At 37.2% G+C, this 53,839-nt stretch carries 53 protein-coding genes and 1 tRNA gene; 40 read left to right on the forward strand and 14 right to left on the reverse strand.

Annotated elements, in window-relative coordinates; translation table 11 throughout:
* The 9 genes from KBF89_05140 to KBF89_05180 all read left to right on the forward strand — a co-directional run.
* Positions 1 to 651, forward strand: a 651-nt coding sequence (locus tag KBF89_05140) for a hypothetical protein (GenBank protein ID MBP9115712.1), incomplete at its 5' end; no start/stop codon positions are given.
* Positions 652 to 2,247 (forward strand): hypothetical protein, encoded by a 1,596-nt coding sequence (locus KBF89_05145; GenBank protein ID MBP9115713.1) that lies wholly within the window; start codon positions 652 to 654, stop codon positions 2,245 to 2,247.
* 8 nt (positions 2,248 to 2,255) lie between these two features.
* Positions 2,256 to 3,224, forward strand: a complete 969-nt coding sequence (locus KBF89_05150) for a protein kinase (protein MBP9115714.1) — start codon at positions 2,256 to 2,258, stop codon at positions 3,222 to 3,224.
* 41 nt (positions 3,225 to 3,265) lie between these two features.
* Positions 3,266 to 3,856, forward strand: a complete 591-nt coding sequence (locus KBF89_05155) for an RNA polymerase sigma factor (protein MBP9115715.1) — start codon at positions 3,266 to 3,268, stop codon at positions 3,854 to 3,856.
* The gene (locus tag KBF89_05160; protein MBP9115716.1) at positions 3,849 to 4,643 is read left to right on the forward strand and encodes a hypothetical protein; all 795 of its coding nucleotides are present in this window, start codon (positions 3,849 to 3,851) and stop codon (positions 4,641 to 4,643) included. Before KBF89_05155 ends, KBF89_05160 begins: the two co-directional genes overlap by 8 nt.
* Before the next feature lie 92 nt (positions 4,644 to 4,735).
* Positions 4,736 to 5,032 (forward strand): hypothetical protein, encoded by a 297-nt coding sequence (locus KBF89_05165; GenBank protein ID MBP9115717.1) that lies wholly within the window; start codon positions 4,736 to 4,738, stop codon positions 5,030 to 5,032.
* A gap of 15 nt (positions 5,033 to 5,047) precedes the next feature.
* Positions 5,048 to 5,971: a thioredoxin-disulfide reductase gene (gene trxB, locus KBF89_05170; GenBank protein ID MBP9115718.1), complete on the forward strand. Its 924-nt coding sequence runs from the start codon at positions 5,048 to 5,050 to the stop codon at positions 5,969 to 5,971.
* Positions 5,972 to 6,073: 102 nt separating this feature from the next.
* Complete coding sequence (gene trxA, locus KBF89_05175; GenBank protein MBP9115719.1) at positions 6,074 to 6,400, forward strand: thioredoxin; 327 nt, start codon at positions 6,074 to 6,076, stop codon at positions 6,398 to 6,400.
* Positions 6,401 to 6,434: 34 nt separating this feature from the next.
* Positions 6,435 to 7,400 (forward strand): peptidoglycan-binding protein, encoded by a 966-nt coding sequence (locus KBF89_05180; GenBank protein MBP9115720.1) that lies wholly within the window; start codon positions 6,435 to 6,437, stop codon positions 7,398 to 7,400.
* 67 nt (positions 7,401 to 7,467) lie between these two features.
* Here KBF89_05180 and KBF89_05185 read toward each other — a convergent pair whose 3' ends face one another.
* The 8 genes from KBF89_05185 to rpmH form a co-directional block, all read right to left on the reverse strand.
* Positions 7,468 to 8,346: a ParB/RepB/Spo0J family partition protein gene (locus KBF89_05185; protein ID MBP9115721.1), complete on the reverse strand. Its 879-nt coding sequence runs from the start codon at positions 8,344 to 8,346 to the stop codon at positions 7,468 to 7,470.
* Positions 8,333 to 9,124: a ParA family protein gene (locus tag KBF89_05190; GenBank protein MBP9115722.1), complete on the reverse strand. Its 792-nt coding sequence runs from the start codon at positions 9,122 to 9,124 to the stop codon at positions 8,333 to 8,335. The genes KBF89_05185 and KBF89_05190 overlap by 14 nt, the downstream gene beginning before the upstream one ends.
* Positions 9,125 to 9,517: 393 nt before the next feature.
* Positions 9,518 to 10,129 (reverse strand): class I SAM-dependent methyltransferase, encoded by a 612-nt coding sequence (locus KBF89_05195; protein MBP9115723.1) that lies wholly within the window; start codon positions 10,127 to 10,129, stop codon positions 9,518 to 9,520.
* A gap of 96 nt (positions 10,130 to 10,225) precedes the next feature.
* Positions 10,226 to 11,161, reverse strand: coding sequence for a Jag N-terminal domain-containing protein (locus tag KBF89_05200; protein ID MBP9115724.1), 936 nt, complete (start codon positions 11,159 to 11,161; stop codon positions 10,226 to 10,228).
* A gap of 31 nt (positions 11,162 to 11,192) precedes the next feature.
* The gene (locus KBF89_05205) at positions 11,193 to 12,179 is read right to left on the reverse strand and encodes a YidC/Oxa1 family membrane protein insertase (protein ID MBP9115725.1); all 987 of its coding nucleotides are present in this window, start codon (positions 12,177 to 12,179) and stop codon (positions 11,193 to 11,195) included.
* A gap of 146 nt (positions 12,180 to 12,325) precedes the next feature.
* Complete coding sequence (gene yidD, locus KBF89_05210) at positions 12,326 to 12,586, reverse strand: membrane protein insertion efficiency factor YidD (GenBank protein ID MBP9115726.1); 261 nt, start codon at positions 12,584 to 12,586, stop codon at positions 12,326 to 12,328.
* 4 nt (positions 12,587 to 12,590) lie between these two features.
* Entirely contained in the window at positions 12,591 to 12,965 is a 375-nt protein-coding gene (locus KBF89_05215; GenBank protein MBP9115727.1) for a ribonuclease P protein component, read from the reverse strand.
* Between the two features lie 5 nt (positions 12,966 to 12,970).
* Entirely contained in the window at positions 12,971 to 13,105 is a 135-nt protein-coding gene (gene rpmH, locus KBF89_05220; GenBank protein MBP9115728.1) for a 50S ribosomal protein L34, read from the reverse strand.
* 322 nt (positions 13,106 to 13,427) lie between these two features.
* Here rpmH and dnaA point away from each other — a divergent pair, with 322 nt between their 5' ends.
* The 5 genes from dnaA (at position 13,428) to gyrB (ending at position 19,865) form a co-directional block, all read left to right on the forward strand.
* Positions 13,428 to 14,987, forward strand: a complete 1,560-nt coding sequence (dnaA, locus tag KBF89_05225) for a chromosomal replication initiator protein DnaA (GenBank protein ID MBP9115729.1) — start codon at positions 13,428 to 13,430, stop codon at positions 14,985 to 14,987.
* Between the two features lie 215 nt (positions 14,988 to 15,202).
* Positions 15,203 to 16,309: a DNA polymerase III subunit beta gene (gene dnaN / locus KBF89_05230; protein ID MBP9115730.1), complete on the forward strand. Its 1,107-nt coding sequence runs from the start codon at positions 15,203 to 15,205 to the stop codon at positions 16,307 to 16,309.
* A 12-nt stretch (positions 16,310 to 16,321) separates the two neighbouring features.
* Positions 16,322 to 17,431, forward strand: a complete 1,110-nt coding sequence (locus KBF89_05235; protein MBP9115731.1) for a DNA replication/repair protein RecF — start codon at positions 16,322 to 16,324, stop codon at positions 17,429 to 17,431.
* Positions 17,421 to 17,792 (forward strand): DUF721 domain-containing protein, encoded by a 372-nt coding sequence (locus tag KBF89_05240; GenBank protein ID MBP9115732.1) that lies wholly within the window; start codon positions 17,421 to 17,423, stop codon positions 17,790 to 17,792. Before KBF89_05235 ends, KBF89_05240 begins: the two co-directional genes overlap by 11 nt.
* Before the next feature lie 171 nt (positions 17,793 to 17,963).
* A complete protein-coding gene (gene gyrB, locus KBF89_05245) occupies positions 17,964 to 19,865 on the forward strand; it encodes a DNA topoisomerase (ATP-hydrolyzing) subunit B (protein ID MBP9115733.1) in 1,902 nt (633 codons plus the stop codon).
* A gap of 11 nt (positions 19,866 to 19,876) precedes the next feature.
* Here gyrB and KBF89_05250 read toward each other — a convergent pair whose 3' ends face one another.
* A complete protein-coding gene (locus KBF89_05250) occupies positions 19,877 to 20,482 on the reverse strand; it encodes a hypothetical protein (GenBank protein MBP9115734.1) in 606 nt (201 codons plus the stop codon).
* A gap of 240 nt (positions 20,483 to 20,722) precedes the next feature.
* Here KBF89_05250 and gyrA point away from each other — a divergent pair, with 240 nt between their 5' ends.
* From gyrA to KBF89_05275, 5 genes are all read left to right on the forward strand, one after another.
* Complete coding sequence (gene gyrA, locus KBF89_05255; protein ID MBP9115735.1) at positions 20,723 to 23,182, forward strand: DNA gyrase subunit A; 2,460 nt, start codon at positions 20,723 to 20,725, stop codon at positions 23,180 to 23,182.
* 61 nt (positions 23,183 to 23,243) lie between these two features.
* Complete coding sequence (locus KBF89_05260; GenBank protein ID MBP9115736.1) at positions 23,244 to 23,690, forward strand: DUF3566 domain-containing protein; 447 nt, start codon at positions 23,244 to 23,246, stop codon at positions 23,688 to 23,690.
* Between the two features lie 159 nt (positions 23,691 to 23,849).
* Positions 23,850 to 23,926 (forward strand) — tRNA-Ile (locus tag KBF89_05265).
* 169 nt (positions 23,927 to 24,095) lie between these two features.
* Positions 24,096 to 25,178 (forward strand): hypothetical protein, encoded by a 1,083-nt coding sequence (locus KBF89_05270; protein ID MBP9115737.1) that lies wholly within the window; start codon positions 24,096 to 24,098, stop codon positions 25,176 to 25,178.
* A 31-nt stretch (positions 25,179 to 25,209) separates the two neighbouring features.
* Positions 25,210 to 25,782, forward strand: coding sequence for a hypothetical protein (locus KBF89_05275; protein ID MBP9115738.1), 573 nt, complete (start codon positions 25,210 to 25,212; stop codon positions 25,780 to 25,782).
* Here KBF89_05275 and KBF89_05280 read toward each other — a convergent pair.
* Together KBF89_05280 and KBF89_05285 are read right to left on the reverse strand one after the other, a co-directional pair.
* On the reverse strand, positions 25,766 to 26,410 hold the full coding sequence (locus KBF89_05280; GenBank protein MBP9115739.1) for a hypothetical protein: 645 nt from the start codon (positions 26,408 to 26,410) through the stop codon (positions 25,766 to 25,768). The genes KBF89_05275 and KBF89_05280 overlap by 17 nt on opposite strands.
* A 130-nt stretch (positions 26,411 to 26,540) precedes the next feature.
* Positions 26,541 to 26,786, reverse strand: a complete 246-nt coding sequence (locus tag KBF89_05285) for a helix-turn-helix domain-containing protein (protein MBP9115740.1) — start codon at positions 26,784 to 26,786, stop codon at positions 26,541 to 26,543.
* Positions 26,787 to 27,148: 362 nt separating this feature from the next.
* On the opposite strand from KBF89_05285, the gene KBF89_05290 reads away from it, so the two are divergent.
* The 12 genes from KBF89_05290 (at position 27,149) to KBF89_05345 (ending at position 38,179) form a co-directional block, all read left to right on the forward strand.
* Complete coding sequence (locus KBF89_05290) at positions 27,149 to 27,886, forward strand: hypothetical protein (protein ID MBP9115741.1); 738 nt, start codon at positions 27,149 to 27,151, stop codon at positions 27,884 to 27,886.
* A 12-nt stretch (positions 27,887 to 27,898) separates the two neighbouring features.
* Positions 27,899 to 29,659, forward strand: coding sequence for a hypothetical protein (locus tag KBF89_05295; GenBank protein MBP9115742.1), 1,761 nt, complete (start codon positions 27,899 to 27,901; stop codon positions 29,657 to 29,659).
* The gene (locus KBF89_05300) at positions 29,659 to 30,984 is read left to right on the forward strand and encodes a CpaF family protein (protein ID MBP9115743.1); all 1,326 of its coding nucleotides are present in this window, start codon (positions 29,659 to 29,661) and stop codon (positions 30,982 to 30,984) included. The genes KBF89_05295 and KBF89_05300 overlap by 1 nt, the downstream gene beginning before the upstream one ends.
* The gene (locus KBF89_05305; GenBank protein MBP9115744.1) at positions 30,981 to 31,964 is read left to right on the forward strand and encodes a hypothetical protein; all 984 of its coding nucleotides are present in this window, start codon (positions 30,981 to 30,983) and stop codon (positions 31,962 to 31,964) included. The genes KBF89_05300 and KBF89_05305 overlap by 4 nt, the downstream gene beginning before the upstream one ends.
* A complete protein-coding gene (locus tag KBF89_05310; protein MBP9115745.1) occupies positions 31,964 to 32,899 on the forward strand; it encodes a type II secretion system F family protein in 936 nt (311 codons plus the stop codon). The genes KBF89_05305 and KBF89_05310 overlap by 1 nt, the downstream gene beginning before the upstream one ends.
* A gap of 199 nt (positions 32,900 to 33,098) precedes the next feature.
* The gene (locus KBF89_05315) at positions 33,099 to 33,371 is read left to right on the forward strand and encodes a hypothetical protein (protein MBP9115746.1); all 273 of its coding nucleotides are present in this window, start codon (positions 33,099 to 33,101) and stop codon (positions 33,369 to 33,371) included.
* A gap of 39 nt (positions 33,372 to 33,410) precedes the next feature.
* Positions 33,411 to 33,875 (forward strand): hypothetical protein, encoded by a 465-nt coding sequence (locus KBF89_05320; protein MBP9115747.1) that lies wholly within the window; start codon positions 33,411 to 33,413, stop codon positions 33,873 to 33,875.
* Entirely contained in the window at positions 33,868 to 34,344 is a 477-nt protein-coding gene (locus tag KBF89_05325) for a hypothetical protein (GenBank protein MBP9115748.1), read from the forward strand. The genes KBF89_05320 and KBF89_05325 overlap by 8 nt, the downstream gene beginning before the upstream one ends.
* The gene (locus KBF89_05330; protein ID MBP9115749.1) at positions 34,338 to 34,844 is read left to right on the forward strand and encodes a hypothetical protein; all 507 of its coding nucleotides are present in this window, start codon (positions 34,338 to 34,340) and stop codon (positions 34,842 to 34,844) included. The genes KBF89_05325 and KBF89_05330 overlap by 7 nt, the downstream gene beginning before the upstream one ends.
* Before the next feature lie 193 nt (positions 34,845 to 35,037).
* Entirely contained in the window at positions 35,038 to 36,078 is a 1,041-nt protein-coding gene (locus KBF89_05335; GenBank protein ID MBP9115750.1) for a hypothetical protein, read from the forward strand.
* A 10-nt stretch (positions 36,079 to 36,088) separates the two neighbouring features.
* Complete coding sequence (locus tag KBF89_05340; protein MBP9115751.1) at positions 36,089 to 36,805, forward strand: hypothetical protein; 717 nt, start codon at positions 36,089 to 36,091, stop codon at positions 36,803 to 36,805.
* A gap of 12 nt (positions 36,806 to 36,817) precedes the next feature.
* A complete protein-coding gene (locus KBF89_05345) occupies positions 36,818 to 38,179 on the forward strand; it encodes a hypothetical protein (GenBank protein MBP9115752.1) in 1,362 nt (453 codons plus the stop codon).
* A 128-nt stretch (positions 38,180 to 38,307) separates the two neighbouring features.
* Here the strand turns inward: KBF89_05345 and KBF89_05350 are convergent, their stop codons facing one another.
* Both KBF89_05350 and KBF89_05355 read right to left on the reverse strand, forming a co-directional pair.
* Positions 38,308 to 38,841: a hypothetical protein gene (locus KBF89_05350; protein MBP9115753.1), complete on the reverse strand. Its 534-nt coding sequence runs from the start codon at positions 38,839 to 38,841 to the stop codon at positions 38,308 to 38,310.
* Between the two features lie 98 nt (positions 38,842 to 38,939).
* On the reverse strand, positions 38,940 to 40,535 hold the full coding sequence (locus KBF89_05355) for a M15 family metallopeptidase (protein MBP9115754.1): 1,596 nt from the start codon (positions 40,533 to 40,535) through the stop codon (positions 38,940 to 38,942).
* A 102-nt stretch (positions 40,536 to 40,637) separates the two neighbouring features.
* Between KBF89_05355 and KBF89_05360 the strand changes: the two genes are divergently transcribed.
* The 8 genes from KBF89_05360 (at position 40,638) to KBF89_05395 (ending at position 52,053) form a co-directional block, all read left to right on the forward strand.
* Positions 40,638 to 40,943, forward strand: a complete 306-nt coding sequence (locus KBF89_05360; protein ID MBP9115755.1) for a hypothetical protein — start codon at positions 40,638 to 40,640, stop codon at positions 40,941 to 40,943.
* Positions 40,944 to 41,017: 74 nt separating this feature from the next.
* The gene (locus tag KBF89_05365; protein ID MBP9115756.1) at positions 41,018 to 41,767 is read left to right on the forward strand and encodes a hypothetical protein; all 750 of its coding nucleotides are present in this window, start codon (positions 41,018 to 41,020) and stop codon (positions 41,765 to 41,767) included.
* Positions 41,764 to 44,304, forward strand: a complete 2,541-nt coding sequence (locus tag KBF89_05370) for a hypothetical protein (protein MBP9115757.1) — start codon at positions 41,764 to 41,766, stop codon at positions 44,302 to 44,304. Before KBF89_05365 ends, KBF89_05370 begins: the two co-directional genes overlap by 4 nt.
* 138 nt (positions 44,305 to 44,442) lie before the next feature.
* The gene (locus tag KBF89_05375) at positions 44,443 to 45,894 is read left to right on the forward strand and encodes a hypothetical protein (protein MBP9115758.1); all 1,452 of its coding nucleotides are present in this window, start codon (positions 44,443 to 44,445) and stop codon (positions 45,892 to 45,894) included.
* An 86-nt stretch (positions 45,895 to 45,980) separates the two neighbouring features.
* On the forward strand, positions 45,981 to 47,552 hold the full coding sequence (locus KBF89_05380) for an ATP-binding protein (protein MBP9115759.1): 1,572 nt from the start codon (positions 45,981 to 45,983) through the stop codon (positions 47,550 to 47,552).
* Complete coding sequence (locus KBF89_05385) at positions 47,545 to 50,196, forward strand: type IV secretory system conjugative DNA transfer family protein (GenBank protein MBP9115760.1); 2,652 nt, start codon at positions 47,545 to 47,547, stop codon at positions 50,194 to 50,196. Before KBF89_05380 ends, KBF89_05385 begins: the two co-directional genes overlap by 8 nt.
* A gap of 48 nt (positions 50,197 to 50,244) precedes the next feature.
* Complete coding sequence (locus KBF89_05390) at positions 50,245 to 50,709, forward strand: hypothetical protein (GenBank protein ID MBP9115761.1); 465 nt, start codon at positions 50,245 to 50,247, stop codon at positions 50,707 to 50,709.
* Between the two features lie 210 nt (positions 50,710 to 50,919).
* Positions 50,920 to 52,053, forward strand: coding sequence for a LysM peptidoglycan-binding domain-containing protein (locus tag KBF89_05395; GenBank protein ID MBP9115762.1), 1,134 nt, complete (start codon positions 50,920 to 50,922; stop codon positions 52,051 to 52,053).
* A 76-nt stretch (positions 52,054 to 52,129) separates the two neighbouring features.
* On the opposite strand, the gene nucS is transcribed toward KBF89_05395, so the two are convergent.
* On the reverse strand, positions 52,130 to 52,801 hold the full coding sequence (nucS, locus tag KBF89_05400) for an endonuclease NucS (GenBank protein MBP9115763.1): 672 nt from the start codon (positions 52,799 to 52,801) through the stop codon (positions 52,130 to 52,132).
* A gap of 214 nt (positions 52,802 to 53,015) precedes the next feature.
* Between nucS and KBF89_05405 the strand changes: the two genes are divergently transcribed.
* On the forward strand, positions 53,016 to 53,663 hold the full coding sequence (locus KBF89_05405; protein ID MBP9115764.1) for a hypothetical protein: 648 nt from the start codon (positions 53,016 to 53,018) through the stop codon (positions 53,661 to 53,663).
* Positions 53,664 to 53,839 lie beyond the last annotated feature (176 nt).

Here is a 53,839-nt window from a genome sequence, read left to right on the forward strand (position 1 = left end):
ACAGAGTACGGCTATATTCCCAAAGACTCGCTTACGCTTGCGGACTATAACGATACAAGGAATCGTGCAGACACTATTGAATCACTATACGGATCAAATTCGCTTGAAGCAAGAATAGCTGAGAATATCTTCTACAGAGTTACTTCATCACTTGAAACAAAAACATCAATAGTTAAGGACATAGAAAAATTAAAAGTAATAATAGATAATGCGCGTGACTTCATTTCTTTACCAGAAAAAAGAACGATTACTTTGACATCGAATGAAAGTACAATTCCTGTAACTGTAAAAAATACGACCAATAAACAAATTACAGTAATGATTAAACTAAAAAGTGATAAGTTGGTTTTCACAGAATCTGATAGCTATAAAGTCGCACTAAATAGTTTAAACACCACAATCAGAGTGCCAGTAAAAACTAGAACCTCAGGGTCATTTCCAATTGAAATCAAAATGTCCAGCGTAGAAAATGGTGTTGTCTTGGCAAGCCAAAGAGCCACAATTAGGTCTACTTCGTTTTCTGGAGTTGGTTTGGGAATTATGGTGGGTTCATTTATCTTTCTTGTAATTTGGTGGCTACTACACTATAAAAAGAATAAAAAAAATATTTCTGCAAAAATACTAAACTTACATAAAGAAACTTTGGTATAAATGGCTTTTACTAAAACTGCACGTACCTCATTATATGTTTTTGCTGGAACATTGACATCAAGAATTTTAGGTTTCGTAAGAATATTAATTTTGGCGACAACATTAGGCTTCTTTAGGCTCAACGACTCGTATTCTCTATCTAACGAAATACCGAATATGATGTATGAGCTTGTATTAGGAAGTTTAATATCATCAACACTCTTACCATTTTTCGTTAAACAATATAAACAGAAAAACAAAAAAGACGACCAATCTATTTTTACTTTTATGGTTTTTGCATCCTTAGCTTTAACATTGTTATCATTAATTTTTGCACCTGCAATAGCAAGTATCGTGACTTCCTTAAATAGTACAAGTAGTGCGAATACTCAACGCGAATTAGTTTTATTTTTCTTATATTGTTTTTTACCTCAAATATTTTTCTATGCTTTAACTTCAGTAATGCAAACATACTTAGCAGCAAGACACAAATTTATAGCTAGTTCATTTGCTCCAGTTATAAATAATATAATTGTAATATCAATGTTATTTTATGTAAAACATTTACTTTCATCTTTTGGAGATAATCCCTCAGACGCACTATTGAAAAAAGTTGAATACACTTTAGGTTTCGGGACAACTTTTGGGGTAATTGCAATTAGCCTAATCGTAGGGATAGCTTACGTTAAAGGTGGTGGTAAGTTCAAGCGTGGTCTGGTAAGGACCAGAGCAATAAAGGAAATGCTACAACAATCAAAATGGATGGTTTCTTATGCCATTGTTAACCAGATTGCATTGTTTGCGATCATTTCCATTGCTAACAAAACCGAGGGTGGTGTCTCAAGGTATCTTTCAGCATGGGCATTCTTTCAACTACCCCATGGTCTTTTAGCTATGACGATTATGACAATCGCAATACCAAAAATTTCTCATTCAATGAATCACGATATAAAAAACGAAGAAGGAATTCAGCCGAATCAAATCACAATAGAAACGAGATCTCTGGTGAAACAATCGGGAACTGCAATAGTAATGTTAATTAGCGTAGTAAGCGCTCTAGGTATTTCAATAGCCCGACCATTCATGACAATCATCCTTGGACATGGCGAAATATCTACTTCACAAGCAAAACTCGCTGGTAATGTATTAATTGGTTTTTTGATTTTCTCTAGCGCATTTTCATTTTATGTATTTGTGGTTAGGCTTGCAAACTTGGTAGGTAAGACTAAAGGGATTTTCAAAATTAATGTTATTCAAAATTCACTAAATATTATTCTTGCAATATTGTTGATAAAAATCTGGCCGGCAATAGGTTTGAGTATCGCTTTTTCTATGTCATACTTTTTAATCATGCCACTTGCTCTAAAAATGGTCTCAAAGAATTTTTTGACTCCAGCTTTGAATGGAAAAGCTACTTCAATCGTCGGAATTACGAGTATATGCGGTGGTTTATTAGGGTTTATTGCTGGCCACGGTATTGATAATATTTATTTGAGTACAGTAATTGGTTTACTAACTTGTTTAATTATTCTTGGCATTGGTTCGCATTTTGCAAGAGAAGAAATCATTTCTTTATTCAGAATTTTTTACAAAAAGAGCATACCTACAGAAAGATAAAGTTAAAAATGTTAACTGGTGAATTTTTAAACGAAAGATATCAGGTCATTAGTAAAATCAGCATTAAAGGTTACCGTCAAAAATGGCTTGCTATGGACACCACACAAGACAAGCAGGTCTTAATAGAAACACTAAATGATGATCTATTAAACGATGAAAGAGCAATAGATAACATAAGATACGAACTCCATGTTAGTAAGTTATTAAATCATGATCTATTCCCAAAATGTATCGACACTTTTATTAATAATTCTCAACTGTATTTAGTTTGGAAAGAGTTTGATTACGAATCACTCAATTCTTTTTACGAAAATAAAAACTTTGAAACAATACCAGTTAAAGAAATCATTCAAATAATTTTTAAGATCAGTTCGGGTATGAGTTATGCTCATAAAATCGGTGTTTTTCATGAAAATATAAATGGAGATAATATAGTTATTAAAACAAATAATGAGCCAATGATAATTAACCTTTCAGTAAACAATTCTTTAGAATCAACTGATCCTGGAGCTAATTTTATCTTTTCAAATACTAATTTATGCGCACCAGAAAGAAAGTCTGGTGCTAGTGTGAATCAACTTAGTGACTTCTACTCCATTGGTATGATAGCGAAAATTCTTTTGGTCCATAAGCGTGATTTAAAAAATAACAATCTATATATTCGAAGATTACGCTCATTTAGACCTGATTTAGATCTTAAGCTATGCGAGATGATCGATGGACTAATCTCTCCAGATTTGTCGATTAGACGTGAGAATATATCGAAGTTGTTAGATCAAACTTTCCTAGACGCAGATAAAACTCCAATAAGTGGAATTCCTATAGTTAAGCTTACAAAAGCTGAGTCTAAAAAAATTAACAAACAGTTCAATAAACCTAAATATTCAAATATAGTTACATTTGTAAAATTAACTATATTTACTTTATCTTTTAGTTTAATAACATATCTAGTGATTCACTTTTTGTACAATAGCTAGTCATTTATTGTATTAATATTATTTTTGTGAATAGTTACGATATGCCAAATGAAATCGTGATTGAGCGAGCGAAAAAAGATAATAAAAATGCGCTCAATGATGTAATTATAAAAAGTTCTCCATATGTATATGATCTCTGCCAGAAATGGTGTCGCCCTCCAATAGAGAGCGAAGATATAACACAAGTTGCACTCATAAAGATTGCTAATAATATTAAAGATTTTCGATATGAAAGCAAATTTTCTACATGGATCTACACATTAACTTATCGAGTTTTTCTAGATGAATATAGAAAGGTAAAAAGACGACAGAGTATTGCCCCAATAGTAAGTTTAGAAAATACGACGTATATATCTCAAGAAGCAGAAGTACAAGATGATTCTAGCGAGCAGTTAATAGACTTATTGGAACAACTAAGCAAAGAACATAGGACTATTTTGATTCTTATTGATGTCGAAAAATTGAGCTATGGAGAAGCTAGTGATACTTTAAATATTGAAGTGGGTACTGTAAGATCACGTTTAGCGAGAGCACGAATTAGTTTTAGGAAACTATTGGAAGAACAAGGAACTATTTTAAGGCCAGAAAGCGTCAAAGTCACTAAGAGCACGAAAGTGAGTAATAATGAATAGTTCAATACGTGCAAAAGATTTGAAAGATAACCAATCATTGTCCAATGAAGAAGCTCTATATATAGCTGTAGAAGCCATATTAAATGGCGATTTTGAAAAACTCAGATTTTCAAAAAATGTTGTTCCTTCTGAAATAAAAGAAAATATTATTAATAGTCAAAGATTTGAAGAAATAAAAGCGTCGATAACCTATGAAAAAAATATATTAAATTCTTTTTTAAGTGATAATGAGCCTGTAAATGATCTTTCTAAATTGACTGAGATACAGACCAAAACAATCGAAGCTTTGTACAATAACACCGAGAAGAATACGCCTAGTCCATACGCAAAATTTGCAGTTGCAGCTAGTATTTTAGTAGTCGTGCTTATTTCTGTTTTAGGTTCTAGTTTCTTTATAAATAGTAAAAATAACGACAACTTTGCAACAAAGTCAAAGCTACAAGACAGACCGGCTTTTCAAAAATCAGAGACTTTGGATGAACAAGTTCCACAAGATAAGGACGTTCAAAGTGGATCGAATTCTGTTAGTAGAGACTCAAATGAAACAGAAACTGCTAAACCTACATCCGAAGAAGAAATCACTATTAAACCTCCCGATACTACAGAATCAACAATGGATAACAATGCTGATAAATACAATCAGGCGCAATCCAACACTCCTGTTATTTCAAGTACTTCATTTATAGAGAGAAATATCATAATAATCGCTACGGGTGCATTATTCTTGTTTGTTTTGCTTTTGATAATATTGTTTAAGGTTCTAGTAAAATACCGCAAGGATCAATGACCAAGGAACTTTCTTCGCTACGAACTAATATCTATTAGAATTTAAGTCTAAAATTATTATAATTAAAAGAAAATGATATATGGGTACTAAAAATGACACAATCTAATTTAGATAAAGAGTTCAAATCTCAAGAATGGAATGAAACTGTACTAAAAACTGTTGATAGTATCGTTGAAATTGCAAATAAAAAAGTTGTCATGCCAGCGCATAGGATTGCTAGATTTTTTGTTTATACTTTTGTCGCCATTGTTTTGCTTGTAATTGTTTTTATTCTTCTCTCAATATCGTCATTTCGATTGCTCAATCTAGCCATGCCTGTCTGGGCATCATATTTAACAATAGGCGCTATATTTGTCCTTATAGGTTCAATATTTTGGGCTAAAAAATAGACTACAAAGGAAAAAATGGAAATTCGTGATTTAATAATTATTGGTTCAGGACCAAGTGGTTTAACAGCAGCAATTTATGCAGCAAGAGCAAATTTAAACCCTCTGATGATTGAAGGAGCAGCTCCTGGTGGACAGCTAATGACCACTACTGAAGTAGAGAATTATCCAGGGTTTGCAGATGGTATTTTAGGCCCAGAATTAATGGATCAGTTCAGGAAACAAGCACAGCGTTTTAATACTGAATTTATAACTGATGACGTAACAGAGGTTGATTTAACAGGGAAAATTAAAAAAGTTTTTGTTGGCGAAACACTATATCAAGCTCGTTCTATAATAATTTCCACAGGTGCTAAATCTAAAATGATAGGGCTTGAATCAGAGCGAAAACTTTTAGGTTACGGTGTTTCTACTTGTGCAACATGTGATGGTTTTTTCTTCTCAGGACATGAGATAGCTGTAGTTGGAGGAGGAGATTCTGCGATGGAAGAAGCACTTTTTCTTTCTCGTTTTGCTAACAAAGTAACCCTAATTCATAGACGTGATGAATTTAGAGCATCAAAAATTATGCAGGATAGAGTTCTTGCAAATGAAAAAGTTGAATTACGTTTAAATTCACAAGTGATTGAAGTGAATGGTGATGTTAAAGTTTCAAGTTTAACTTTGAAAGATACAATTACAGGTGAAGAATCACAGTTAGACGTAACTGGTTTATTCGTTGCTATTGGCCATACTCCAAATACCTCACTTTTTAAAGATCAAATAGAATTAGATGATATGGATTATATACTGACAAATGGCCATTCAACAAAGACGAATCTTGATGGTGTTTACGCTGCAGGAGACGTTGCTGACCATGTTTATCGTCAAGCAATAACAGCAGCCGGTACCGGGGCTATGGCGGCAATTGAAGTAGAAAGATTTCTTGAAACACTAAAATAAATATATTAGGGAAGATTTCTATTTAAGCTAACGTTAGACCTATAATACATATAGGCTTTGCAGAGTTTTTAAGTGAAGTATAAAATAAGGAAGGTGCTCAATATGAGTTCAAACGTAATGTCAGTTAATGTAGATTCTTTTGATGAGGCTATATCATCGTCAACTACTCCTGTACTAGTGGATTTTTGGGCAGAATGGTGTGGTCCTTGCAAGATGATTGCTCCTGTTTTAGATGAGATTTCTTCTGAAAATTCAGATAAAATCAAAATCGTAAAAGTAAACGTTGACGAAAATCCTGATTTAGCTAGGCGTTTTGAAGTTATGAGCATACCTACACTTATTGTTTTTAAAGATGGCGATGTGGCAAAGCGTCTTGTTGGCGCCAAGAACAAGACTGGTCTTCTTGACGATCTATCTGATTTCATCTAATATTAATTCTTAGCTATTTTTGCCAGGAGGGTATATGAACGATTCGAATAGTACTTCTGTTATCGATGTACAGAATCGCTTAATTCGTCTCGGCTATGATATACCTGCACAAGAATTAGGGAAAATCGGGCCGGAAACTGTCCGCTTTATTACCATTTATCAGGAAATACACGGTTTAGAAGCAAATGGCAACCCCGATATATCTACATGGAATGAACTTATAGTTAGTGGTTATAAATTGGGTGATAGATTACTATATGAACGTCAGCCAGCATTTCGAGGCGACGACGTAGCAGAACTACAAAATCGTTTAAATTCATTAGGTTTTGATGCAGGAAGAGAAGATGGCTTTTTTCGTTTGGAAACTGCGACTGCTCTACGAGAATTTCAACGCAATATGGGAATTAGTTCAGATGGTATTTGTGGGAAGAACACGATAAATGCAATAACACGGGTTTCAAACTTTGCAACCACTTCAGCTACAAATCTTCGTGAACAAATTAAATGGCAATATAGAAAAGGTTCACATACTTACAGAATCGGTATTTCAGTGGATCCTTCCTTTTCTATTATTGGCGATAGGTTGACTAAACACTTATTTGAATTAGGAATTAAAGTACCTTACTATGTAGAAGGTAGCGAACCTAGTGTTGTGGCTAGTGAAGCAAATGAGGCAGGACTAGATTTACTTTTTGCTATTAACCCATCAATGACAGCTCTTGGACGTTGTGTATTCTTTTCTAATTCGCGCTATCGTTCATTGGTTGGAGCATCGCTTGCAAGTTCTATACAACACGAATTATCAAAAAGATTAAAGTCGGATCCAGATGAAACCGCTGGACGTGTTTACCCATTATTACGTGAGAGCAAAATGCCATGTGTGATCATTGAACTTTGTGATATTGGCGACATTTCGATGTTAAAGCAGATTCGGTCAAGCTGTGATGAAATCTCTCAATCGATTGCTTTTGGAATTAAAAATATAATCGAACACGACTAATATTTTCTTTAAGTTTTTATGAACTGTTTGAAGCAGTAATCTTTGCTAAAAGATAGTCAATTAATTATTAAACTTCAACAGACATGGGTTCGGTCATCAATCTATAAATACGCTCTAGGTCCTCTAATGTTGAGAAATCAATTGAAATCTTACCTTTATCGGCACCACTCATTTTAATTCCTATTCGAGTGTTTAGATAGTCACCTAGTAATGATTCAAGCTCAATTAGACCAGGTGCGCGAAGTTGGGATTTAGATTTATTCTTCGTTAAATCAATTTCGTTCTCACTGATTTCACGAATTGCTTCCTCCATTGATCTCACAGACCAACCCTCAGATACAGCTTTTCGAGCTAATGATTCTTGTAATTCTCTATCTGGTGTTCCCAATAAAGCCCTAGCATGGCCCATTGAGAGCTTTGATTCTCGTATCATTTTTTGTATAGAAGGTGGCAGTTGAAGCAGTCGCAATGTATTGGTGACCGATGTTCTACTTTTACCAACCCTTTTAGCAACTTGTTCATGCGTTAACTCAAATTCTTCAATTAGTTGCTGGTATGCTGCTGATTCTTCCAAAGGATTTAAGTCGCTACGTTGAATATTTTCTACAATTGCCTGTTCTAGGGAAACTGCATCGTTAACATCTTTTATTAAGGCAGGTATTGAGGTTAACCCAACTCGTTTTGAAGCTCTCCATCTACGTTCACCAGCAATGATCTCATAACCGGAATCAGTCCTTCTTACCAAGATTGGTTGTAAGACTCCCAGTTCGCGAATTGAGTCAGCTAATGTTGCTAGAGACTCTTCGTCAAAATGCTTTCTGGGTTGAAAGGGATTTGGAGTAACATCGCTTATAGATATCATGTCGATACCTGATACAGATGCTGGTGTTACTTCGCTTGGGATTAAAGATCCCAAGCCTTTACCTAAACCACTAACTCGCGCCATGGGCCACTTCCTTTGCTAATTCACGATACGCTATTGCGCCTCTAGATGTTGGATCAAATGTAATAATAGGTTGACCAAATGATGGTGCTTCAGAAAGCCTCACCGTTCTTGGTATTACTGTTGAGTACACTTTAGTACCGAAATGTTCTCTAACCTCGGATGCTACTTGCTCGGATAATTTGGTTCTCGCATCGAACATAGTTAAGACAATTCCACGCATTTCCAATTTCTCATTTAAATTACCTTTAACAAGACCCACATTTCGTAATAGCTGACCGAGACCTTCTAATGCGTAATACTCACATTGAATTGGGACTATCACGTCGTCTGATGCCGCTAAAGCATTTACAGTCAACAATCCTAAAGAAGGTGGGCAGTCAATAAGTACGTAATCGTAGTCTTCCAGTATTTCTTTTATTGCTTTTTTCAACTTCATTTCTCTAGAGAACGCTGGCACCAATTCAATCTCTGCACCTGCAAGATCAATAGTAGCTGGAACAACAAATAGATTCCGCACAGCCGTAGGTTCAGTACAATCCTCTAAGGATTTATCGTTAATAATAACATCATAAACAGAACCCTCGAGGTCTCTGTGTTGAATACCTAATCCAGTTGTTGCATTACCTTGAGGATCAAGATCAATTACAAGAACTCTATTTCCCGCTTCAGCCAATGCTGCACCTAGGTTTACTGAAGTGGTAGTTTTACCAACACCGCCTTTTTGGTTTGCAATTGATATAACTCTTGGAAGAGGAAACTCAGGATTTTTATCCGACATCTGGTTGGTGAGCTCTGAAGATGCCGCCGTTATTGAATTTGATATTTCAGACTTTACCTCATTGGTATCTGTGATTTTTATACTTGGTTCATCTGAATTCTCAGCTTCGCTACTTTTAGCTTCTTTATTTACGTTTTCTGCTTCGGTATTACTCTCATCATGTTCGTGTTTAGTGTGGGAGAAAATCCTTAGACTTCTTCTTTTAAAATCATCATTCACTTTTATCCTCCTAAGATAAGACTATATGTTAGTGCTTGATCAGTAGATCTGCCAAATGCTGTGGTGGATTATTTTTAGATGGATAATTCGAGGTCTGCATGCCGTTAGCTATGTCGCTAACTGAGCTAAGTTATTAGATCGTAACATTGTCCCAGTTTATGTTCCACGTGAAACCTACCATAGAGGTTTACGTCTTGGCACGCCATCTCTTCTGGGATACTTTGGGTCTTGTGGTTTCACCTTTTTTATTATTACACCAGTCGCGTATTGTCCGACTTCAATTCTTTCTAATTGTAATCCAAGGATTGATAGCCCATCTGTATCCCATCTCTCAGATTCATTTTCAGGAGAACCGCTCACAAATAAATATCCATCAATTTTTAAAAAATTACAAGCACATTCAGCTGTAGTCGCTGGCGGTCCGAATCCTCTGGCAACAACTATATCGAAGCTTTCAGAGCAACGGGCTTCTTTTGCAATTTCCTCTGCCCTCCCATTAATAACTTTATATGAATCTTTCCCTAGTTCTGATGAGATGCCCTCTAGGAAATCTGTTCTTTTCTTCATAGCATCTAAAAGGGTGTATTTGATGTCGTTTTCCTGTGACATAAATACAAAACTAGGTAAACCGCCACCCGCTCCCATGTCCAAAAGTTTACCTTCGTGAGTTGGCAGCATATTATAAAGTTCTATTGAATGTAATATTTGTTCATCTAATTCTTTAGGTGATAAAAATCCAAAATTCTGAGATTCTTGGAGATATTTCAATAACTGTTCGTCATTCATATATACAGTATAGATTATAGCTATCGATACCATCTGAAAATTGGCATAAAAAAACCTCTTGGAGTGACCCAAGAGGTAAAAAACGATTTATGTATTTTATGCTTCGTCAATCATAACAACTACTCTTCTCTTAGGATCGTAGCCTTCTGAAGTTGTAGAAAATCCATCGATTTCCGAAATGGTATCATGTATTACTTTTCGATCTGATGCGACCATCGGTTCCAAAACTTGACTACGACCGGTCTCCTTGACTTTTTTAACTAGGTCATTAGCAAAATCGGTTAAAGCCTTTTTTCGCGTTTCACGATATCCACCCATATCTAGATACATGCGTGCAGTATATCCGCCAACTTTTGCTTGAACTACTGCTCTCATTAATTCTTCGACAGCAAATAAAGTAGTTCCCCTAGTTCCTATAAGTAGCCCTACATTGTTACCTTCAACTGCAACTGTAACTGAATCTTCTTCTAAAGTTGATGTTATTTTTACGTCATCATCAAAGAACTTAACAACTCCAGCTAAAAATTCTTCGGCATATTTAGCTTGATCTTCAATTGGTGCACCATACTCTCTAACTTGTTTTTCAGGTACTGAAGATGTTTCCTCATCTTTTAAATTGTTTTCATCTTCCATTTTTACTTCTTTCTTAATTGTTCTTTTCTTCACAGCAGTTTTTGTTTTTACTGGTAATTTTTCTTTATCGGATTCTTTAGCTGTTGGCTTTGTTTTTACTGGTAATTTTTCTTTATCGGATTCTTTAGCTGTTTGCTTTGTTTTTACTGTGCGTAAAGGATCTTTTTTCGTGGCAGTTTTTCGAGCGCCTCCTCTAGTTTTTCGATCTTTTGGTTTTTCTCTAGATATTGGTTTGACTCTTGATTTAATTCTAGTCTCAGTACCTCCAATTCCAAAAACTCCTTTTTTGCCTTCGTCTAAGACTTCGTACTCTAATTCATCTTTATGAATGCCCAGACGATCTAATGCTAGATCTAAAGCGTCGTTTAGGGTCTTGCCTGTTGTTTCTATCCATTCCATATGTATATTATTTTCCTTTCTTAAAACCTTTTTATTTCTTTTTACGTTTTTTGCGTTCTATGCGAGCTTGATTTGCTTTTTCTTGTATTTCTTCTTCCGATTCTTTATCTTCGGTTTTTGGTGCATCTATTTTACTCTCTAATTGTAATTTGGTTTCTTTCTCTTTCAAATCCATTTTATCTCTATGTGGAGTTATAACTTTATGGAAGATAATTTCCTGTTGACCAGCTCTCCACAATGCAGAAACCAAAATATATAGGTTGGTTCCACCCGGTAATATTATTGAAAATAAACCTGCTCCAGCTGGTATCAGATATTTAATAAATCCCATTTTATTATTTTGAACTGGGTTTCTACTTTGTTGCCTGGCAATATTTAGGTATGTTGTTACTACTATCAAAATCAACATTACGGTATATGCGAATATTGCTAAATAATCTTTTCCTTGTGCGCTAAGTGCTGCACTTAAATTTCTCGATAAATTCATACCAAGAAATTCTTTTCCTCTGGGTAAAGAATTAGCTAGCGATTCTGACTGAGAGGCACTAAACCCTTTTGATTGAAATGACCCAACATTTCCATTACACGCTTTTAATGTATTAACTGGATCACAAATACTTTTAAACAATTTCGAATTCGTAGGTATAAAATCTTGAATAGATCTAACTACCCTATAAATTGAAAAGAAGAATGGTGATTGAATAAGCATTGGAAAGCAACTACCGAATGGGTTTGCACCGTTTTCCTTATATAATTTCATCGTCTCTTCGCTTTGCTTTTGACGATCATCTTTGTATTTTGCTTGTAGTTCCTTAATTTTTGGTGCTAACGCTTGCATTGCTAACATCGACTTTTGCTGCTTATGTGTTAAAGGGTATAATAGTAACATAAGCAACATTGTTACTATTATTATACATACACCTAAATTGGGAAATATATTGTATAAAAAGGCGATGATATCTCCTAGTATTTTCTCAATAGGGTTTAATATTGTATCTAAAATTGATGCGACTACCATTTGGTCTCTTTCTATCTAAGTTAAAGAATAATTCATCCTCAGAAATTAATGCTATTTTTAACTTTTCTCTTAGCTCGGTCTCTTAAAATGAGACAGCCTAAATTTTACTTTGTATATAACCTAAAACTACAACTTTGCTAATTAATTTAATCTTTCTTTTTCTTGGGTTCCAGATAATCAATTCCTCCGCTTGAATAAGGGTTGCATTTTAAAACTCGTTTAATAATTAAATACAAACTCTCTATAAATCCACGTTCGCGAAGTGCAGTCCGTGCATAAGTTGAACACGTTGGATGATACCTACATTTTGAAGGAAAAGGTTTTGATATCCACCAATATATTTCCAATATTATAAAAAGAGCCCAATAGAGAGGATTGATGTACTTTAATTTGAACCCTGATTTCATTGACTTAAACCACATTATCTGTTTCAAAACTACCAATATGCATAAAAAAATTATTGATTGATTTTGTTACATCTTCGAAATTTATTTGTTCCGTACAATCTCTATTTATTCCAATTAATAACAGTATATTACCTGGCACTTTTTCATCAATTCCATAAGTATAAATAGCATTTTTTATTCGTCGTTTTAAAAGATTTCGCGCAACTGCATTTCCATATTTTTTTGAAACAGCTACACTTAAAGCCAATGGAACAAATTCTTGTTTTGAAATTATGACATATTTAAACCATAAAGAATCTGATTTAAAAAATTTACCGCGTTTTAGCTGGTCAAACTCAGTTAAGGATGTAATCCTAAATATCTTGATGTTTTTAGACATTACGCCTATGCGCTGAGTTTTTTACGTCCTTTAAGACGACGTGCCTTAAGTACGTTTCTTCCAGCTTTAGTGCTCATTCTTAATTTAAAACCGTGTTTTCGTGAACGTTTACGATTACTTGGCTGGAAAGTACGTTTCATTTCAAATCCTGTCGCTATTTCTTAGGTATTACTAAGATGAAGGTTGATTATACTAACACCTATAGAAATACAAATCCAATTGTTGAATCAAATTCGGTAATTTTATCAATTGATTAGTTCATTGGACATTTAAGACAACACTTATAAAAGAGTTGTGTATAACAATTTTACACAATCGGTGGATAACCAATTTTGAAATAATACTAATAACGTGATAAGTTTTAAAATAAACTAATAAGAGCTAATGTATAAGTGCAGTAGGTAAAAACTTTAGATTAGTAAAAACATATCCACAGGTGTGGATAAGACTGTGGAACATCCTATGAATAATCCAGTGATATTAACTTCAGCACAAGAAGTATGGGAGTTGATTTCTAAACATGTCCGTGAACAATTGAGTGATGCATCTTGGAACACATGGTTTATAGGATCAAAAATTGATCCTTCATCAACAGTAGATAATCTTACAATTTTAGTTCCATCTTCGGTTGCATGGGAAAAAATAACATCTACATTTGCATCAGTTATAAATGATGCAATAGAAAGTATTTCAGATACTCCTATAGCATTACGTTTTATTATTGAAACTCAAAATCGTCAAGATGATAACACAATTGATATACGCGAAAACTATAAATCAACAAACCGGCATTACGTTTCAGAAATATCACATAATGAAAATACGGCGCCAAGCCAACAACAAAATTTCCAAAATGTAAATAATTTTTCAGATATAGTTTCATCATCATCAAATGAAGTTGCAGGATTAAACCCTAAGTATACATTTGATCACTTCGTAATTGGATCTTCAAATAGATTCGCACATGCAGCGGCATTAAGTGTTGCTGAAGCACCTGCAAAGAGTTACAATCCACTTTATATTTATGGGGCAGCAGGTTTAGGAAAAACACATCTACTTCATGCAATTGGACACTATGTTCACAAAATGTTTCCCAACAAGATTATTAGATACGTTTCAACAGAAACATTTATGAATGAATTTGTTGAATCAATTAGAACAAACTCGACAGCTACCTTTAAAAAAAGATATCGTCAAGTTGATGTACTATTAGTAGACGATATTCAGTTTCTAGAACGTTCACAACAACTTCAAGAAGAATTTTTTCATACATTTAATTCATTAACCGATTCATCAAGCCAAATAGTTTTATGTTCTGATCGACCTCCTAAATCTATTGCTACTTTAGAAGATCGTTTGCGTACAAGATTCGAATGGGGTTTAATAACAGACGTTCAACCTCCAGAATTTGAAACACGTTTAGCTATTTTACAAAAAAAAGCATATAGTGAAAATTTACATAATGTTCCTGATGAAGTTATGAAATTTATTGCAAGCAATATATCTGATAATGTTCGAGAACTTGAAGGAGCATTAATTAGAGTTGCTGCGTATTCTTCTCTTCATCGTGCTGTGTTAAATGAAGAAGTAGCTAAACAAGTTTTGAGTGATTTATTACCAACAAATAAAACTCGTGTTATTACGCCACAGTTAATACTTGATGAAACAGCATCTTTATTTGGTTGGTCTGTAGTTGATTTATGTGGAGCTTCAAGAAGAAGACCATTGGTAACAGCAAGACAAGTTGGAATGTATGTTTTCCGTGAATTAACAGATTATTCTTTCCCAAGAATTGCTGAAGTTTTTGGTGGTAGAGACCATACAACCGTGATGCATGCAGTAGAAAAAATTAAGCGTCAAATGACAGAAAAAGCTACTATTTTTGAACAAGTTAACGAACTTATAGGTAGAATTAAACTTGGCCCTGATTCAAATCGAAACAGCAGTGACAATGTTGGGTTGAATCAAAACAGTAATACTGTTTTTAATAATGATAATTTCATCCCCGGAGGTAAACAATAGTGGATAACTATGTGGATAACTGTGGACAAACTAATCATAATAAGTGGATAAACGTTCAACCAATACTTAAGCTTGAACATATCCTGTGGATAACTGTGGATAAGTTGCTCACTAAAATATTATGCTTTACCAGGGATTTTTATAGGTTATCCATAATCCACAGGCCCTATAACTGTTATTAACTTTATATTTCTTAAACTAATGGAGGAACACAAATGTCAAATATGAAAATACAAATAGAAAGAGATACTTTCTTAGAAGCACTAAATAGTGCATCACGTGCTGTATCAACAAGAGCAGGCACACTACCAGTGCTTTCAGGTGTACAAATCGTTGTTGGCTTAAATGAAATGACTATTACAGGTTCTGACTTAGATATTACAGTGCGAGTAAATGTTATGGCACACACACAAGGCGAGGGTTCAGTTGTTCTAAGTGCAAAACTAATTTCTGAAATAGTTAGATCTTTAGAAGCAGGTACTATTTCTATGGAAATTAAAGAAAATCTTGCTATATTAACTTCTAATCGTTCTAGTTTCAATTTGCGAACATTAAATGCAGAGGAATATCCAAAACTTAACGAACTTAAAGGTGAATCTGTGACTGTTAAGGCATCAGAATTTGCAGATGGTTTGGGACAAGTAATTGTTGCAGCTTCTAAAGACGAAGCTCGTCCAATATTATGTGGTGTTTTATTAAGTGCAACAGAAACCGGTCTACGTTTTGTAGCAACTGATTCATATCGTTTAGCAATGCGTGATGTCGAAGGATTATCAATGCTTAAAGCAGGCACAAACGTTCTAGTGCCAGCAAAAGGTTTAACTGAAGTACAAAGACTTTTATCTAGTAGTGACGTTGAAGTAATTCTTGGTGAGCGTGAAGTTAGTTTTAGCGTTGACAATACAACTATAACAATGAGACTTATCGAAGGAGAATATCCTAATTACGAGCAATTAATTCCAAAAGGATATCCAAATAGAGTTACTATTTCTAGTGATATTTTTGCTGATGCAATAAAGCGTGTGCGTTTAGTTGCACAAGATAGAAATTCACAACCTGTTCGATTAAGTATTAAAACTGATGGAGTTGAACTTAAACAAGTTGCACAAGAAATTGGTGAAGCTAGTGAATTTATAGATGCAAAATGTGAAGGCGATGAATTAGAAGTTGCATTTAATAGTGAATATTTACTTGACGGACTTAATGCTTGTGGCACTGATGAAGTTCTTATTGAAACTTTAGACCCATTAAAACCAGCAACACTTCATGGTGTTGACCAAGAAGGTTATACCTACCTTTTGATGCCTGTTCGCGTTAATTAATGTTATTGATAGATGTACCTAACTTCACTAACTTTAAATGATTTCAGAATTATTAAAAAATGTGATTTAGAATTTTCTAAAGGTGTAACTGCTTTTATCGGAGACAATGGTCAAGGTAAGACATCAATTCTAGAATCAATATTTTGGGCTGGTCATTGTAAAAGTTTTCGCCATGTTTCTAACGATTTGATAATTAAAAATGATGCTGTGTCTTCTCATATTAGAATAAACCTAAGTGATGATATTCGCCCTCAAGATATAGTTGCAACAATAAATAGGGTTGGTAGAGATGTTATTTTAGTTAATGGACAACGTTTAAAAAAGATAAAAGATCTACTTGGAACTCTGCGTGTTACTATTTTTACTCCTGATGATTTAGAAATAATAAAAGGATCTGCAACGCTTAGACGTGAAGCTATTGACGATACTTTATTGCAAGTATCTAAAAAATTTGTTGCTGCTAATAATGATTACTTAAGAATTTTAAAGCAAAAAAATGCACTTTTGAAAAGTGGGAATCCTGATATTAATGTCCTTAGTGTATTAAATGATTCTTTAGTTATGAGTGGTTCTCAGATAATTAAAGGTAGACTCGCTGGATTGTCCAGGATGAGAAAATTTCTATCTAATTCATATAGCCATGTGGGTGGAGATAAAAATAATGTGGATGTACAATATCAAAGTAAGATTTTCCTAAACGAAGTTTTTGAAAATTTAGATGTTGAAGAAATAATGCTACTGTTTTCTAAATCCATAGAAGAAAACTCTGATAATGAATTTCGTCGTTACCACAGTGTTGTTGGGCCACATCGAGATGATTACCTTTTTACTATTTCAGAAAGAGATTCAAGGACACAAGCAAGCCAGGGAGAACAAAGAACAATGGCTTTAGCATTAAAAATGGCGCTACATTCTTTGATTGTTGATATGACTGGGGATAATCCAATTCTTCTTTTAGATGATGTTTTTTCTGAATTAGATACAGGCAGAACTCACCGATTAGTTGAATGTCTTCCTGCCACTCAAACATTTGTTACTAGTGCTAATGAGATTCCTTCATCTTTAAAAGTTGATCAAACTTTTTATGTAAAAGATGGTATGGTAAATAAAAATGAAAAATAAAACCATTCCACAAAGTGAACTTATTGAACTTGAAAATGTAGAAAACTCTTCACCGAAAACAATGATGAGTGCAAAAGATGCTATTAGTGAATTTGTTGAAAATAACTTACAAAATGATATTTTAGTTGTTGGAAATATTCATAGCGTTTTTGAAAAAGTTGTAGGACAAGATGTTGTAAAACATATTAAGGTTAAACATGTTCGAGATCATGTATTATTCTTAGAAGCAGACCATGGTGCTTGGGCAAAACAAATAAAATTTATTTCATCAAAAATAATTTCTGGTTTAAATGAAGAACTTGGTCAAGGTTCTATAAAAACTATAGAAATTACTATTGCTATGCATAAAAATAATAAATAATACTTTTCATTTTTTTAAATCTGGGAACAAAAATAAATCTATTTTTTTGTCGAAAATTGACACATTTTATTCCTAAATATAAGGCTGTAAGTACTGCAATAATACAATATTTTTAGTAGAATATAATCTCAGGTTTCTATTTAAAATAAAGACTATTTAAGGGTATAAAATATGGCATATGCAGCGAAAGATATTACAGTTCTCAAAGGATTAGAACCAGTTCGCGAGCGACCCGGAATGTACATTGGATCTACTGGTCCAACAGGTTTACATCACCTTGTTTATGAAGTTGTAGATAACTCTGTAGACGAGGCAATGGCTGGTTATTGTACCGAAATTAATGTAATAATCCATAGCGATGGCAGTTGTTCTGTTAAAGATAATGGACGCGGTATTCCTGTAGATGATCACCCAGAATACGAAGGCATGTCAGCTGCAGAAGTTGTGTTAACTGTTCTTCACGCTGGAGGTAAGTTTGGTGGTGAAGGATACAAGATATCTGGTGGACTCCATGGTGTTGGTGTTTCTGTCGTAAACGCGTTGAGTAGCCAGCTAGACCTTGATATTGACCTCAATGGGGGTAAACACCATTTAACATTTAAAGATGGTGGAAAAGCTCAAGGATCTATTGAAAGAGTAGGTTCAAGTGATACACATGGAACAACAGTTCGTTTTTGGCCTGATGCAACGATTTTTGAAACTGTAGAATTTAACTCTCGTACACTTATAGAACGCCTTCGCGAAATGGCTTTTCTAAATAAAGGTTTACGAATAACTTTTAAAGACGAACGTGCTATCAGTGCAATAGAAAAGGATTTTCTATTCAAAGATGGTTTAACAGATTTCGTTAAACATTTAAACTCTACAAAATCTCCAATCATTGATAAAGTTATAGCTTTTACTGATCCAGGCGATGGTAGTGAAGTTGATGTTGCTATGCAATGGAACAGTGGCTACAACGAAGGTATTCATTCCTTTGCGAATAATATTGCAACAACCGAGGGTGGTATGCATGAGGAAGGTTTTCGTACTGCTTTAACTAGTGTCGTTAACAAATATGCTCGCGCCAAAAATCTATTAAAAGAAAAAGACGATAATTTTGCTGGTGAAGATATCCGTGAAGGTTTGACAGCGATCATTTCAGTGAAATTAACAAACCCACAATTTGAAGGTCAGACAAAAACAAAACTTGGTAATACAGAAATGCGAAGTCATGTTCAAACGGCTACCAATCAACATTTTGCAGAGTGGTTAGAAGAACATCCAGCGGAAGCAAAAGTCATTGTTGCAAAAGCTACTACAGCAAGTGAAGCAAGAAGTGCTGCAAAAAAAGCTCGTGATATGACAAGACGTAAATCTGCATTAGAAGGTGCTGGGTTGCCAGGAAAACTCGCTGACTGTTCATCAAAAGATGCTGGAGAATCAGAAATATTTATTGTAGAGGGTAACTCTGCTGGTAGTTCTGCAAAAGATGCACGCGACCCAAGGGTTCAAGCAATACTTCCTATACGTGGAAAAATATTAAATGTCGAGCGTGCACGAATAGATAAAATCTTGAAAAACCAAGAAGTACATTCCCTTATCCAGGCAATAGGTGCTGGCTATGGTGCTGATTTTGACATTGAAAAAGCTCGTTATCATAAAATTATCATTCTTGCAGATGCTGATGTTGATGGTTCTCACATTCGCACATTGTTATTAACTTTTTTCTTTCGCCAAATGCGACCACTTGTCGAAGCTGGTTTTGTTTATGCTGCACAACCACCATTATTTAGTGCTGTTGTTGGTAAATCAAAAACATATATTAAAGATGAAGCAGCACTACAAGCATTCTTCGACGCCAATGAAGGCAAAAAGCCAGAAATACAAAGACTAAAAGGTCTTGGTGAAATGGACTTTCATGAGCTTTGGGAAACAACAATGGATCCTGAAAAAAGAACGCTTTTACAAATTAACGTTGACCAAGCAGCACTTGCTGATGAAGCATGTTCAAAACTTATGGGTGACGATGTGTCTCAGCGCAAAGAGTTTATACAAACCAATGCGCAAGACGTTCGCTTCTTAGATATTTAAGATATAACTGACTAAACGTTGCACGGACCAAATTTAGATCTATTAATGTAGTCACTTGCATCTTTGACAGTGTTATGGACTTCAGCGGCTTGTTCAGCAGTCTGAGAGTCAGTGATTGCAGCATCTACCGTAGCCTCTAACTCATCTGCATAATTGCGTAAACCATCTATGAATGGGATAACTTCTTTTGAGTAAAAATTTGGTGCAAATCTGTCGTCGTCTGGCCATGTAAGATCAAAAAGGTCAAGTGCCGCATCATCATAAAAATTCAATGCGCCAGAGATATCCATAATGTCAGTGAAGCCATCGTCATCTTGATCAGGTGTTTTATAAGCATTATAGGTATCTTGAAATTTAGTGCATCCAGATTTCACCGCAATAGTTATTTGATCAATATTATCGTTATATTCAGATTCAGTAATAGGTGAATAGTCGCCACCTGATCTGTCTGATGAAGAACTATCGTCATCACTTGAATAATTATCATCGTTCGATCTTCTACTCTGCGATGATGAAGATTTTCTCTTCTTATCATCTTTTTTGTCAGAACTACATCCAACACTTAGCATTGAAATTAGTAATAAGAAAATTACTAATTTGATTGAATTATTTTTCATTTTATTCCCCTATGAATTGGTTCTCTTATCATATACCCGTGTACAAAATATATAATACCAAACTTTCGTCGTTTTTGTAGATAGACTTTAATATTTTTCTATTTATCGAGATCAAAGGCCATTTCTATGTGATTTTTTTTGGTATAATATAAATACGATTTAGCTCATTTTTTATGTAAAAGAGGACAAATGCCAGGCGACAACAACAACGGAAATGACACAAATTCTACGGACGATGAAATGGTTATTCCATCAAATATTCTTGTATCAATTGAACCTATTGAAATCCAAGACGAAATGGAACGTTCGTTTTTAGATTATGCAATGTCAGTTATTGTTTCGCGTGCCCTACCCGACGCACGTGATGGATTAAAACCCGTACATAGAAGAATTCTTTATGGGATGTATGATGCAGGTTTGCGTCCCGATCGTCCATATACAAAATGTGCTCAAGTCGTTGGTGCAGTTATGGGTAAATTACATCCACATGGTGACTCAGCAATTTATGATGCACTAGCTCGTATGGTTCAAGATTTTTCTTTACGTCATCCACTTGTAGATGGACACGGAGCATTTGGTTCTCCAGACCCTGACTCTCAACCAGCCGCAATGCGTTATACAGAGTGCCGATTAGCGCCATTAGCAATGCAAATGTTGGCAGGAATTGATGAAGATACTGTTGATTTTGTTGATACTTATGATGGTAAAGAAAAAGAACCATCTGTTTTGCCTTCACGTTTTCCTAACCTTCTAGTTAACGGCTCACAAGGTATTGCTGTTGGTATGGCAACAAATATTCCACCGCATAATTTAGGTGAAGTAATTGATGCAGCTGTTCATGTTGTTGATAATCCAGATGCAACATCAGATGAACTAATGCAGTTTATTCCGGGTCCTGACTTTCCAACAGGTGCGATAATATTAGGTCGTACAGGCATTTTAGATGCATATAGAACTGGGCGTGGTTCTATAAAGATGCGTGCTGTTTGCGAAATTGAAGAAGGAAAAAATAACTCAAGAATTATTGTTAGTGAACTTCCATATCAAACTGCTGTTGAAACTATAGAACGTAAAATTGCAGAATTGGTTAACGCTGGAAACTTAGATGGTGTTAGGGGTTTGAGGAATGAATCTGCAAAAGGTAAAACACGTTTAGTAGTTGAATTAAAACGTGATGCAAATGCGAATGTAGTTTTAAATAATCTTTATAAAATGACACCATTACAAACTAGCTTTGGCGCAAATATGCTTGCACTCGTTGATGGAGTTCCACGTTTATTAAATATTTCTCAAATGCTAAGCGCTTATGTCAATCACCAATATGAAGTTATTACACGTCGAACTCAATACCGTTTACAAAAGGCGTTAGATAGAAGTCATATTGTCGAAGGTCTTTTAAAAGCATTAGATATGCTTGATGAAGTCATTCGAGTCATTCGAGCTAGCCAAGATGTTGAAGAAGCAAGAATAGCCTTGCGAGCAGCCCCGTTTGACTTTAGCGATATTCAGTCTAATCATATTTTAGATATGCCATTACGTCGACTTACTGGTTTAGAACGACAAAAATTAATTGATGAATTTGCACTATTAGCAGAAACAATTAAAGGTCTTAAAGAAATCTTAGAAAATGAATCTAAATTAAAGTTAGTTGTTAAAGAAGAAATTTTAGCAATTAGAGAACAATTTGCTAATCCACGTAGAAGTGAAATTACTTCAGATTCTTCCGATATAGATACGCTTGACTTAATTGACGATGAAGAAGTTGTTGTAATGCTTTCTAAAGAAGGCTACATAAAAACTGTTGCTATTGATGCTTTTAAATCACAAGGTCGTGGCGGTCGTGGTGTAAGTGGCGGTAAATTAAAAGATGAAGATTATGTGACTCACCTATTAACAACAACAACTCATGCTTACTTACTCTTCTTTACAAACAGAGGTAGGGTATATCGCTTACGAACCCATGAATTGCCGATGAAGGACAGAACAGCTCGTGGAACTGCACTTGTTAATTTGCTTCAACTTGATCCCGGCGAATTTGTTCAAGCAATAATCGATACACGTACATATGAAGATGGATCATATTTAATGTTCGTAACTAAAAAAGGTGTTGTTAAGAAAACTCGAATGAACGATTATAACACCCGTATTTCATCGGGATTGATAGCTGTTAGTTTGCGTGAAGATGATGAGCTTGTTGGGGTAATTCAAACTAATGGAGAAAATGACATATTTTTGACATCTAAAGACGGCATGACAATTCGTTTTAGTGAAGAAAAAGTACGCCCAATGGGTAGAAGCGCATCGGGTGTTCGAGGTATGAAGCTCAAAAATGAAACTGACTGTGTCGTTGGGTGTGATGTTGCCAGACCAGACGGAAAAATACTTTACGTATCTTCAAAAGGTTATGGCAAGCGTACCGACCAAGAGGCCTATAATTCACAAAACCGTGGAGGACAGGGTGTAAGAGGTGTAAAGGTTTCAGACGAGCGTGGCCAAGTGGTTGCAGCATTTATTGTTGATGAAAGTGACGAAGTATTAGTTTTTTCAAGTGCTGGAAATATAATCAGAACAAAAGTTAGCGATATTTCAATACAGGGTAGAGCTGCATCTGGTGTTCGAGTTTCCAAACCAGGCGAAGATGAAAATATAGTTGCTGTAGCGCGAGTGTTAGAGCGAGAAGATAATGGAGATATTGACTAAGAGGAAAACACGAGTAAATAATTTAACTATAATATAAACTAACTTTATTAATAGGAATTTTGTGGCAACAGTATCTACAACTAAAAAAACACTAGTGAAAAAAGCTGGTAAAAAAACTAAAAGATCTACAAATTTATCTCGTAGCAATAGAAGCTATAGACAAATGATTGGTCGGATAGACCTATGGTCAACTTTTAAAGTTGCTCTATGTTTTCATGTAGGTGCAATGTTGCTAAGTGTTATTGCAACAATAGTGATGTTCGTCGTTGCATCCCAAGTTGGAATTATTTCTAATATCGAAAAATTTTTAGGAACCGTAGTTGAAATTAAAGATTTCTCATTTATCTCGTTTCAAGTTCTAGAAGGCTTATTGTTAATCGGTTTTGTGTTCGTAGCTATTATGACAATACTGACTGTAATTGCAGCTGCTTTATATAATATATTTGCTGAAGCTATTGGTGGCATTGAGATATACGTTGTTGAAGAGACTAAATCAACAAAAATATAAGTTGTAATCTTGACAATATTAAAATGGCTAAAAATGACACCGGTAACCAGATTTGAAGTATATAAAGTATGAATAAAAGAAGTTTCAATAGAAACACTCCTACAAAAAGCAATGAAACTATTAATTGTGTTAGTATTTCTGACTCGACAGCAATGAAATGGGGCTATAGCTCAGTCGGTTAGAGCGCATCTCTGATAAGGATGAGGTCGCTGGTTCGATTCCAGCTAGCCCCACCAACATGTAATAGCTACATGTTGGATAGTAGTTCATAAAAGTTATTTATTTGTAAAAATATAGACGAGGTATGTGTTTTGAGAAAATACCAACGGGGATTTATTGTTGCATTTATAGGTTTCATGACTACTTCAGGTGTCAAAATTTTTGGTAAGCATTCTAAAATCGAAAATGAAAAAGGTTACCGACAATTATTTCCACCAGAGTTCAAATAACATGAATAAAATTGTAAAGAAAATAAAAATATCAAAGCCTTCATCAATTCTTTTGGTGGGTTGTGGCCGTGTAGGAAACCGTCTGGTCAAAGAGATTTTTGAAAACATTGATGATGAAAATATCAAAATTTATATAACTGATGTGGTTAAGGACCGAGCGTCAGATCTCAGCGAACATTTTAAAGGACGCCCAGTACCTATTAAATGGAAAAATGCTAAAGATACACCAGATGACATAGATTTAATAATTGTATGCGTAGATGGTGATTCTGAAAAAAAGATTATCGACCGAATTGTATTGTCTAAAAAAAGTTTTATTACGCTTAGCGATGATAATTCTGTGATTAAACAATATTTAAAACATCAAGATACCTTCAAAGAAAATAATATTAAAGTTATATTAGGGTTAGGATTATTTCCAGGGATCGGCAATGCTGTCGCTGAGCATATAAGTGTTGATTTTGATCAAGTATTCGATATAACAGTCGAGCGGTTGGGGTTTGTCTCTAACTCGTCGCTATCTAGTATAAAAAAAGCACGTCGAGATTCACCATTGGGCCTTCGTGATACAGTCCTCACGGAATCACGAAAGAAAAATTCAAAAGCGTATTCCTGGTTCCCTAAACCATACGGCTTACTGGAAACTCAACCAGTCGCTGTAGGTGTAACTGAGTTAGTACAACAATTTCCAAACGCAAGGAATGTAAGCGTTCGATATAGCGAACCTAAACTACCGACCTTTAAAGATCGCGTTCGCCATTTAATCCTTCGCGAACAGCTAACTTCGAAAAATGCCTGTATCAAGGTTCAAGTTTATGGTTCAATCGATAGTGAAATAGTAAGTAAAACCGTGTGTGTAAAAGGCGATGCGCTCAACATGGTTTCAATCACGGTGCTCGACGTCCTCTATTGCATTTTAGAAGATGTTTCAGATGAGACTGGAATAGTCCTATGCTCTAAGTACATCAATCCAAAGCAACTATTTAGCCAATTACATGAGCGGGGCATAAATCTATACGATTTTGATACGAGTAAATGATTCTTTATAAATTTTAGTTTAGAATCGACATATGGATAATATTTATAATTCGGATAGTGACGGTGATATTTTTGATGATCCCGAGCTAGCAAATATGGCTCGAGAATTTAAGCGCATAATAAGAGAAGAACAAGAAGAATTAGAAGAAATTTCTTCAGCGCAATTCGAATCTGAAGTGGATATGTCGTTTGCTTTTTTAGAAATGTTATGGAGCGGTGAAAGAATTAGGATAAGCATTGGGGAAAGGTTTTTCGAAGGCACTGTAGTTCATGTGGGAAAGAATATTGTCCAGCTTGTTACTAATCCAGGAGTAGTTGTAGATATCGCAGTTCATTTTATTTCAAATGTGTTTATTGTCGATAAACTTGCTGGAAATGGCAGGTCGGTTATGAAGCGTGATCCTCATACTTTCATTGCGAGAATGAGAGAATTGGCCGACATGCCTATGATGGAAGTTGAAATTGGTTTTGATTCTAACGCCACACCGATAGTTGGATTATTATCACTGGTGCGAAGAGATCACGTGGTTGTTCGCACCAAAGATAAGCGAGAATGGTTGGTACCTTTAACCAAAGCTGCGTATTGTATTACCAGACCTGGTTAATAGAAACTGGGTCTCCTCTGTATCCACTACCCGGTCCTGGTGGATCTTGATCTGGGTGTGGAGAAGAAGGACCCTGTCCAACTACTTGAGATGCAGGGGGTTGATGCCCGCCTACTGGCTTGTTTGCTTGATAATCAATATCACCTACAACATCAGGTGGTGTATCAACATCCAAATCTGTCCATGAATGTACTGCTTCCGGCTGACCAGTGAAGCGATCAAAACCCTCTAAAATGTTTCTACCAATTTCTCGCGATACAGATTCTGCCATTGCATCCATATCAGGTGTTAATTTTATCTCACTACTGGCCTTTCGACTAAAAATTTCTTTCACGTATCGATCTGCTGATGCTTCAGCATATGCGATGGCTGACGAGAACGCCTCACGGAATTCTCTCTTGGCTTCGTCTGAATGATTCCCTTGCTCATGTTGGCGGCTAATAGTGTCGAGCGTAGTGTGTAATTGCTTCACAGTTAAGGAGCTACAGACGGCATTAAAAAGTCCCGGATCGCTTGCATTTGCTAGTAAAAGTTCCACTCTTAGAGCGCCTTGTGCCTGGTGGGGGATTTTATCCAATGTCTTAAATATTGTAGCTAATTGACTTATTTCCGGATTTGTTAGTGCCATGTTGTTCCTTTTTAACTCTATGAATATTTAAATGGTAACAAAAAGGAGCAATTGTGTCAATAGGCACAATTGCTCAAAATGTATTCAGCTGTAATTCTATGGCTATAACCGCACGGAACCAATAAATGGACTAGTTTTCGTTAGCGAAAGATCTCTCGAGCAGTTCGATTTTTGGCATTGAATGCTCGATAAAGTTGGCGATATCTTGCTTTAAGAAGCGATATCCACGAACACCAGGTATTTGCATAGCTGGAAGCCTGCCGTCTTTCGCCATAAGTTGAATCATTCGAGGGCTGAGACGAAGCCATTGTGCAACCTCTGAAGGTTTCAAAATCGCCGGAAAATCATCTGGGTCGAAGGGTGTTTGTGCTGCCATGTCCTAATCCTACCATTTCTTGGTCAATATGTAAAGAGGCGAATGTAACGAATATTTTGTAATTTCATTTTTCGAATCTCTTTTACGTGCTATTCTTTTGAATATAAATATATATTCGGCATGCAGTGAACGAACTTAAGCTATTTTTAAAGAAATCTGTACATTTTGTCACAATATCTGTATTAATGGCCATATTTGCGAAATATTAATTTCTTTTGTAGATATAAATCACTTTATTAGTGTTAGGAATAAGACGACAACAAAATTGTTCATTTGATCACGGATGCTTGAGATGGCCGACATATACATAGTATTCGTAATTACTACTAGTTAATACGATCAAGACAACAAAAGGGGTAGTGGTGACTAACTCAAATTACCAATCCGGGCAGAACGACCAATCGTTAGCTCAATTGCCGAAACGTAAAGCTGGAAGTAAATTAACTTCTGGTCACCTACTCATGATTATCTCTGGTCTCGCAACTTTCTTATTAGTAATTATAGTTTTAGGAAGCCAAGGAAAAACAATAACCGTATTTGTTGCAAATAATCAAATACCAGTTGGACAACAAATAACAGCGCAGGATTTCAAGCCAACAGAAATTCCATCAAGTTCTTTAGACTCACAATATTTCAAAGCAAAAGATTTCCTAGGTGAGACAAAAATCTATGCAGCAAGAACAATAGAAAAAAATGAGCCGCTTTTAATAATCGCTCAAAACACAAAAACTGCGGCATCAAATGTACGACTTATTTCACTTCCTATAGATAAAACTAAAGCAGTAAATGGTGCTTTAGCAAAGGGTGACCAAATAGATATCATTGAAACTCCAGACGGAGGTTGCGCCTATCGAGTAATGGCTGGATTAAATATAGCGTCTGTCTCAGGTGGTACATCATCTGGAGGATTAGGCGGCGGCACTAGTGCTTACACACTAATAATTTCGCTAACTAGTGAAGATGACGAATCAAAATTAGCTGGAATAATTAGTCGAGGGCAATATCAATTAGTCCGTGTAACTGGAGTTGAAGGTAATACAACTTCTGCAATTGAAGATAAAGATTGCGGCTTTGGTCCAGAAGATACAGTCGAAGAATAACAGGAAAATATAATGTCTGAACTATCAATAGGTATCGTCGCGAGTTCTCGCGAGTGGAGAACAATTCTCCAGGCTCACGTGAGAGATCACGTTGCTGGTATTCGTGTGCAGATTTTACGTGAACCTCGTTTAGCGCTAGAGCTTGATTTAGATGTAGTAATTATTGACGATACTTCAAGTTTCCTAACAAGAGATAAGGTAGTTCGACTTCGTGAAAAGGGCACTCGTGTTGTCGGAGTTTTCGATGCACTTGAACAAGAAGGTTTAGGGCCTGCATTTTTAGAAAAATTGGGAATTGATCTTTCCTTACCTTCAACTATTTCTCCAGAAGAAATGATTAATGCAATAACACAATTGCAACCTCACACAAATTACGCACAAAACGCAGGTAACACCGAAGGTGGTTTTTCGGGCGGTGTTAATCAACAAAAAATTACTAATTCAACAGTTATATGTGTTGGAGGACCAGCAGGTACTGGTTCTACTGAAATAGCAATTGCTATTGCAGATGCTTTAACACAAAGAAAAAAGCCAACTTTGCTAATTGATTGTGATGAGGTCGGACCAAGTATCGCGCGTAGGCTCGGATTTCATTTACATCCAAATATCCTTTCAGCCATCGATGTCGTATCGAATGTTTCGCGCCCACTTCCACAAGTTGTAGGTAGACCGAGTGATCGTGCAGCGAGCGCAATATACTTTGACGTAATCCCAGGTATTGCAAATTTAGAAGATTGGAGTCAACTTCGTAGTGATGAGATAAGTGATTTATTTGCTGCAATAAAGAAATCGTGGAGATATTGTGTAACAGCTATTGGACCAATGCTTGAAGATTTGTCAGGTTATGGAATGGAAAGGTTTTCATCTTCTAGGACTGCCTGTGAAAATTCAGATATCATAGTAGGAGTAATGTCACCGACACCTACAGGCTATTTAAGGTTTTTAGATTGGATGGCATCGCTTCGCACCCTTGGAAAAGAATCTGCAGTTTCCATTGTGATAAATAATGCTCCAAAATCCGCATTTATTAGAGGAGAAATTGAAAGTCAGTTAATTAGAGACATAGATTCAAGATATATTTCGTCAATTAGTTTTATTCCATTCGATGAAAATGTTGTTAAGGCTAACTGGGAAGGTCAACGAGTTGTAAAAGGGTCTTTTGTTTCAACGGTCTCACAATTGGTACAAAACATTATTCCACAATATGTTCAAACACAAAAAGCCACATCACAATCTGGGATAACAAGTGATAAAGCGAACTATGTTCAAGGCCCAAGCACAACTGCACCAGGTGGCGTTTCATGGGATGATGATGATATTGCTAATCCTGCAATTAATAATGGCTTAAATACTCAAACTTTGAGTCAAGATTATAATGAGCCACCACTTCCAACTATAAAACAACAAACCCATTCGCCTTTCATTTCTCAAGCACCTCAGGTTCCTCAAGTACCTCAAGTTCCTCAGGTTCCTCAGAAGCAACCAGATCAACCCATCACAACATTTTCGAATTCAAATGTTGAAACAGCTAGTAATGGTATCTGGGAAGAACCAACACCTGTTCCACCAGTTGGGCAACAACCCACAAACCCAGAAATTCAACATAACACTACGTCTCCTACGTATGTACCTTCATTTGCAAAAAATACAAAACCTATTTCACCTGCAGACAAAATTGAAGAGGCACTAACACAAACAAATCCATTCTTAGAGGAAAATAAAGAAGACAAAAACAACACGGATGATGGATCAAATAATTTTTGGAGTCAGTAATGCGCAATGAAAGAGCAGTAACTGCATACGAAATTTTACGACTTCGACTCCTGGATCGTATTAAAGAAGGAAAAGTCGATCCTGAAAATGACTCTGATGGTGTTAGATCATATATTAAAAGAGAAGTTGCGGATTACCAACGTCACAGCCAGTCAGGTACAGGTGGTAGAGCTCTTGCTAACCCAGATGAGATGGAAGCAAGATTAGGTCGTGCAATTTTAGGCTACGGTATTCTTGAACCACTATTGGCAGATGACAATGTAGAAGAAATTTTTATTTCAGGTGGTGATGTTTCATATCTAGATGCCAATGGACGGCTTGCCTCTGTAGAAGATGTTGCAACCGAAGAAGAAGTATTTCATTTAGTGAATAGACTTTTACAAACAAGCGGACGCGAAGTCTCACAGCGCAATCCTATAGTTCAAGCGAGAGTTTTAGATGGTGCTGCACGTATAGGTGTTGTGGTGCCCCCTATTGCCGATGAACTTAGCGTGACATTAAGAAAATACACTATGCGTCATGAAGATTTAAATGACCTTGTGCGTTTTGATTCAATAACACCTGCAGCAGCTGCACTTTTACATGCAGCAATGTTGACACGTACAGGAATTGTTGTTAGTGGAATTCCAGCAGCTGGTAAAACAACAATGGTAAATGCCTTAATACGTGCAGTCCCACCTTCTCATCGCGTTTTAGGTTGTGAAGAAACCAGAGAACTTAGCGCACCTGTTATGCATGGAGCTTATTATCAAACTAGATCTAACGGTAATGAGTCAAGCGGTGATAGTGAAGTTACACTTCGTGATTTGGTCCGTATATGTTTAGGTATGCGACCTGACCTTTTGGTAGTCGGTGAAGTTAGAGGTGAAGAGGCCTTTGAATTAACACGTGCAGGTAATGCTGGTTGTGGTGTTTTATGTACTGTTCACTCTAATAATGCAGCAGAAGCTTTGCAGGCTTTAACAGCAACTGCAATCATGGCAGGACAAAATGTTCCCGAAAAACAAGTTCGTTCTATTTTTTCTAATGTGTTTGATTTAGTCATCCATTGTGATCGTGAAGATGTACAATTTAAAACCGAAGATTCTGGTCGTATTCGACGTCAAGTAATGGAAATATCTGCAGTGCCGTCACTTCAAAGTGGAGAAAATGAATATACTGTTGAACCAATATTTACAAGAGAATCATTTGGTGCTCCTCTTCGCTGGACCGGCGCTCCGTTACCAGAAAATTTGCGTAAACGATTAGACAATGTTTTGACTAGACATGGAACTTCAGTTCAGAGAATATTTGATGGTTCGAATCAAAGAGGTGCAAACACATGATTGAACTAAGACTTTTAACTGCATTCACAGCCTCAATTTTTGTATATTTACTCATTGCTTTGTTCACAGGCAATATGCCTAAGCGACTTTCTGGAATAAGGGAAAAAAAGAAAAGGCAATCTCGTATTGAAAAAATGCAATCATGGTTGAACCAAAGTGGTGTAGGTGTTACACCAATTCAATTCTGGGGAATTTCATTAGGTATTTTTCTAAGCGTATTTGTTTTAGTTTATGTTGTAACTAGTGTTTTTATTGTTGCCATGATTCCATCAATTATGGTTGGCTTATTGCCGCGAACTTTTTTTGCTAAAAAGAGATTAAAAATAAACGAAGAGAGAATCCAAGCATGGCCAGATGCGTTGAGAACGCTGATAGCTTCTATTGCGTCTTCACAATCATTGCACCAAGCTTTAAAAGGTTTAAGTTTTTCTGGACCAGTACCACTGCGATCTGTATTTAAAAAATACTCACAGCTAAGTCAAGCATTAGATCAAAAGAGTGCTTTAGAAGTCGTTAAAGAAGATCTAGCTGACCCAATGAGTGACCGAATTATTGAGGTCTTAATTTCTGCCTCTGAAGCTGGTCCTGCTGTTATTTTAGATATCCTACGAGATCTAGCTAAATCTTGTACACATGATCTACAGCTTGCTGAACATATAGAAACTATGCAGACTGAGCAAAAAATAAACGCAAAAGCTGTTTTTGTTATGCCGTTTTTACTTTTAGTGCTAATGGTTATTGCTTCTTCTGATGTAGGAAAATTCTATAGTACATCGATTGGTGTTGTTGTAATAATTGTTGGGTCAGCTATTTTGTCTTTGGGCATGTTTATCGTAAATCGTTTAGGAAAAATTCCTATCGAGACAAGAGTATTTGGTGCATCTTATGGTGACGCTAAAGAAGATCTCAAAACTAAAAGTTTTTCAATGAAAAGTGGAGCCTCAAAAAATGAAAAAGCATCACCGTTTGGAGCTTACTAATGTCAGGTACTATTTTTATAGCAGCAATAATTGCTTCGGTATTCACAGCGTCTTTATCTAGACTTATTATAAAACCTCCACGTCGATTTTCTAATCGTGTTGGAAGTTATACTCAACTAAATAGATCGCGCCTTGGTCGAGGAGCACAAGTCAATTCGATAACAATGCTCGATATTGATGCACCACAAAGCGTATTGGGTAGAATTCTCAAACCTATTGGCCAATCATTGGCTGATGCATTGGGTCAAATAGTCGATGCTGGTGATGATGACTATCTAGCATTGAGGTTGCGTCAAGCAGGCTTTTTAGATACTTCTCCTTCTCAATTTCGAATTAGACAACTCACATATACCGTTTGTGGAGCATTACTGTTCGCGGCTTTTGGAATTGTTTTTAACTCAACAACATTTGCCCTTCTGGGTTTTTTTGGTGGAGGGTTTTGGGGAGCAACTATTTGGCGTGGTCGTATAAATAGGGCTATAAAAAATAGAACAGAAAGAATGCGTATCGAACTTTACACAGTGGCACAATTAATTGCTATGCAAATGAGAACAGGTCATGGTTCTGTTGCAGCTGTTCAAGTTGTATGTGAACGTGGTCGTGGTCCTGTTGTAAGAGAATTATCAGATGCATTAAATTGGATGTCCACCGGTATGGCTCAACCCGATGCGTACGAGAAGCTTTCTTTAGAAACGCCTGAACCAGCAGCAGGACGTTTGTATCGAGCTCTTGCTGATGGTGCAAGAAGTGGCGGAGATTTGGCAGCAACGTTATTAACTATTTCTGATGATTTGCGTTCGGAACGAAGAGAGGACATGGAGCGTTCGGCAACAAAGCGTCGTGGTGCAATGTTAATTCCTACTATTGTCTTTATGGCTCCAGTTGTATTAATTTTTATGGTTGCACCTATTCCTTCGATTTTATTTGGGAGTTAAATAATGAAAGATTTATCAACTATAGATGTTACAGAAAGTATCGGAGGGAATAATTTTATGCGCTATAAGATGAATAAAGTGTCGCAATGCGAATAAAGCGAAATGGAGATAAAAGACAACTTGTGTATTGATTAACCCCGATGCATAATAGAAAACAATTACACTTTACAAAGATAAAGTATAAAAAAGGAGAGCAGAAATGTTGAAAGTATACGTTGGAGTTAAAATTGGATTCCGACAATCAGCTAATAGGTTCAAAGATAATATTCATGAACGCTTTTCTGAAAATATGAACGAAAAAGGCTTTGCCAGTGCGGAGATGATTGCTTTAGCCGTAGTCGGTGTGTTGATTGCATTTGCTGTATATGCTGCTTTCAAAACAGCCATTGGAGACAATATAACGAATTGGTTTAAAACTATATTCGATGGCTCTAATGATACGCCTGCACCAACAGCTCCTGCTGGCCCTTAATGATCTAAATTATTAGATATCAAATATCAGGGTGGCAAAATGCCAAAATATGAAATAGTTAAAAAAAACAAAACAAAAGACCAAAAAGGTTTTGCCTCAATACAGTTTGTAGTTTTAATGGGTTTTACTATTTTGTTTTTAACTGGTTTTTTAAATATTTTATTTATTGAATATCAAAGAAATTCTGCTATTACTTCACTTCGAGATGCTGCACGTGCAGGTACTCGTATTGTTGATTTAAGAACTGGTGATCCTATCGAAATAGAAAAGGCAAAACAATACTGTGCGTCAATAGGAAATGCATCATTAAAAGATTTATCTAATGATAAAAATTTATCTGTAGTATGTGATGTAGCGATTATGCCTAACAAACCTGCCCAAATGTTAGCAACACTAAAGGGAACGCCAAAAGCAGTAATAGTGCCATGGGCTGCACCTTATAGCAACATAAGATTGCAAGGATTGTCTAAAAGTTTTGTACAACGTGGGTCAGCAAATGAATAGAAAAGAAAAAAAACAAAACGGTTTCATGGCTATTGAATGGGTAGTAGGCATGGCTTTATTAGTTGTGCCAGCATTTATTTTAGTAATTAGCATGATGCAATATCCTCCTCGTAAAGCATTGAGCCAAGTTGCTGCTAGTGAGGCAGCTACAGCTTATGTTCAAGCGAATAATGATATTGACGGTGTTATAGCGGCGCAAGATGCTGCTAAAAGTGTAATTGATAGTGAACTAGGTGCTGGCTCATATAGCGGTATGACAAATGTTGTGGAAGTTGATAAGCATAGCTTTTGTCCAGGTGGTGAAGTTAAAGTAATAGTAAAAATACCTGTCCCTTTATTAATAAATCCTTTCGTAGATAAAAATAAATCTGATTCAGATAGAAGAATAACTAAAATCACTGAAGTAAAATCGAGTGCGACTGAACGTATTGATGATTACCGCGAAATAGTAAGTGATGAATCATGTTAAATGAAGAAAAAAGACAATCAGGTTTTTCAACTATTTGGCTACTTGGTTTTGCTGCCATAATATTAATTTCAGGTTTAGCAATTTTTGATCTAACTCGTGTATATATCGAAAGAGAAAAACTTTCCAGCGCGGCTGATGCTGCGGCTAATGCTGGAGCGACTGCAATTGACGAAGAGCGAATTTTGACGGGTGATGGAAAAGTTCGTTTAGATACAAGTGGTGATGTCAATAAAGGAGCTGTTCCTAGATGCGAGCAAATGTTATTAAAATGGGCAGAACCTGGAGGAGGGGCGTCTACGGTTTTAGATGTAACAGCTCCAACAAAATCAAAATGTGAAATTGAATCCAATGTTGGTGTTGATCAAGACAAGTATCTTATTGCTAGTGCAAGCGGTAAGGTAAATTTCACGTTATTTGGCTTATTTGGAGTTTCATCAAAAGAATTAACTGTTTCTTCACGAGCTAGAACAAGTTGTTCTAGTAGCTCAGCCTGCGATTAAGCGGATTACCTATCCAGAAGCCTATTTATACGCAATAATACGATTTTTACATGTAAAAGCATTACAAAAAGTATAAAAATGTCTTGTAAAATCATCATTTCTGTTTAAGAATTGTAGATAGCAAAACAAATATTTCATTTGTCCCGAAAAGGGTCCGATAGAACACGTAGATAATCATTGAGCAGGAGAAATAATGCCAGAAGTAATGAGCATTGAAGTAGACGAAGAATTCGATACTCGTCCACCTTCACAACCATTCGGGTTTCGTGGACCTGATGGTGATTTAAACATAGGTCTAATAGCAGGTATTGCAGTAGCAGTAGTTCTAGTTATTGCATTAATTTTAGTTGTGGCAAACCCTTTTGGTTCTGATCCGCCTGCTGTAAAAGTTGAAACATGGTCTCCAAAAAACCCCTTATCAGATATACAAATTGTTCAATTATATTCTCTTGAAGATTCTATTGCGCAAGATCTTCAATCGTCGTTAGATGAGTGGGCTAAATTTTATACAACCGGTGACATAACTGATTTAGAAGGTACCTTTGATATAGCGGGCAGCCAGTATGCGCTATTGTTAAATGGTGCTGCGGCTACAGAAACTACTCCAGCAGTTAAGAGTGCAGCCGAAGTTAAAGCAGATATAGAAGCATTGCCTGTAGAACCAGAAGTTGCAAAAGTTGAAATCATATCTGTTGCAAAAGTCGTGAAAAAAAGCAATCTTTTTACTGTGCGAGCAGTTCTTACCTGGACAGAACCAGGTAAAGAATCTAGTACCTATAAATGGGATGTCTCAATGAAAAAAGATTTGGATTCAAGCACATATTTACTTAATTCAATTAAGACTACCGATCCCGCAGCTGTAGGAGCCCTCGATTTCTGTGATGCTGTTACTTTGATTTCAAAATTAGACAAAGATTCTAAAGTAACCGAAAAATTAAATGGGCTAACTGGTGCTGAACAAAAGAATTCACTAGATAAGCTATTTGATATAAGAATAAAAGTATGGCAAACAGCACAACCAGCCTTCTTGCAATCTTCGGCAACAGACTCTGTTGGTGTAATTGTTTCACAATACAAGCAAGCGAAAAAGTTGCTTGAAGAATCTGAATCTTTAGAAGCCTTCTATGAAAACTTTGTGAAACTAAATGAAGATGATGCAACTACTAGTGCGCATGCGGAAGTAGTTTCTGCAGCACAAAGCGATGATTGTACTGCTGATATTAGTGAGCGCTAGTGGGGTAAAAGTGGGTAAATACAAATATATTGGTTTTCGTTTAGCGATACTAGTTATTATGGCTACTGTTACTGTTTTGTTTTCGGGTTGTTCAAATAGTTCAGAAAAAGAAAGTTCTCCTAAAACGAGTAAAATCAGTTTTACATCAAACGGCGATAAATCTGATGCTTCCAAACCCGAAAATAATACTTTTATTAGTGTTTCAAAAATAAACTCTGAAATTGGTGCTAAATCATTTGCTTATAAAATATCAAGCGCATTTGTTTCTACGGACATCAAAGACGGCAAGCTTCTAGAAAAATATATATCAAGTAATGCTGTTGATAATATTTTAAGTAATTTAATTCAACGAAATAACTCTGATGTATTGCCGTCGATATCTTTCTCGCCCATTGGGGTCACTGCAACTACATTTAGGCCAGGAGAAGCTGAAGTAGCAGTTTTAGGGCTCAGCTATACATCTGGTAGCGGAGGTATTACTTCTAGATATAAAGAAATATTATTTACTTTTGATTTTAACTCGACATGGAAAGTCAAAAACTATTTAATTTCAAAAGTTGATGGCCTTGCGGGCAATGATGATATTTTAGACACTAGTTTTCTTGTATATATTGATAGCTTTTTCACGCCAGGTGACGAAATAAATAGTGAAGAGAAAAAAGTTGTAGAAACTTCAAAAGTTAAAAATGGTACACAATTAACACAACCAGCATTTGCTGGAGAATAACGGAATTAGAATATGGGTATTATAAGAAAGTTAGCATTACCAGATAATACAAAAAGTAATCGTTTAACGAGAGCTTTGCAAATAGATAATAAAGAGCAAAACAATTATTTACGTGGCTTGGTAATTCCAGCAGGAGCGAACGGTAATTCTAGTGATATTCCGTTTGAAGAAGATCCACTTCTAGCTATTCTTTATCACCATGTGGTAAATATGGGCGATATAACTAGACAAGTGCCTCTAAATAGAATGCTTTTACAATGCGATTTGGACTTAAAGACTGCTGGTGGCAATCTAGTAGAACAAGAGAGAATAAGTAAATTGATTAATGGTGATCCGACTTTGCCTGATACGGATCCACTTAAGCGTGGGATTAAAGGGATAAAGACCGATGAATTAAATAATGCTAGACAAAACCTAGTGTACCTTCAAAATGGTACTACTGCGGATATACGTAATTCTGGGAAATCTACACCTCCTGCACTAACAGAATTCTTAATAAACATGGAAAGATTAGTTTTAATATGTTCTCAAATTCAAGAGATTGTAGATTATGAGAACACTGAACATCAAAAAGCGGAAATTGATGCGCAAGCTAATGGTCAACAAATTAATCCATGTTGTCCGATGACGAGCCATGCCACATTATATGGACTAGTTGATATCGCGGTATCATTAGCCGATACAAGCAGAAAGACACTATCTGATGTTTTGCAAATGGCGGAACAAAGCATATTGCCTCATGTCGAAGGAGTCTCACAAGCTCAAAAAGATTTATGTTCTAGGCAATACGAAGATGTTATGAATTACGGAGTGGAATCTTTGGCACGCGCAGAACAAAACTACGATGGCTTTGTTAAAGATCCAAGCATACATCCTAAAGTATCGCTGCTTCTTGCACGTTTTGTTGACAGAGAACATTCCGCTGTGGGCACAAGGGCTCCAGCATTGGGTACTAACGATGTTCGGATTAAACTTCTAGTTAATAAAGAGATTTATAACAACACTGTTGATAGAAGCCAGCTTACAATGCCTCAAACAAACTTTGGGCAGACAGAACTATTAGTTGCTGAACATCAAGCAGCTGAAACAAGTGCAGATCGACGGCCAGGTACACAAGTAGTAAAACTAGCTCGTCAAGCTTTAAGGTTAGATCTTGGTAATAGTTACAAGTCTTTAATTGTTCCTGAAATTACAGTACCAGTCGGTGTGAATCCACCGCCATGGGTACCGACTCTTACGATTACGCCTCCGGGTCCGACACCACTTACACCTCCTGGTCCACTACCGGGTCCACCACCGGGTCCGACACCACTTACACCTCCTGGTCCACTACCGGGTCCACCACCTGGTCCACCACCGTTCCCTTTTCCGTGACAAACTTTTAATTGAGGACACAATTAGTTTGCGTTTAATTTTTACAGAATTGTAATTCTAGCTAGGAAAATCGGCATAAAAAATGGAGGTCTAAAATAGACCTCCATTTTTATGATTAATTAATAAAGCTAATATCCGATTTCTATTACTAGTGGTTCCTGAAGAGCTGCTGCTGCAGCAAATAGCTCTTCGTCGCTCGCTACATCGCTTTGGCCTAATGCCACAGTTTCCCCATCCCCACATACTTTAGGTATCCCATCTGCGCCACTCAAAGAGTCAGTAACATCTCCGTTGCCAAGTACTTCGGCTTCGTCTGGATCTGTCACTCCGGAAAATGCAACTGCTACATCGGGTCCAATAACTGTGGCTTCTCCAGATGCTGGGTCTCGTATTGTTAATGTACATGCACCATTCGCGCCTAGTTGCACTGTATTAAGTGGTGGTTCTGTAGTTGCGGTTGGTATCTCAACACCAGCTGGTCCAGTTCCCTCAACTCCTCCGTTTACATCTTGTGGTTGTACCACTTGACCTGTCTCTGGGTTAATAAGAACAGTCTGTACAACAGGTGTTGGTGCCTCTTCTTCTCCACCACAATGTGTCGCCACCACGCCACATGCTCCTGCTATGCCAATTACAGCTACTAGACCTCTAACACTTACCATGTCTCTCCTTATTTTTGTTTTTGTAATGTATAAATTTATTCACTGTCTAACACTTTAGCACTATGTCCACTTTAAAGCAATATATGACCATATGCATCTTAATTGCCGTTTGTAGACCAATGCCATGGTTCGGATGGTAAATTCTTGTAACCATATTCAGCAGCATGGATTCTAAGCCAATTAAAACATGCGCTACCTGAACCTATAGTTCCTCCCCCATTGCAAGTAAAGTCAATAGCTAAACCACGCTGGTGCATTGAAGTACCAGGACGAGCTGTTGGTGGGCTACAAGAGCTTGCAGGCATCTCATAAATTGCATAATGCGAGCTACCGCAATTCGATCTTCTTACAGATAGCTGTCCTGCGGGGTCTCTATAGCCACCCCCGCCAGGAGATAACCCAGCGGCTTTCATAGCTGTAAGCATTGCGTCAACATTTTTAGCCACAGCATTATTGACCTGTATGCCCTGAACGTTAGTGATTTGAGTAATACCAACTGGTCCTGTAGGCAAGCCTGAAGCATCAGGTAAACCAGGGGTTGCGCCAGCACCTCCTGAATTGCACTCTAATTTTGCTGTATCTACGGCTGGTTCTGCATACTCACCTACACCTCCAGCATCAGTTGTTGCTGCTTGGGCTGGTTTTATCCTTCCTAAATATTTAGCTGTCCAGTTGCCTTGATCTGTGGGAAATGATGCAGCTTTATAACCAAATACTGAACGTGCAGCTACTGCATTTATGTCAAGCATACGAGATGTTGAGGGACCGTAATCAGTCTGTTGTACATTTGCAGCTTTTCCATTTGGTGCAACTACGTACCACCATCCTCCCAGTGTTCCATGGTTATATATAGCAATTCCGGGGTTATTGTTGCTTGCGCCTGAGAGAGCTGGAATATTATTGTCACCATGGTCAACAAAGTTTGTAACTGGGTCGTTTGCATAAACGGATGCAAACCCAGCATATGCTTGTCCTATAGCAACATTATCATCTGGTCTTGCTTTAGATCTGCCCGTGCTCAGCATTGGAGGAGGGGCATTAGAGCCTACACTAGTGTCGGAAGTTCCTGGCGTTCCTGCTCCTGTTGCTGCTATAAATTTATTGTAAAATCCCATCCATTTAGCTTGATACTCTCTAGGGGTAGGGTTTAAACCAATTTTTTTATCCCATTCTGCACCAGTTGGTTTGTGACCTAGTAGCCAAATTGGACCTACGAGATCGACGCTATTATCTAATAGTATTTTTTCGACGGCAGCTTTTGCTACTTCATCTTGTACATTTGGGGGTGCTAAATATGCATCAGAGAAATCTCCGTATTTTTGCCATATCGATTTATGCCCATTCCATGTGCCTCTTAAAAATTGATAACCCCCACTTGCTGTAGAGCCTGCTCCACCAGGGGGATCAAGATATATTTCAGGAGCAGTATTACCGCTATGCTCATTAGCCCTGATTGTTTGGAGGATCACGTCCATCTGCCCACCAAAGGTTATACCAGGGCTTATACCTGTTTCATTGCACATTTTATCGTATGCATTATTGGCTTGTTCCTGTGCTTCTTTACCAGAACTCAATATGGCCACTACAGCAATAATAATTATTGCAAAAAGCACTATTATGCTAAAAATTGGTATACCGACAGCGGCACGCACTTTTTTACTCTTCCATAGGGAAGCCGCTATTTTCGGATTCATATCGCAATTATAGATTACGAATTAAAATTTGTAAATACATATTGCGAATATGACGAAATTGATTTATAATAAAAATATTCAATCTACCACGGAGGTAAAAAAATGGACATGTCAATACTAATGAAAGACGAATACGCTACTATAGCGCCCGATGCTACCAAAATTCCAGGTGCAGAACGATTACTAACAATCGTAAATGGAATTGGTGGATGGGGACTCATACTTTGTGTAGCAGCAATTGTTATAGCTGCCATCATATGGGCATTCGGAGCACAGAGCCAAAACCAAGCGCAAGCTACTCAAGGTAAAAAAGGCGTTCTTGTCGCAATTCTTTGTGCAGCAATAATTATCGCTGCTCCACAACTAATTAAATGGGGTGCTTCTTTCGGTAAAGAATTTAAAGGTTAAATCTGTTTCCGATATTTTAATTAGATCAGATAATAAAAGAATATAAACAATAAATTCCGTGGAAAGGAGTTTAGATGGCATTTAAAATTAAACGTCGTGTGACTCCTTTGGATGAAAATCAAAAGCGACAGAGACAGATAGCGATAATTGCTATTTTTCTTTCTGTCGCTTTGTTTTTCATAGGTTTCCAAATCGGAAAAAACAATACTAATGAAAATACTACATTAGCTAAGCAAGATAAATCAAGTAAATCAGTTGAATTTGGTGGCAAAATAGATAAATCACAAATCACAAATACGGGACCAAAAAATTTCTCGCTAGTGGTTCCAACAGGTTTTTCAAAATCAGAAGATGGTGCAATTAAAGCTGGTGCAACTTATGTAGAAAGTTGGCCACAACTTTTATTCTCAACAGACTTTGATACAGCTGCTGCAATTAATTTTGTGACTACATCAGAATCAACAGAATTAAGAAAATCTTTAGCGGCAACTATAACTAGTGCACGTGAATCGTTGTCTGGTGCAATTGCAAATCAAGCATTTCATCAAAGTGTTCCTTTAAAAATTAAAGTTAACTCCGCAGACAGTACAAATGTTTCTCTAACGATTTGGTCTCTAGAATTATGGGCATCAGCGGGTGAATTAGAACCTCAATCAACATTTGATTTCCAGGATATGAAATTAGTTTATGTAGATAATGATTGGAAGATAAGTTCTTGGATAACATCTCCGGGACCAACTCCAGAATGGAAATATAGAGACCAACCATTAGATTCAATAAATTTTATTGGAGCAATTTCTCAATTCAAGGAGTATAAGCGATGATAAAAAATAAATTTGCTGCAAAATTTTTACTTTTTATAATGGTATTTTCTACTGTTTCGTCAATTTTGCCAGCAATAGGTGCGTTTGCAAATACTAATAAAGTAAAAACTGTTGTAGCGGATAAGAAAACGCAAACTTTAAACGATATATATAAAGTTACAACTGGATCAACTGCAGTAAAATCTGCAGGATCGACACCTGTTACTCAAGCATCTGTAATCACATTACTTGACGATGCTGAAAAAGATGGAAAAAAATTCGACATGATCGGAAAAGACGAGAGAGCAGCACTAGAAGATTTAGAAAATACTGATATGTGTGGGCGTCATGATGGCGGTTGGATAGGACTAGGGTCATTGGGCGATTCAACATATTTAGAAATGTTACTATTTCTTGTTGGTGACGCTTCAGGAGCTAAATTCGATAAAGTTACGAAAAAATCTCTCGCTGAGTTTAATTTAAAACCAGACATGGTCCCATCAACTAATTACAAATGTTTTCCAAAAGAATGGAAAGAAGCATATCCAACAAAGGATGTTTGGCAAGCACACCAAGAAGCATTAGGTAAAAGAAGCTGTGGTACTTTTGAGATGGACTGTAAAGTCGAAAAAATGATTAAACAATGGCTTCGAAGAGGAATAGTCATGGGAATGACTTGGATTTTAGATATCGCAACTGGTTCTGGCTCCGGTGAGGCCGCTGATGCATGTAGGCCAAATAGAAGTACTGGAAGTGGAGCGGATGTAATCGATTCAAATGATCTAGTCAAAGGTTTTGATGCAGCTAGCGCAGGGAAATGTGATTCCTTTCTAAAAAAATATTATGCTCAGGGAACTATTGTGAATCATGATGAGGGTACCCAAGAACTAGCTGCTGGAACAAGTATCAAAGTGGCTGGCAATCCTATGAGCCCTGCAAGTACTAGTAATCCTAACGGTGGTAGGACCTCAGGGGGCCATATGAGTCCCGCAAGTACTAGTGCCTCTGATGCTGCTGCTGCTGCTCGTAGTGAAAAAGGCGCAACTTCAGTAAATTACAAGAGTACGAAATTATTTTATGGAAAGTCTTCATCGATTGCATTTTTCCTTGCTATGGCTATGATAATCGGTGCTGTAATTCAAGGAATGGTCCAAGGAAAGCCTGTGGTTATCGCTAAGGTTGTACTTATTTATGTTCCAATTTTTGGTTTTGGTATATTTTTGGCTCCGACATTAACCAAATATATGCTCGAATTTATAGATGGAATCTCATATTATATGGCGGATAATTCTGCAGCTGATATAAATAATATTGCTGGTGCGTTTGGAACAACAGCAGCTGGTGGAATTATGGGCGCGCCAGGTGCTGCTGGAGCACTAGGTACAGCAGGTGCTCTAGCCATGGGTGGATTAATGGCAGATTTAATGGGTAAAGCCTTTATGGCCTTAGTGATTATAGTGGGAGCTTTCATATTTGTTTCTTTAGCACTTTGGGCTCTGATGATGTTTCGTGAAGCTAGTATTTTGATGGTTTTGGCCCTCTTACCGATTGCTCTCTCTATGGCTATATGGCCAGCATTAGCAAAAATTGCACAAAAATTCATCAAACTATTAATGTCGCTAATTGTTTCGAAAGTGCCGATTGTTATGGCTCTATCTATGGGTATAAATATGCTTAGTCAATGGGTAATAGACCATCCAGCTCCTGCAGGTGGAGTTGGGTCTGGGGCACCTGGAACTGATGCTGGTGGAATGCGAGCTTTCGTTCTCGCTACAGCAATTTTCGGTATTGCATTAGCAGCACCAACCTTTGTCATTACACTATTCGATGCGGTTGGCGATATGGCTCAAACAATGGGTTCAAAATTACATACAGGTGCTGTTAGAGGTGCCATTAGTGCAACCACTTTGAAAGCCAACATGGGTCAACAATTCGGTGCTGCAAAGAATGGAGCAACTCTAGGAATAGGTGGCGGAGGCGCTGGAACAGCTCTTAGCCGTGGTGGTCCACCTGCGTCATCGCCACCAGGTGCACCGGCAGCCCCAGCACCTGGACCAGGTACTCCAGCACCGGGAGCTCCAACAGCCACACCAGGTTCTCCGGCGGCTTCAACTTCAACAGCTGCACCAGGTACGGCTCCAGCAGGTGCTGGTACTCCAGCTGATGATGGTCCAGGCGGATTCTGGGAAGGTGTTAGGGATACAAGTAGTCAATTTGATGATCCTCATAACCCAGCGAGTCGTGATGGTAGAGGCTTCCCAGCTAAGAAATTTAGAAATGGTGGTTTAGGTCAACACGTTGGTAACGGTATCAATAACAGAGCTTTAAGAAACGAGCGAAAGAACCAGGAAGCTCGTCCTAATGCGAGTATAGGTAGATCATTAAGAACCTTGAAAAACTCAGCTTTGGGTGGTCTTGGGGGTCATATTCACGGCCAAGGAAAGCTAAATGCAGCCGGTATGAGACGAAAGCTAGCTGTTGGTAATCCCGTTTCACTTGCCATGAATATCCACAGAGGCGCAAAAGGTGTTAGAGATGTAAAAAATGAATATAACTAGTAAATAACAGTTTTTAGGTCATTAAGTTAATGGCCTAAAGCGACGACTATAAATAGGATTATGTCATAAAATATGAGACTGCAAGGAAGCAGGTAACAGATAAGAAGACAAAAAGTATAAGTACGAAAGTAAGGGAATATGCCACGAGGTTATATGATTGGGCCAGCATACCGTAAAAAGTTGCTTATGGGTCTTCGTACTATACAAATTGCTTTACTATTCTTTTCTGGTATTTGTGTTTTAATTGGATTCATGAGTGGCTCTTTAGTCATTGGAGCAATTCTTGGATCCGTATTTATTGGCGCCGCGTTCATGCCTATTGGTGGACGTGTTATAGATGAATGGGTATTAGTGATGTATAACTGGATTAGTAAAGGTACAAAGAAGCAACGAACAACACAAACGGCATCTGCCTTTGTGGGTAGTGAAGCTGCATCTCGTAAAGCATTGCCACCACCTGTATTTAAGGGTGTAAAGCTTCTAAAAGTTGGTATTGGTGATGGACGAACAATCGGTGTAATTAAAGATAGTACGGAAGGGTCTTACTCTGCTGTCATATCTTTAAAAGGAGATGCATTTGCACTTCTTGATGCTGATGAACAAGAACAAAGGTTAGGTCAATGGTCACAGATCCTCGCGAGTTTTGCGAGAGATGGAACCCCGGTTCATAGAATTCAATGGATTGAGCGAGCCATACCTGAAGACGGTGACCAAATTGCAAAATATTATCAACAAGAACAAGATATGGATCCTTTGAATCCAATTGCTGTGGCATATCAAGAATTAATCGCAGATGCAGGACCCGTAACAACAAATCATGAAATCTATATTGTTATGTCGATCTCTCAAGGAAAATCTGCAAAGGCTATTAAAGCTGCCGGTGGTGGAGATAATGGTGCATGTGAAGTGTTATTGTCAGAGCTTAATAATATGTATGCACATTTAACAGGTGCAGCTGTTCAACTAATTGGTACTTTGTCGCCTGAAGAAATTGCGTTAATGTTTCGAGTTGGTTTTGAGCCAAACAAAATTCAAGAACTTACTAAGGCGGCGAAAAGTGGCCACGGTGTCACAACAGATATTTGGCCAAGTGCAGTAGATGAACAATGGAGTTATATTAGGACCGATTCTTGCTATCACGCATCTTTGTGGATTAGTGAATGGCCACGAACAGAAGTTGGGGCAGACTTTTTTGCACCTCTACTTTTATATACCCATGCAACACGTTCAATATGTATGATTATGGAACCTCTTGCTCCAAGTAAAATTTTCCATGAAGTTGAAACCGCAAAAACTACAATGATGGCAGATAAGGATTTGAAACAGCGTGCAGGTTTTGTTTTGCATCAACGTTCACAACGTGACTATGAAGAATTAGAAAGACGTGAATTAGAACTAACTCAAGGTCATGGTCCATATCGTTTTAGTGCTTATGTAGTTTGTTCTGGTGAATCCTTAGAACAACTAGAACATACTTTGAGTGAAGTTGAACAAGCGGGACACCAATCTAGGATATTATTAAGAAGATTATACGGAGAGCAAGCCTCAACATTTGCTACCAGTTTTCCTTTAGGACGAGGATTAAGGTAAAGAATTGAAAAACTGGCAATGTCTAGTCTTTATAATGAAGACTCCGACTTAACTAGTGGAAAGTGTACATAAAAGTATAAGTAATTATGGGAAAAACAACAGCGTTCGGAGACATAACAAAGATATTTGTACCTTCGCACCGAACTACAACAGCAAACTTGCAAGCGATATATCCTTTCATGTCTGCCCCAGGTTTGGGCGGTAGAGGTACATATATTGGTCACGAGATTATGGGTGGTTCATTTTGTTTTGACCCCTGGGAATTATATGCCCAAGGAAAATTAACAAACCCAAACATGTTGGTTCTTGGTCAAGTTGGTCGTGGTAAATCTTCTTTGGTTAAATCTTTATTAGTACGCTCATTAGTTTTTGGTAGACGTTCAGCGATTCTTGATCCAAAAGGTGAGTACGGATCTCTTGCACAAGTATTGAATTCTCCTCATATAAAAGTACAGCCTGGTGGATCAATAATTGTCAATCCTTTGGACCCTGGTCCTGGTGCAAAATTTATGACACCTGATGAGATTATCCGTCGTCAAACAACACTTCTACAATCACTTCTTGTTGCATCATTAAACAGAGATCTTTCGCCAGAAGAAAGAACAGCGTGTGACTTAGCACTTGAATCTCTTCGTGATGATACAAACGGAATAGGAATGACACTTCCAAAAGTTGTAGGTAAACTTTTATCTCCAACACCAGACATGGCTGCAAAGGTAAATACTACAACTGATCAGTTAGCCAAAGCTTCACGAGATTTAGCTTTAGAACTTCGACGTATGTGCGAAGGTGATTTACGAGGTATGTTCGATGGCGAGACCAATATAGAAGTTGATTGGGATGGGCCAACTGTTGTCTTTGACTTAAGTGCTGTATTTTCTTCGTCAGCTTTAGGTCTGTTGATGACATGTGCAACAGCTTGGCTTCAAGCTGCTATTTCTCGACCTAATGCAGGAAAAAGATTCATTGTAGTTGATGAGGCATGGGCTGTTTTAGCCAATGTTGGTGTTGCACGATGGCTACAACAAAGCTATAAATTATCTCGTACTTATGGTACAGCCAACGTTGCCATTATGCACCGTGTATCTGACCTCCAAGCATCGGGTTCAGCAGGATCAGAAGCATACAACTTAGCAAAAGGTTTACTCTCAGATACTGAAACTAGAATTATTTATGGACAACCTGTATCCGAAGTTAAACTCGCAACAGAAATGGTCGGACTCACTTCCGCTGAAGCAGAGTTAATGCCTTTACTGCGTCGTGGTCAAGCACTTTGGAAAGTTGGTCAAAGTTCTCACTTAGTTCAGCATATACTTGGGGACATGGAAAACTCTATAGTCGATACTGATGCAGGTATGATTAGTACTGGTCGCGAGAATGAAGTAGCTCCAGAATATAGTAATGATCCAGGACCAGATCCACTTGAAGTCGATCAAGATTATAAAGAAAAAGCATCATTTGGAAGTTTTTCAGCAGAAATAAATGATTTATTTGCTGGAGATACTGAACGTGCAGATGCATATATTGAAGCAATGACTGGCAAAGAACCAACACAAGATGGTTGGGGTAGTACTAATAATCAAGAGATTCAAGAGATTCAAGAAGTGGAACCTAAAGAAGAAAAACCAAAAGGTAAATGGGGTCAAGCACATGAATAGCAGTGCACCAACTACCAAAAATCTCGGTTTAAATTCTATGGAATCGATTGGTGCTTACCTTTTAGGCATTTTTGCCGCAGCTGGTTTTTTGATGTTTACCGCTGGTGAACTTTCAGGAATACTTTTTAGTTTTGATCGACCAGGTGCACAACCTAGTGATATACCAGGCATCATTGGCGGGGTGTTGTCCAACCCTGGTAAACCTTCTTCTGGTTGGCCTAAAGAAGCACGAGGAGCAGTTCCGGGTCCGATTTTCTATTATTTAACTCTCTTGTTTTTAATTGTAGGTGCAGTATTCTTAATTAAATTTGGAAAAGAATTTATTGGAAATGGTAAAAAGAAAGATCCCAATGCAGCACAATGGGCAAAAAGTAAAGATATTAAAACTTTAATAGTCCCAGGCCCTGGAATTAAAGGTCGAGTGATTTTAGGTCGCACAAATGGAAAACTTATAGCAACTGAACCACGACAATCAGTTATTGTTTTGGGTCCAACTCAAACTGGTAAAACAACTGGTTTTGCTGTCCCAGCAATACTTGATTGGCAAGGCCCAGTAATTGCTGCCTCTGTTAAAAACGATTTAGTTAAAGATACTTTTAAATGGAGAAAAACTCAAGGCGACGTTTGGTTATTTGATCCTACGCGTTCAACTGGTTTCGATTATGAAGATGTTAGAGCTGGTTGGTCTCCATTAAGTCAAGCTATCGATTGGGGTGGTGCACGTAAAGTAGCCAGTTGGTTAGCTAAAGCAAATAAAGCTGCTGGTGGCGGAATGTCTGATGGAGATTTCTGGTTTTCAATTGCAGAAAAAGCTTTAGCGCCATATTTATTTGCGGCTTCATATGCTGGGCTAGACATGGCAACAGTTTTACGTTGGATAGACACAATGGAAGAACGAGAAGTTCTCAATATTTTACAAACAACAGGTATTCCAGAAGCAATGACAGCATTTCGTGCAAATATGGCACGTGATGAAAGAACTAAATCTTCTGTATTTACAACAGCTGAAACAATTGTTAATGCATATAATGATCCTTTAGTATGCGAATCTGCTTCTAACCCAACAATATTTCCTAGCGAATTATTGAACGGAAAAAATAACACACTTTATATTTGTGCACCCTCACATGAGCAAGACCGTTTGCAGACAATTTTTACGGCAATTGTTACACAGATGAAATCTTCTGCATATGAACTTGCTGGTAAACAAAATAAAATTATTGATCCGCCTCTTTTGATTGTTATTGATGAGGCTGCAAATATCGCTCCACTTGATGACCTTGATGCTATTGCTTCAACTGCTGCTGGTATTGGTATTCAGCTTGTAACTATTTTTCAGGATATGGCACAGATCGAAGCTCGTTATAAAGAGCGCGCACGCACAGTTGTGAATAACCATCGTGCCAAAGTTGTTCTTAGTGGTATTTCAGATTCAGGAACATTGGAATACGTTTCAAAACTAATAGGTGAAGAAGAAATTGATTCAACCTCTGTGTCTTTTTCTGCACAAGGTGAACGTTCGACAACTGAATCATTACAACAACGAACTTTAGCATCGGGTTCATATTTACGACGTATGAAATTTGGTGAAGGTATTGTAGTTTATGGTCAACTCGCTCCAGCTAAATTAGTTTTACGTGCATGGTATAAAGATAAAGAATTAAAACATAAAGTTGAACATGGTACTTTGCCAGGTGTGATGGGTGGAAAATCAGGATCGAATTTTATGGGTTCTGGTTCAAGTATTTCTAAGCCACAAAGTTCTATTCCTGGCGTTGAAGCCATACCGAATGATAATTCACAACGAGCTGGTGGTCCACAAAATCAAGTTGGTGCAAGTACAGGAGCGCCTGGATCGCCTGCTAAGTGGTCTATTGACGCATCTGGGCCTGCACAATCTTATACGACGCCCATTAGTAGTGCTGATCAACCTGGTGGTGGCGGTGTAATTGGTGCTGGCGGCCATGAGCCTCAGCACAGACCCACTCCTAGTATTCCTGGAATGGGTTCTGGGCAACGTCTAAGTGAACCTGTTAGCGAAGATCAATTAAGTGCTTTTGATAAAGCTTTGGCAGAATTAAGATTGCGTGACCAAGTTGGTGGGACAACTACTGTTCCTGCTTCATCGACACCAACTTCACCTAGTGGAATTGGTTCTGCCAGTACTGAAATTCAAATTCCAGGTGGGGCTGGAGCTTCAACTACAGGTGGGGTCATTTTTCCAGAGCCAGTTGAGAAGACCGCACCGCAGTCTTCTCCCACAAAATGGAAACCAAGTAGTGGCGGTTTGTCTGAAGAACCGGTTGTCATCCCCGACAAAACTCAGAGCGAGAGCACAGCTGGCTTACTAGATGATTCTAAGATAGCAACAACTACAACATCGAGCCCTAGTTCTAAATGGTCAAAAGGCTCAAAACCAAAATTTGTAGAAGAATTAATTGTTGTTCAATCAACACCTGAGACTCCTAAAGTAGATATAACAAAAAAAGATGAACCAGTTGATCGTATAGAGCAGCCAAGAAAAGCATGGGGATCAGCTTTAAGTCAATCACCAAAACCTAATTTAGTGCCGGCACAAACACCACAAATATCAGATGAAACAGAAGAAGAAATAGAGGAACCGGCTAAACCTAAATGGAAATAATCAAGCAAAACTTAAAAATTCAAGATATAATGAAGGAAAGGTAAATTGATGTCAATGACGGCAACAAATAAGGGTACGAGATTAACTATGGCAGATGAAATATCCGAAGAGCTTGGTGATATTGCCAGTAAGTTGTCAACACGTCGAAATAGTATGGCGGAAGATAACTACTCTGGTTCTACAGGAGACGTAGTTAATAGATTAGAAAAGATTGGTATCCACACTCACAAAGCTAAGGTAGCAGAGGTTGCTGATTTGTTATTCGAGGGTGAAGTAAGAGTAAGTCCTAATGCCCATAGGCGTATTAACGATAGACAGTTCGAAGTTTTAGCTAGAGCCTTTTTGCTTTATGTTAATTTTAGTTATGATTTTGAGGAGATTGCTGATTTTATAACTAAGCGTTCGACATACGACGATATATTATTTAGGCTAAAAGCGGGACTTGTATTAATTGATGAAATTGCAGAAAATGCAGGGATAATTCCACTAATTGCCGATAAAAGAACTGAATAAATTTAGTTTATAAAAGGCTAAATTAACAGTACAATTGCTAATAATAGTAATTTGTTCACAGGAGATTGCAATAAAATGCGTCATATTGTATTATATGTGGTGATTGAATGAGATTTCCCCTTGAAATTTTGACGATTTCGAGGCACAATAACAGTACAAATAGTGCTACTTAAGCAAAATGTATATAAGTAGCCAGAGGAATAGGTAAAAATGACCAGAACAGCATCCATGCCAACATCAAGGGCCAGCGGTTTACGAAGCCTTTTTTTAATACTTACTATGGAAATCGGATTCATCGTTGGGCTCCATTATTTAGGTTCACTAGATCGTATGCAAATTGATTTCTCGCAATTCTCTAGATGGCTAGATATCACATCGCCAGAAGTAGCACTTACTGCATCAATAAGAATGTTCGCATTAGTTCTTGCATATTGGGTATTAGCAACATCGGTAATTTATTTAATAGCGAGAACATTTAAAATTCCCGCAATGCTTCGTGCGATGGAATTTGCAACAATACCATTTGTTAGAAAAGCAATTGATGGAGCATTGGCCGCAACAATAATTGGAGGAACGGTTTTTGGTGGCGCGTCTGCAGTATTTGCACATCAAGATGCTTCAAAAGTTGCAGCTCCTACCTCAGTGACTACAACGATAAAAGATATGCGTGGTTTATATACTCCAGGAGCCTCTGAAATCGGATCCACTGTTGGAGCAAGTACTATAGGTGAAATACCAGTTAGTCTGAATCAACCAGATGTGGTACTTAAACAAAGTGTAGGAACAGTAGATACAACGGCCACGGAAAGTCCTGGCACTGTTGGAGAAAATATTCCCGTTCCTTCAGAAGATGTCTTAACTCCAACTACTAGTGATTCTCCATCGGAAGATATACCAGTAACTCCTAAAACTCCAACTAGTGGTGCTCCATCGGTTGTTGTTCCATCAGCGCCTACAACTAATGCTGAGGTTCCTATAACAACACCGAAAACAACTGTGCCTGTGACTACACAAACTCCTCAACCGGTGGTTCCTTCTCCAGGAGTTATTGTTGGTGGCGAAAAAGTTGAACGAACAAATGACGCTCCTAGTAAGCAGGATCCTGCCCCGACTACAACGGAATCAACAACTACAACAGATTCAACTTCTTATACAGTTGTATCTGGTGATAACTTCTGGAATATAGCAAAGGTACATGTTGAGCAAAATTTGGGCCATTCACCAACTAATGCTGAAGTTGCAAATTATTGGGTCAAATTAATTGATGCTAATAGAGCAAATATTCGAAGTGGTGATGCTGATCTAATTTTTCCTGGAGAAGTATTTTCTTTTCCAGCAATTTAAGCCGCCCGTGATGGCTCTCATAGGTGTTAGTACTAAAACCTAAGGGCGCAATCACCGAGTTTCTTTCTTATATTTTTTAGAATAATTTTAAAAAGTTAGATTTTGATTCTCTTAAATCATCTATATTTATTTCAACGCAATCAATTCCGCGTGATTGGGCATAAACCTTCGCTTGTGGTTTAATTATGGTTGCAACAAACATACCTTTGACTTTACCATTAGCCAAATAGCGATCATCTAGAGAGATTCTATCTATGTATCGTAGTAGTTGATCAACCCCTGCAATTTCGCCAATACGTTTTATTTCAACAGCAATACATGTACCTTTACTATCTCTACACAATAAATCAACAGGGCCAATATCGGTTGGGAATTCTCTTCTAATTAATTCAAAACCTTCTTGTAGTTTTTCAACTCGTGCAGCAATAAGTTCTTGTAGTTCTTTTTCAACTCCATCTTTTTCAAGGCCGGGCTCATCGCCTAGTTCCATTTCATAATCATGAATAATTTGAAGTAGGTCAATATGTAGCTCTTCGCCTTTTTTGTTGCGTACAATAATTTTGTCCTTCATATCAAAATTGATTATACAAGGCGGGTTCATCCAATTTAAAGGTTTAAATGCTGATGTATCTGAATGAATAGCAATTGACCCATCTGCTTTAAGCATTAGCAACCTTCGCGCCAAAGGTAATTTTGCGCCAAGTCGGCCTTCATAAGTTACTATGCAGTCTGCGACAATTATCCTCATTGGTGAAATATGATAGACGAAATGTTGCTTGTATGGTGGATTCTATTTGTTCGATACTAAATAGTTAGTTATAATAGTAACCATGTTATTTGCCGGCAGTCTTAATTCATGTAGCTGCACTCTTCAATGTCGTGCTATCGACGCTTGTTACTGTCGTAGCTGTTAGCACTTATATAAACTTCTAATTCGCATCTTATTAAATTTAGGAAAACCAATGGCTCCATCGACTTCACAACTTTTACAATTTTTACCAAATGGTACGTCTTTACATGTTCCCGTATCAATACATGTAGGAGGAGATTTAGGTGCGGGTTGTGCTTTAGAAGGTGCCTATAGGCCTGAGAAATTTGATATTTATCTAAGAACATTAGCTGGTTCGAGTGATCTTGCAGTGTTAGAAATTGAGGCACAATGGAAATCACAAATTGAAAATAGGCCAAGTTGTGGACCAACAATCATGAAATTAATTTTATCTGGAAAGCTTGATGGTTCCAGCTTTGAAATAAGGGTGAATCATTGTGCAATAGGAGTGTTTAAAGAGGAAATGGGTATGGGTAAAATTGGTACTGAAATTGCAAACACACATAAGGGTAATAAGTCGGTTTTGACAGGGCCAACTATATCAATAGAAATGGCGAGAGGTTTTCTAGAAGAATTTTTTGTTAAACGCTCAAAGCGATCAGGCGAACGAATAATAGATGTCGATGACAGCAACTTTTTTGAAACGTTAAGAGATCTCGTTTCATCACAAATTAAAGAATCTAGGAGTGTTGCCAACGCATACGTCAATTCAGATTTACTGCCTGACAGTGATGGTCTTGTCGTTCGGGTGTCAGGAGTTCCAGTAGCAATAGGTGGTTAATTATTGGGCAAACCTCCCTTAACTTTTCAATAGAACGGTTGCTAATTTGGTGGTGGTAGGTCGGCGTATTGTTTTTTGTTTGTTGTAGTAAGTTTTGGTATTTTGTTTTGATGCGTTATGGTGTGGTGCTGTCTACATAGCAAAACCAAATTGTCGAGTGATGTTGTACCGCCGTC

It is taken from the genome of Acidimicrobiia bacterium (assembly GCA_018057765.1).
Classification (GTDB): domain Bacteria; phylum Actinomycetota; class Acidimicrobiia; order IMCC26256; family JAGPDB01; genus JAGPDB01.

What these genes read in the sequence shown, in the direction of transcription:
- KBF89_05145 (MBP9115713.1), top strand. Translation starts at nt 652, where the DNA reads ATGGCTTTTACTAAAACTGCACGTACCTCATTATATGTTTTTGCTGGA.
- KBF89_05150 (MBP9115714.1), top strand. Translation starts at nt 2,256, where the DNA reads ATGTTAACTGGTGAATTTTTAAACGAAAGATATCAGGTCATTAGTAAA.
- KBF89_05155 (MBP9115715.1), top strand. Translation starts at nt 3,266, where the DNA reads ATGCCAAATGAAATCGTGATTGAGCGAGCGAAAAAAGATAATAAAAAT.
- KBF89_05160 (MBP9115716.1), top strand. Translation starts at nt 3,849, where the DNA reads ATGAATAGTTCAATACGTGCAAAAGATTTGAAAGATAACCAATCATTG.
- KBF89_05165 (MBP9115717.1), top strand. Translation starts at nt 4,736, where the DNA reads ATGACACAATCTAATTTAGATAAAGAGTTCAAATCTCAAGAATGGAAT.
- trxB (MBP9115718.1), top strand. Translation starts at nt 5,048, where the DNA reads ATGGAAATTCGTGATTTAATAATTATTGGTTCAGGACCAAGTGGTTTA.
- trxA (MBP9115719.1), top strand. Translation starts at nt 6,074, where the DNA reads ATGAGTTCAAACGTAATGTCAGTTAATGTAGATTCTTTTGATGAGGCT.
- KBF89_05180 (MBP9115720.1), top strand. Translation starts at nt 6,435, where the DNA reads ATGAACGATTCGAATAGTACTTCTGTTATCGATGTACAGAATCGCTTA.
- KBF89_05185 (MBP9115721.1), bottom strand. Translation starts at nt 8,346, where the DNA reads ATGGCGCGAGTTAGTGGTTTAGGTAAAGGCTTGGGATCTTTAATCCCA.
- KBF89_05190 (MBP9115722.1), bottom strand. Translation starts at nt 9,124, where the DNA reads ATGTCGGATAAAAATCCTGAGTTTCCTCTTCCAAGAGTTATATCAATT.
- KBF89_05195 (MBP9115723.1), bottom strand. Translation starts at nt 10,129, where the DNA reads ATGAATGACGAACAGTTATTGAAATATCTCCAAGAATCTCAGAATTTT.
- KBF89_05200 (MBP9115724.1), bottom strand. Translation starts at nt 11,161, where the DNA reads ATGGAATGGATAGAAACAACAGGCAAGACCCTAAACGACGCTTTAGAT.
- KBF89_05205 (MBP9115725.1), bottom strand. Translation starts at nt 12,179, where the DNA reads ATGGTAGTCGCATCAATTTTAGATACAATATTAAACCCTATTGAGAAA.
- yidD (MBP9115726.1), bottom strand. Translation starts at nt 12,586, where the DNA reads ATGAAATCAGGGTTCAAATTAAAGTACATCAATCCTCTCTATTGGGCT.
- KBF89_05215 (MBP9115727.1), bottom strand. Translation starts at nt 12,965, where the DNA reads ATGTCTAAAAACATCAAGATATTTAGGATTACATCCTTAACTGAGTTT.
- rpmH (MBP9115728.1), bottom strand. Translation starts at nt 13,105, where the DNA reads ATGAAACGTACTTTCCAGCCAAGTAATCGTAAACGTTCACGAAAACAC.
- dnaA (MBP9115729.1), top strand. Translation starts at nt 13,428, where the DNA reads ATGAATAATCCAGTGATATTAACTTCAGCACAAGAAGTATGGGAGTTG.
- dnaN (MBP9115730.1), top strand. Translation starts at nt 15,203, where the DNA reads ATGTCAAATATGAAAATACAAATAGAAAGAGATACTTTCTTAGAAGCA.
- KBF89_05235 (MBP9115731.1), top strand. Translation starts at nt 16,322, where the DNA reads ATGTACCTAACTTCACTAACTTTAAATGATTTCAGAATTATTAAAAAA.
- KBF89_05240 (MBP9115732.1), top strand. Translation starts at nt 17,421, where the DNA reads ATGAAAAATAAAACCATTCCACAAAGTGAACTTATTGAACTTGAAAAT.
- gyrB (MBP9115733.1), top strand. Translation starts at nt 17,964, where the DNA reads ATGGCATATGCAGCGAAAGATATTACAGTTCTCAAAGGATTAGAACCA.
- KBF89_05250 (MBP9115734.1), bottom strand. Translation starts at nt 20,482, where the DNA reads ATGAAAAATAATTCAATCAAATTAGTAATTTTCTTATTACTAATTTCA.
- gyrA (MBP9115735.1), top strand. Translation starts at nt 20,723, where the DNA reads ATGGTTATTCCATCAAATATTCTTGTATCAATTGAACCTATTGAAATC.
- KBF89_05270 (MBP9115737.1), top strand. Translation starts at nt 24,096, where the DNA reads ATGAAAAAGGTTACCGACAATTATTTCCACCAGAGTTCAAATAACATG.
- KBF89_05275 (MBP9115738.1), top strand. Translation starts at nt 25,210, where the DNA reads ATGGATAATATTTATAATTCGGATAGTGACGGTGATATTTTTGATGAT.
- KBF89_05280 (MBP9115739.1), bottom strand. Translation starts at nt 26,410, where the DNA reads ATGGCACTAACAAATCCGGAAATAAGTCAATTAGCTACAATATTTAAG.
- KBF89_05285 (MBP9115740.1), bottom strand. Translation starts at nt 26,786, where the DNA reads ATGGCAGCACAAACACCCTTCGACCCAGATGATTTTCCGGCGATTTTG.
- KBF89_05295 (MBP9115742.1), top strand. Translation starts at nt 27,899, where the DNA reads ATGTCTGAACTATCAATAGGTATCGTCGCGAGTTCTCGCGAGTGGAGA.
- KBF89_05300 (MBP9115743.1), top strand. Translation starts at nt 29,659, where the DNA reads ATGCGCAATGAAAGAGCAGTAACTGCATACGAAATTTTACGACTTCGA.
- KBF89_05305 (MBP9115744.1), top strand. Translation starts at nt 30,981, where the DNA reads ATGATTGAACTAAGACTTTTAACTGCATTCACAGCCTCAATTTTTGTA.
- KBF89_05310 (MBP9115745.1), top strand. Translation starts at nt 31,964, where the DNA reads ATGTCAGGTACTATTTTTATAGCAGCAATAATTGCTTCGGTATTCACA.
- KBF89_05315 (MBP9115746.1), top strand. Translation starts at nt 33,099, where the DNA reads ATGTTGAAAGTATACGTTGGAGTTAAAATTGGATTCCGACAATCAGCT.
- KBF89_05320 (MBP9115747.1), top strand. Translation starts at nt 33,411, where the DNA reads ATGCCAAAATATGAAATAGTTAAAAAAAACAAAACAAAAGACCAAAAA.
- KBF89_05325 (MBP9115748.1), top strand. Translation starts at nt 33,868, where the DNA reads ATGAATAGAAAAGAAAAAAAACAAAACGGTTTCATGGCTATTGAATGG.
- KBF89_05330 (MBP9115749.1), top strand. Translation starts at nt 34,338, where the DNA reads ATGTTAAATGAAGAAAAAAGACAATCAGGTTTTTCAACTATTTGGCTA.
- KBF89_05335 (MBP9115750.1), top strand. Translation starts at nt 35,038, where the DNA reads ATGCCAGAAGTAATGAGCATTGAAGTAGACGAAGAATTCGATACTCGT.
- KBF89_05345 (MBP9115752.1), top strand. Translation starts at nt 36,818, where the DNA reads ATGGGTATTATAAGAAAGTTAGCATTACCAGATAATACAAAAAGTAAT.
- KBF89_05350 (MBP9115753.1), bottom strand. Translation starts at nt 38,841, where the DNA reads ATGGTAAGTGTTAGAGGTCTAGTAGCTGTAATTGGCATAGCAGGAGCA.
- KBF89_05355 (MBP9115754.1), bottom strand. Translation starts at nt 40,535, where the DNA reads ATGAATCCGAAAATAGCGGCTTCCCTATGGAAGAGTAAAAAAGTGCGT.
- KBF89_05360 (MBP9115755.1), top strand. Translation starts at nt 40,638, where the DNA reads ATGGACATGTCAATACTAATGAAAGACGAATACGCTACTATAGCGCCC.
- KBF89_05365 (MBP9115756.1), top strand. Translation starts at nt 41,018, where the DNA reads ATGGCATTTAAAATTAAACGTCGTGTGACTCCTTTGGATGAAAATCAA.
- KBF89_05370 (MBP9115757.1), top strand. Translation starts at nt 41,764, where the DNA reads ATGATAAAAAATAAATTTGCTGCAAAATTTTTACTTTTTATAATGGTA.
- KBF89_05375 (MBP9115758.1), top strand. Translation starts at nt 44,443, where the DNA reads ATGCCACGAGGTTATATGATTGGGCCAGCATACCGTAAAAAGTTGCTT.
- KBF89_05380 (MBP9115759.1), top strand. Translation starts at nt 45,981, where the DNA reads ATGGGAAAAACAACAGCGTTCGGAGACATAACAAAGATATTTGTACCT.
- KBF89_05385 (MBP9115760.1), top strand. Translation starts at nt 47,545, where the DNA reads ATGAATAGCAGTGCACCAACTACCAAAAATCTCGGTTTAAATTCTATG.
- KBF89_05390 (MBP9115761.1), top strand. Translation starts at nt 50,245, where the DNA reads ATGTCAATGACGGCAACAAATAAGGGTACGAGATTAACTATGGCAGAT.
- KBF89_05395 (MBP9115762.1), top strand. Translation starts at nt 50,920, where the DNA reads ATGACCAGAACAGCATCCATGCCAACATCAAGGGCCAGCGGTTTACGA.
- nucS (MBP9115763.1), bottom strand. Translation starts at nt 52,801, where the DNA reads ATGAGGATAATTGTCGCAGACTGCATAGTAACTTATGAAGGCCGACTT.
- KBF89_05405 (MBP9115764.1), top strand. Translation starts at nt 53,016, where the DNA reads ATGGCTCCATCGACTTCACAACTTTTACAATTTTTACCAAATGGTACG.